This window comes from Limnochordia bacterium (assembly GCA_023230925.1).
In the GTDB taxonomy this organism is placed as follows: Bacteria; Bacillota; Limnochordia; order DUMW01; family DUMW01; genus JALNWK01.
The window spans coordinates 1-57,671 of the sequence record JALNWK010000014.1 but is presented as its reverse complement, the minus strand read 5'-3'; the positions used below and the strand labels follow the sequence as shown (position 1 = coordinate 57,671).

At 50.3% G+C, this 57,671-nt stretch carries 48 protein-coding genes, 2 pseudogenes and 1 other annotated feature (1 of these 51 running past the window's edge); of the genes and pseudogenes, 6 read left to right on the top strand and 44 right to left on the bottom strand.

Going from position 1 to position 57,671, the window contains the following annotated elements; genetic code table 11:
* From M0Q40_04920 to M0Q40_04890, 7 genes are all read right to left on the bottom strand, one after another.
* Positions 1 to 477, bottom strand: the 5' portion of a protein-coding gene (locus tag M0Q40_04920; GenBank protein MCK9221954.1) for a VanW family protein. 375 nt of this gene lie to the left of the window's left edge; 477 of the gene's 852 nt are visible here — the first part of the coding sequence; the start codon lies at positions 475 to 477; the stop codon falls past the left edge of the window.
* Positions 478 to 496: 19 nt separating this feature from the next.
* Positions 497 to 961 (bottom strand): protease complex subunit PrcB family protein, encoded by a 465-nt coding sequence (locus tag M0Q40_04915; GenBank protein MCK9221953.1) that lies wholly within the window; start codon positions 959 to 961, stop codon positions 497 to 499.
* Between the two features lies 1 nt (position 962).
* Positions 963 to 2,246: a YvcK family protein gene (locus M0Q40_04910; protein MCK9221952.1), complete on the bottom strand. Its 1,284-nt coding sequence runs from the start codon at positions 2,244 to 2,246 to the stop codon at positions 963 to 965.
* A gap of 20 nt (positions 2,247 to 2,266) precedes the next feature.
* A complete protein-coding gene (gene rapZ, locus M0Q40_04905) occupies positions 2,267 to 3,133 on the bottom strand; it encodes an RNase adapter RapZ (protein ID MCK9221951.1) in 867 nt (288 codons plus the stop codon).
* Positions 3,134 to 3,240: 107 nt separating this feature from the next.
* Positions 3,241 to 3,972 carry a PHP domain-containing protein gene (locus M0Q40_04900; GenBank protein MCK9221950.1) on the bottom strand — a complete coding sequence of 244 codons (732 nt, stop codon included), beginning with the start codon at positions 3,970 to 3,972 and terminating at the stop codon, positions 3,241 to 3,243.
* Positions 3,973 to 4,004: 32 nt separating this feature from the next.
* Positions 4,005 to 4,967 (bottom strand): VCBS repeat-containing protein, encoded by a 963-nt coding sequence (locus M0Q40_04895; protein MCK9221949.1) that lies wholly within the window; start codon positions 4,965 to 4,967, stop codon positions 4,005 to 4,007.
* A 64-nt stretch (positions 4,968 to 5,031) separates the two neighbouring features.
* Positions 5,032 to 6,138 (bottom strand): glycosyltransferase, encoded by a 1,107-nt coding sequence (locus M0Q40_04890; protein ID MCK9221948.1) that lies wholly within the window; start codon positions 6,136 to 6,138, stop codon positions 5,032 to 5,034.
* 184 nt (positions 6,139 to 6,322) lie between these two features.
* Here M0Q40_04890 and M0Q40_04885 point away from each other — a divergent pair, with 184 nt between their 5' ends.
* A complete protein-coding gene (locus tag M0Q40_04885; GenBank protein ID MCK9221947.1) occupies positions 6,323 to 6,733 on the top strand; it encodes a hypothetical protein in 411 nt (136 codons plus the stop codon).
* A 152-nt stretch (positions 6,734 to 6,885) separates the two neighbouring features.
* On the opposite strand, the gene M0Q40_04880 is transcribed toward M0Q40_04885, so the two are convergent.
* From M0Q40_04880 to M0Q40_04860, 5 genes are all read right to left on the bottom strand, one after another.
* Positions 6,886 to 8,457, bottom strand: a complete 1,572-nt coding sequence (locus M0Q40_04880; protein ID MCK9221946.1) for a DUF3794 domain-containing protein — start codon at positions 8,455 to 8,457, stop codon at positions 6,886 to 6,888.
* Between the two features lie 250 nt (positions 8,458 to 8,707).
* Entirely contained in the window at positions 8,708 to 11,125 is a 2,418-nt protein-coding gene (locus M0Q40_04875; protein MCK9221945.1) for a DUF3794 domain-containing protein, read from the bottom strand.
* Between the two features lie 280 nt (positions 11,126 to 11,405).
* A complete protein-coding gene (locus tag M0Q40_04870) occupies positions 11,406 to 11,756 on the bottom strand; it encodes a SpoVA/SpoVAEb family sporulation membrane protein (protein MCK9221944.1) in 351 nt (116 codons plus the stop codon).
* A complete protein-coding gene (gene spoVAD / locus M0Q40_04865) occupies positions 11,753 to 12,763 on the bottom strand; it encodes a stage V sporulation protein AD (protein MCK9221943.1) in 1,011 nt (336 codons plus the stop codon). The genes M0Q40_04870 and spoVAD overlap by 4 nt, the downstream gene beginning before the upstream one ends.
* Before the next feature lie 15 nt (positions 12,764 to 12,778).
* A complete protein-coding gene (locus M0Q40_04860; GenBank protein MCK9221942.1) occupies positions 12,779 to 13,240 on the bottom strand; it encodes a SpoVA/SpoVAEb family sporulation membrane protein in 462 nt (153 codons plus the stop codon).
* A gap of 204 nt (positions 13,241 to 13,444) precedes the next feature.
* On the opposite strand from M0Q40_04860, the pseudogene M0Q40_04855 reads away from it, so the two are divergent.
* The 4 genes and pseudogenes from M0Q40_04855 to M0Q40_04840 all read left to right on the top strand — a co-directional run bounded on the left by M0Q40_04855 (position 13,445) and on the right by M0Q40_04840 (position 17,110).
* Positions 13,445 to 13,636: pseudogene (locus M0Q40_04855) on the top strand (response regulator transcription factor).
* Between the two features lie 199 nt (positions 13,637 to 13,835).
* Entirely contained in the window at positions 13,836 to 14,507 is a 672-nt protein-coding gene (locus M0Q40_04850) for a CAP domain-containing protein (protein MCK9221941.1), read from the top strand.
* A gap of 155 nt (positions 14,508 to 14,662) precedes the next feature.
* Positions 14,663 to 15,478, top strand: a complete 816-nt coding sequence (locus M0Q40_04845) for a DUF4912 domain-containing protein (protein MCK9221940.1) — start codon at positions 14,663 to 14,665, stop codon at positions 15,476 to 15,478.
* 18 nt (positions 15,479 to 15,496) lie between these two features.
* Positions 15,497 to 17,110: a DUF1957 domain-containing protein gene (locus M0Q40_04840; protein ID MCK9221939.1), complete on the top strand. Its 1,614-nt coding sequence runs from the start codon at positions 15,497 to 15,499 to the stop codon at positions 17,108 to 17,110.
* On the opposite strand, the gene M0Q40_04835 is transcribed toward M0Q40_04840, so the two are convergent.
* The 20 genes from M0Q40_04835 to M0Q40_04740 form a co-directional block, all read right to left on the bottom strand.
* Positions 17,107 to 17,979 (bottom strand): ATP-binding protein, encoded by an 873-nt coding sequence (locus tag M0Q40_04835; protein ID MCK9221938.1) that lies wholly within the window; start codon positions 17,977 to 17,979, stop codon positions 17,107 to 17,109. The genes M0Q40_04840 and M0Q40_04835 overlap by 4 nt on opposite strands.
* Before the next feature lie 21 nt (positions 17,980 to 18,000).
* Positions 18,001 to 18,486 carry a hypothetical protein gene (locus tag M0Q40_04830; protein MCK9221937.1) on the bottom strand — a complete coding sequence of 162 codons (486 nt, stop codon included), beginning with the start codon at positions 18,484 to 18,486 and terminating at the stop codon, positions 18,001 to 18,003.
* A gap of 28 nt (positions 18,487 to 18,514) precedes the next feature.
* A complete protein-coding gene (locus tag M0Q40_04825) occupies positions 18,515 to 18,637 on the bottom strand; it encodes a cyclic lactone autoinducer peptide (protein MCK9221936.1) in 123 nt (40 codons plus the stop codon).
* 16 nt (positions 18,638 to 18,653) lie between these two features.
* Positions 18,654 to 19,262: an accessory gene regulator B family protein gene (locus M0Q40_04820; protein ID MCK9221935.1), complete on the bottom strand. Its 609-nt coding sequence runs from the start codon at positions 19,260 to 19,262 to the stop codon at positions 18,654 to 18,656.
* A gap of 111 nt (positions 19,263 to 19,373) precedes the next feature.
* The gene (locus M0Q40_04815) at positions 19,374 to 20,672 is read right to left on the bottom strand and encodes a glycosyltransferase family 4 protein (protein MCK9221934.1); all 1,299 of its coding nucleotides are present in this window, start codon (positions 20,670 to 20,672) and stop codon (positions 19,374 to 19,376) included.
* Positions 20,673 to 20,801: 129 nt separating this feature from the next.
* A complete protein-coding gene (gene alr / locus M0Q40_04810; GenBank protein MCK9221933.1) occupies positions 20,802 to 21,938 on the bottom strand; it encodes an alanine racemase in 1,137 nt (378 codons plus the stop codon).
* The gene (locus M0Q40_04805; protein MCK9221932.1) at positions 21,919 to 23,511 is read right to left on the bottom strand and encodes an NAD(P)H-hydrate dehydratase; all 1,593 of its coding nucleotides are present in this window, start codon (positions 23,509 to 23,511) and stop codon (positions 21,919 to 21,921) included. Before M0Q40_04805 ends, alr begins: the two co-directional genes overlap by 20 nt.
* Positions 23,512 to 23,524: 13 nt before the next feature.
* Positions 23,525 to 23,902, bottom strand: coding sequence for a holo-ACP synthase (gene acpS / locus M0Q40_04800; GenBank protein MCK9221931.1), 378 nt, complete (start codon positions 23,900 to 23,902; stop codon positions 23,525 to 23,527).
* 22 nt (positions 23,903 to 23,924) lie between these two features.
* Positions 23,925 to 25,280, bottom strand: a complete 1,356-nt coding sequence (glmM, locus tag M0Q40_04795) for a phosphoglucosamine mutase (GenBank protein ID MCK9221930.1) — start codon at positions 25,278 to 25,280, stop codon at positions 23,925 to 23,927.
* Positions 25,281 to 25,444: 164 nt separating this feature from the next.
* The gene (gene cimA, locus M0Q40_04790) at positions 25,445 to 27,019 is read right to left on the bottom strand and encodes a citramalate synthase (GenBank protein ID MCK9221929.1); all 1,575 of its coding nucleotides are present in this window, start codon (positions 27,017 to 27,019) and stop codon (positions 25,445 to 25,447) included.
* Positions 27,020 to 27,043: 24 nt separating this feature from the next.
* A complete protein-coding gene (locus M0Q40_04785) occupies positions 27,044 to 27,556 on the bottom strand; it encodes a 3-isopropylmalate dehydratase small subunit (protein MCK9221928.1) in 513 nt (170 codons plus the stop codon).
* The gene (gene leuC / locus M0Q40_04780) at positions 27,553 to 28,818 is read right to left on the bottom strand and encodes a 3-isopropylmalate dehydratase large subunit (GenBank protein ID MCK9221927.1); all 1,266 of its coding nucleotides are present in this window, start codon (positions 28,816 to 28,818) and stop codon (positions 27,553 to 27,555) included. The genes M0Q40_04785 and leuC overlap by 4 nt, the downstream gene beginning before the upstream one ends.
* 2 nt (positions 28,819 to 28,820) lie before the next feature.
* Entirely contained in the window at positions 28,821 to 30,368 is a 1,548-nt protein-coding gene (locus M0Q40_04775) for a 2-isopropylmalate synthase (GenBank protein MCK9221926.1), read from the bottom strand.
* Between the two features lie 36 nt (positions 30,369 to 30,404).
* The gene (serA, locus tag M0Q40_04770) at positions 30,405 to 31,994 is read right to left on the bottom strand and encodes a phosphoglycerate dehydrogenase (GenBank protein ID MCK9221925.1); all 1,590 of its coding nucleotides are present in this window, start codon (positions 31,992 to 31,994) and stop codon (positions 30,405 to 30,407) included.
* Positions 31,991 to 33,139, bottom strand: a complete 1,149-nt coding sequence (locus M0Q40_04765; protein MCK9221924.1) for an alanine--glyoxylate aminotransferase family protein — start codon at positions 33,137 to 33,139, stop codon at positions 31,991 to 31,993. Before M0Q40_04765 ends, serA begins: the two co-directional genes overlap by 4 nt.
* Positions 33,140 to 33,238: 99 nt before the next feature.
* A complete protein-coding gene (ilvC, locus tag M0Q40_04760; protein MCK9221923.1) occupies positions 33,239 to 34,237 on the bottom strand; it encodes a ketol-acid reductoisomerase in 999 nt (332 codons plus the stop codon).
* Positions 34,238 to 34,279: 42 nt separating this feature from the next.
* Positions 34,280 to 34,756: an acetolactate synthase small subunit gene (gene ilvN, locus M0Q40_04755; protein ID MCK9221922.1), complete on the bottom strand. Its 477-nt coding sequence runs from the start codon at positions 34,754 to 34,756 to the stop codon at positions 34,280 to 34,282.
* The gene (gene ilvB / locus M0Q40_04750) at positions 34,756 to 36,435 is read right to left on the bottom strand and encodes a biosynthetic-type acetolactate synthase large subunit (GenBank protein MCK9221921.1); all 1,680 of its coding nucleotides are present in this window, start codon (positions 36,433 to 36,435) and stop codon (positions 34,756 to 34,758) included. Before ilvB ends, ilvN begins: the two co-directional genes overlap by 1 nt.
* Positions 36,436 to 36,525: 90 nt before the next feature.
* Positions 36,526 to 36,779, bottom strand: a binding site (T-box leader).
* A gap of 120 nt (positions 36,780 to 36,899) precedes the next feature.
* Positions 36,900 to 38,171 (bottom strand): hypothetical protein, encoded by a 1,272-nt coding sequence (locus M0Q40_04745; GenBank protein MCK9221920.1) that lies wholly within the window; start codon positions 38,169 to 38,171, stop codon positions 36,900 to 36,902.
* A 35-nt stretch (positions 38,172 to 38,206) separates the two neighbouring features.
* Positions 38,207 to 38,971 carry a GntR family transcriptional regulator gene (locus tag M0Q40_04740; protein MCK9221919.1) on the bottom strand — a complete coding sequence of 255 codons (765 nt, stop codon included), beginning with the start codon at positions 38,969 to 38,971 and terminating at the stop codon, positions 38,207 to 38,209.
* A gap of 1,168 nt (positions 38,972 to 40,139) precedes the next feature.
* On the opposite strand from M0Q40_04740, the gene M0Q40_04735 reads away from it, so the two are divergent.
* Positions 40,140 to 41,378: an MFS transporter gene (locus M0Q40_04735; GenBank protein ID MCK9221918.1), complete on the top strand. Its 1,239-nt coding sequence runs from the start codon at positions 40,140 to 40,142 to the stop codon at positions 41,376 to 41,378.
* Here the strand turns inward: M0Q40_04735 and M0Q40_04730 are convergent.
* The 12 genes and pseudogenes from M0Q40_04730 to M0Q40_04675 all read right to left on the bottom strand — a co-directional run bounded on the left by M0Q40_04730 (position 41,375) and on the right by M0Q40_04675 (position 57,505).
* Entirely contained in the window at positions 41,375 to 42,427 is a 1,053-nt protein-coding gene (locus M0Q40_04730; protein MCK9221917.1) for a LacI family transcriptional regulator, read from the bottom strand. The genes M0Q40_04735 and M0Q40_04730 overlap by 4 nt on opposite strands.
* Before the next feature lie 189 nt (positions 42,428 to 42,616).
* Entirely contained in the window at positions 42,617 to 43,741 is a 1,125-nt protein-coding gene (locus M0Q40_04725; protein MCK9221916.1) for a GNAT family N-acetyltransferase, read from the bottom strand.
* 401 nt (positions 43,742 to 44,142) lie between these two features.
* Entirely contained in the window at positions 44,143 to 47,481 is a 3,339-nt protein-coding gene (locus tag M0Q40_04720) for a DEAD/DEAH box helicase family protein (GenBank protein MCK9221915.1), read from the bottom strand.
* Positions 47,482 to 47,491: 10 nt separating this feature from the next.
* Complete coding sequence (locus tag M0Q40_04715; protein ID MCK9221914.1) at positions 47,492 to 48,679, bottom strand: restriction endonuclease subunit S; 1,188 nt, start codon at positions 48,677 to 48,679, stop codon at positions 47,492 to 47,494.
* Positions 48,667 to 49,332 (bottom strand): annotated as a pseudogene (locus tag M0Q40_04710) (N-6 DNA methylase). The gene M0Q40_04715 and the pseudogene M0Q40_04710 overlap by 13 nt, the downstream one beginning before the upstream one ends.
* Positions 49,333 to 49,420: 88 nt before the next feature.
* On the bottom strand, positions 49,421 to 51,028 hold the full coding sequence (locus tag M0Q40_04705; protein ID MCK9221913.1) for a recombinase family protein: 1,608 nt from the start codon (positions 51,026 to 51,028) through the stop codon (positions 49,421 to 49,423).
* Positions 51,025 to 52,746 carry a recombinase family protein gene (locus tag M0Q40_04700; GenBank protein ID MCK9221912.1) on the bottom strand — a complete coding sequence of 574 codons (1,722 nt, stop codon included), beginning with the start codon at positions 52,744 to 52,746 and terminating at the stop codon, positions 51,025 to 51,027. Before M0Q40_04700 ends, M0Q40_04705 begins: the two co-directional genes overlap by 4 nt.
* On the bottom strand, positions 52,746 to 54,407 hold the full coding sequence (locus M0Q40_04695; protein MCK9221911.1) for a recombinase family protein: 1,662 nt from the start codon (positions 54,405 to 54,407) through the stop codon (positions 52,746 to 52,748). Before M0Q40_04695 ends, M0Q40_04700 begins: the two co-directional genes overlap by 1 nt.
* A 65-nt stretch (positions 54,408 to 54,472) precedes the next feature.
* The gene (locus M0Q40_04690; protein MCK9221910.1) at positions 54,473 to 54,724 is read right to left on the bottom strand and encodes a hypothetical protein; all 252 of its coding nucleotides are present in this window, start codon (positions 54,722 to 54,724) and stop codon (positions 54,473 to 54,475) included.
* A gap of 39 nt (positions 54,725 to 54,763) precedes the next feature.
* Entirely contained in the window at positions 54,764 to 55,129 is a 366-nt protein-coding gene (locus M0Q40_04685) for a type II toxin-antitoxin system PemK/MazF family toxin (GenBank protein MCK9221909.1), read from the bottom strand.
* 443 nt (positions 55,130 to 55,572) lie between these two features.
* A complete protein-coding gene (locus M0Q40_04680; GenBank protein MCK9221908.1) occupies positions 55,573 to 56,151 on the bottom strand; it encodes an ECF-type sigma factor in 579 nt (192 codons plus the stop codon).
* A 175-nt stretch (positions 56,152 to 56,326) separates the two neighbouring features.
* On the bottom strand, positions 56,327 to 57,505 hold the full coding sequence (locus M0Q40_04675) for a bacterial transcriptional activator domain-containing protein (protein ID MCK9221907.1): 1,179 nt from the start codon (positions 57,503 to 57,505) through the stop codon (positions 56,327 to 56,329).
* Positions 57,506 to 57,671 lie beyond the last annotated feature (166 nt).

Below are 57,671 nucleotides of genomic sequence, written 5' to 3'. Positions count from 1 at the left end.
CATACACAATCGGATGTTCTGCATTCTACCAGGACTGCCCATGAGGGTGGTATGAAAGACCCCCAATGATTCATCGAGCGTGACCAACATCTCAAAGGTAATCTCAGGTCGAATCTCTGAAACGACGGAGGAAAGGGACTCCCTAGGAGATGCTTCTAACACCATGCGGACCGTACCATCAATATCGATCATCTTGCCCATTTCGCCGGGGATAATCTCCCGGGTTTTTTTGTCAATCTGCGCGTTTACCGGTGGCGTATTATACACTTGGGCCTTTCGCTCCACAATCCGTCGTACCTCATGGGCAAACAATCCACCGACTGGCTGTCCATCTAGCATCACCCCCGGTCTTACTCCGTAAACCAACCGTTCAACCCGCTGGATGAAGCTACCTAGGATAACTACGATCAACAAAGGTAGTACAAACATGCGAATTTCTCGGGGAGTAATGACCGTAAACACCGTTCTAGATGACATCCATGCCACCCCGCACAAATCATTTAGTCAGAGGGACTTCACCTAGGATCCGCTGGTTCTGGTCTAGGAAGATGACTGCATTAGCACCGTCTAAAGCCTTTTTAGGAATAGAGACAACATGCCCAGGATAGGTAATCACCATGATCACGATATCCTCTGGGCCCGGTCGTTGGATCTTGGTATGGACAATAAGCTGTCCCTTTCGTTTGGTAACCTTCTCGATCTTGATGCTATACCCTCCCGTGGAACACTTGCCAAGGAAAGCACCGATTAAAACCTCCCTGTCGAAATCTACTTGGGGAGGTGTTCCCGGGTTCCAGAAGGCAGGCCAGAGGGACTGCAATTGATCCTGGGAGGTAATCACCGTATAGGTGCTAGTCAGCGCACCAATAGAACCAACCTCACACAGTTCGATCTTTCGGTCCGCCATAAACCCGATCACCATCGCAATTACCACTCCAACAATTATTAGTCCCTTGTTCATTTTATGCCCCCCAGGTCGCAAATAGAATATTCATAATGATACTGGCCAGTCTATCCGGTGCATGGTGGGCTAGGCACTGCCCATCGAGGAGGGGATGCACCACAGGGATACATCCTAAACTGCGAATCTGTGCGGCATCAACTTCCACCGCATAGGAGCCTTCTTTGGCGTAGCGTTTGGCCAACTCCACAGTCACCGGTTCACTATTCATGATCACATAGTCTACAATGGGAAGACCAACATGGTCGAAGACCGCCCGTACATGATCCGATGCCGTATACCCATCGGTTTCCCCCGGCTGGGTCATGATGTTACAGACATAGATCTTCAAGGCTGAAGCCTGGGCAATGGCCGAGGCGATCTCCTTAACTAGGAGATTCGGTAGAATGCTAGTGTACAGACTTCCCGGACCCAGAATGATAATATCGGCCTCATCAATAGCAGAGACAGCCAAATCCGTTGGTTTGGGATTCTTCGGTGAAAGCGAAACCCGGCTGATCTTCTTCCGTTGCTCTACAATACTGCACTCACCGCTGGCCTTAGACCCGTCAGCAAACTCCGCCTCCAGGACCACCCGGTTTAAGGTAGAAGGTAATACGAGGCCTCGCACCGCGAGAACCCGACTGGAAAGCTTAATCGCTTCCTGAAAGTCTCCGGTAATATCTGTCATGGCCGCCAAGAACAAGTTGCCAAAACTATGACCCGCAAGTCCATTTCCCTGGGAAAACCGATACTGGAACAGCTTCTCCATCAATGGTTCTGTATCCGCTAGGGCAACTAAGTTGTTTCTGATATCTCCCGGCGGAAGAACCCCAAGCTCCTGGGAAAGCCTACCAGAACTACCGCCATCATCGGTTGTGGTGACGATGGCGGTAATGTTCGTAGTATACTCCTTTAGTCCCCGGAGCATGGTACTAAGGCCCGTTCCCCCACCAATTACAACGATCTTGGGCCCCCGGTTTAGCTGCCTCGTCTTATACACCACATCAACAATATCCTCAGCTTGGTAGGGGCAAAGAACACCTGTAATCGAAAGAACTACCTGCCGGATCCCAAAGGTAACTGCACCTATTCCTAAGACCAAAAACCCAATGGCTAGTCCTTCGTAGGAACCGGGGGCCACCAACTGCCTCAACGGTTCTGCAAGCCCCGCAAAAAAGGGTCCCCAATCCGGGCTGTTCACTGCCAAGCCCAGTCCTAGGGCCAGGAGAAAGATACCAAAAATAATCAGAGCAACCCATCTTTTTACCCGCATGCCGGGGTACAACCATTTCCAGAAATGCATAAAAGAAGCCCCCCGCAAGACTAAATATCGCGATGCTCAAGCACAGTCTTGTACCCTTGACGTTTTACATAGGCCGCTAGATGATTGGTTACAGCCACGGAACGATGCCTACCTCCGGTACAACCAACGGCGATAGTCAAATGGGTCTTCCCTTCGGATACATATTGGGGCACTAGGAAAGACACAAAGTCAAGAAACTTGTCCATAAACCGCTGGGTGATGGGCCATTTAAAGATGTATTCATCCACCGGCCCATCGTTTCCGGTCAGGTGTTTTAATGAGTCCACGTAAAAGGGATTCGGTAGGAAACGAACATCAATAACCAAATCGGCATCTAGGGGAATCCCCTTCGCAAAACCAAAGGAAATGCATGTAACCGTTAGTCTGTCACTTTCCGCCTTGTCCAGATAGGCGGTAAGCTCTGCCTTAAGCTGTGGAACGGATAGAGCAGAGGTATCGATGATCCGATCCGCACATCCCCGTAACTCACCAAGACGGCGACGCTCCTCGGAGATTCCCTCGGAGATACCTCGCTCTTTGGAGAGGGGATGCCGGCGTCTTGTCTCTTTATAGCGCCGGATCAAGATCTCATCTGAAGCCTCGAGAAAGAGGATGCTGTGCTGGTACCCCATTAGCTCTAGTTCCTCGAGGGCAGCAAACAGATCATCAAAGAACTCGCCCCCGCGAATATCGCATACGATGGCCACTCCTTGAAACTTGCCATCGGAATGTGAGAACAATTCAGCAAATTTAACCAGTAAGACTGGTGGCAAGTTGTCCACACAAAAGTAACCATAGTCCTCAAAACAGCGAATTGTCTCAGTCTTACCAGCTCCGGACAATCCGGTAATAATCACTAGTTTAGTGTCTTCAGCCAAGCTAACCATATCATGAACCGCAAACCCCACTTTGGGGGTAAAAGCGGCGCCGCCCCCCCTCTTACTCAATCCACCTGGAGCTTAGCCACTGATTCATCACAAGATGATCAACCCAACTACCTGGCATTTATGATCTGGGATACTGAAAGGCCCGCTGTCTGGGCGTGTTTGATACCCCGGGCAAAATCCCCGACGCGACTTGGGCTGTGGGCATCGGAGCAAATCGCAAAAGCCGCCCCGGCCTCTTTCCCGGTCATAATGAACTCTGGGTTGCTTTGCAGGTGACTTGTGTTGATCTCTAGGGCAACACCTTCTCTTGCACAAACCATTGCCAAGGCTCCCGTATCTATACTTAATGATAAACCAGGATGGGTTACTATGTCCACATCATTGTTTTCCACGGCGGCAATTAGGGCCTTGGTATTGTGTTCCCTAGACCAGGCGCGACCAAATCCGGTAAACCGCGCCAGGTAATGAGGAAATAGTAGTTGTAAAGCTCCCAGTGTTCGTCTAGGAATAATGTGCAGGTGAAGACCAACTAATAGAAGGTCTAGTTCCGCAGCAATAAATGGCGGAACATCAATATGACCATGTGGATCAATCACATTGGCCTCAAGGCCAACTAACACTTCGATCCGGTATTTCCGAGCGCAACGCTTGGCTTGGTTTCGAATTTCCCGTAGGATCCCAAAGTCTCTAATCCCGACTGTAAACCAACTGGCTGGTCCATGGTCGGTAATGGCAACCTGTTCTAGTCCTAGCTCAGCTGCGGCCTTGACGTTCTCTTCCACAGTTCCCTTTCCATGGCTGAAGCGAGTATGGGTATGTAGGTCAGCGAAAACATGCACAAGCAAGCCCCTCCGACCCTAGTATGTGCCACTTACTCACTAATTAGCATTAGTTCCGCGGGGTAGCGTACCATGGCAATCTCATTGGACTGGTTACCGGTGAAGGTACCAACTGCCGCAGAGACAAGACCGTAGCCAACCCGTAGTTGCTTGCCTTCACTCTGGAGCCCATTGCCCGTTAGCCCATAAAGGTTGATCCGACCAGCATTATCCCCAATCACAAGCAAAGACTTAGCAAGGAAGTCTCCTCCAGCCATGGCAAAGACCGGTGAGCTACTCAAGGTCCCCGCAAAAAGCCTTTTGAATTTGTTTTGTGGGGTGATCTGCCACACCTGGACTTCTCCCCGAGCCATGGCCTCACCAGTCTCAGTGAACACCTCGGTTTGGCCGCTACCACCAATATCTGCAGCGTTCAACGCCCGAATGTGACTAATCTCACCGGTACGACTGAGTTCTACAAAACCCTCCGGTTCCTGCCACATCAGGAGCACCAGCTCATCAAACACAGTCAACTCAGTTGTTCTGGCCAGGCGCGTGCGGATGAGATAGTCCACTCCTTCGGTTCGAGCTAAACCTGTGGCCAGCCGCACGGGAAAAGTGTTGGCTCCACTCCATACTTCTTCAAAACCTTTACTCGACCAATGGTAGATACGGTACTTGGTGTTGGTCATGACCAGAAGCTCAGGGCCACTGCCCCGAAAGTCACCAACAGCCATGTAAATGGGGCTAGCCGTCTCAAACAGATTAGGGCTCTGCCAGAGAACCAACCACTCCCTACCACTCCAAGTTAGGGCATAAATGAAGGTCTCTCTAGCCTCGTAGTTGCGACCTAAAATGATGAGTTCATCCTTCCCGTCCTCATCAAGGTCCATCCTCTCCACTTGTAGGATCGCTTCCATTAGGTAATCCTGGGCTTGCCAGAAAACACCCATTCCCCTGGCGGTACCGGAAAACACTAGCAAGACTATACTGAAGAAAACGATTATCCTTGACATCTTGGAGCCTGCCTTTTCTCTAACATCTATCTACTAATTCGTCGATAACACCAAAGTACCTGCTTTAGAGAAACCACCCTCTTACCTGATCCTGTTGTGCGAAGGTTTTCTGGATGGCCGTTAAAACCTGTTCTGCCCTCGCCTGCCATGAATTAGCCAATGCCAATTGCTTTCTTTGTTGAAAGAGTTTCTTCGGAGGATGTCCTAGAGTGGGGGTTTGTGGTCGGGGATCGTGCGGTTCCTGTTCCAGGTCGCTTAAGGATAGGCTACGACTACCCCATTTCAGTCCCAAGCCAGTCTCATCCAAAGGCAGGCCAAGCTCTGCGAGGAACTGGTGTATATGCGTTTGCAGCTGCTCCGGTGTGCAACTACCAAACACCAAGGGAGCCAATCCACCTAGATCCTGTTGGGTGAACACAATTAGTGGTTTACCTAAGGCAAGGAATTCATAGACTTTAGGCAGCACACTCTCCTCCGGGGGCTTAAGGATGATCATATCTAAATGATGCAAATAGGGAGGCATATCCTCTGTGCTCCGGGGACCAAGGACATAGACATTTGGGGACAGATCGGAGGGGCCTACTCCCATGCACTCGCCAATCAGAACAAAGGAACAGTACCGGTAATAGGCAGCAGCTTGTCGAATCAACTCCACGGCGGCTTCATCGTCTAATGAACCCACATAACCAATGATGGGCCGACGCACGTAGAGGAACTCATCGGGGATTTGCTTTGGCTCTTTGAATAGATCTCCTACGCATCCGTCGAGGATGAGGTGTACATTAGGATGTTTGCCGTTTAGGCTAGCAAACAACTGCGCAGAACTGCAGAAGAGCAACTGGGCATTAGGGTTGATTGGCTCATCGGCAGCTTGGTATTCCTGGATCAAGATCGATCTGGTTCGTCTAGGTAAGGGATACTCTTTCTCCGTCCACACCACACCATACTTAGTCCGCTGTAGTAAAGAGCGGCGGCTGTTAATGTACAGATTCTGAGCCGCCTTTTTCACCTCATGTTCATTGGTTTCATAGAGATAATCCACATGCCACCCTTGGGCAGCAATACGCCAGAGCAACTGGCCTGAGCGTGACTCATGGTCCCAAGGACCCTTTGCCACATACAATAGGGAACGAAGTAGTACCTTTGGTCTTTCCTTGGTGAACCACAGCAACGGCTGCACCCCCCCTTCTACCCAACACCTATCTCTTGGGGAAACAAGCTCAGCACATATATTAATATGCAAGTCGAAGGGAAAACGTGACTCTTTTTCACATAGATTGCTTTTGGGGAGTGTAAACCATAGGACTGCTAAAGCATATAATTAGCTAGTAGAAAGCGGAAAAGGAGGATGGTGTATGTCCACCCCCGAACTATGGGAAGCCAAAAGAAAGGTGCTCAAGCATCCTGCTGTTGAATATATTCCCTTGTATCCATATCCCATCGCCAAAGGCCGTCTCCAAGAGCACCCAGACACGGTTCGACTAACGGTGCTAACAAACCCCGGGGAATATGAGCAGCTCCAGAACGAGTTGCAGCTGAAAAAACACTTTGTGGATTTTAGTGAGTCACTGGTTATTGCGGTCAAGAATGCAGAGGTACTGGAGATCAAATACCGAGGCTTCATTGTCTGGACCTTTGCCAGACTTGAACCTGCTAACTACCACATTTTCTCTGTAACCCGTCGGTATTTTTATAAAAACCAGCTGCACTGGCAGCTATACGACTTGGCAGGGGAATTACAGTCCTGGTATAATCTAACTTTATAGCAGTCAGGGTAATGCTAAAACTAGCATTACCCTGACCGTGTATTCCCTTGACAATGCTTCTATAGCCGTTGTCCAAGCTATCCGAAACACCCTTGGTCCTGCTGCGTAAAATGTGGAAGAACAGGCGTAACACCCGTTCTTCCCATTTACCTTTAGCAGAGGTTTTCGGGCTGAGGGCAGGGCCCTTCCACTGTTAGCAGCAGCTGTTGGGTCTCGGTTACCTTCACAAACAAAGCCACGATAACTTTCTGATGCAGGGTCTGATCATTGAGCAAGTCGAAGGAGATGTGCTCTATACACGGCATAACCCGTACGTTGCAGTCCTGATTGGCACCTGCTACATCCACCGCGACACTAAAGGGCACATCCTCCGCCAAATGGTGCTCAAGATCGTCCTCCCCGATAAAGAAGACCTGCTTATGCACAATGCCCTGTACCAATACCTTGCAGTCAATCACCGTTGTTTCCAACTCTTCAATCCGCGCAATAATGTCCCTGATCTTAATTGCAGGCATTGGCAGCTGAATCGTTGTCTCCTGCAAGAACTGGGCAGTATTTTCACCACAGACCTTCTCCAGCTTTACACAGGTTCCCACATCCGATAGGAGTACGGTGACCTGCCGCGGATTAGTCACCTCGATGAATAGGTCGACAACAACCTTTTCCTGTAAAGTGGTCGTCACTTCAGCACCCGGTGGGAAGATGAGCTTAAAGCCCACATGCACCACTTCTGCATGCACTTGGACATCGTGAAACTCCATCGTCCCTATGGCATCTACGAAATGGCTGAAGGGAATGTCGACTGCTTGATGTCTTTCTAGATTACTCTCATCAATGAAGAAGATTTGCTTATGCACAACACCTTGCACGATGACCTTATCGCAAATAGGTTCGAAGGTAATATCCCGTACTTCTGCCCGAATCTCACTAATCTTCCGTGCCGCAACCTCCAACTGAATGGTCTCTTCCTCTAGCAGCTGGCCACACACCTTCGCCACCACTTCGTCAATGATCACCAAGGGGCCTTGCCCAATGCCCACAGCAATGTTTTGGGTCTCTGTCACTTTGGCAAAGATCTCCATCACTATTTTTTGCTGCAGTAGTGTGGGGGAGAGAAGATGATGAGCAATATGCTCGATACACGCTTCTACCTGGCAATGCATGCCGGGCTCTGCTTGGGGAATATCCAAAAAGGTGGAAAAGGGTACATCTTCGCCTTTGTGATACACCATGTTATCTTCGCCAACGAAGAAGATTTGTTTATGCACAACACCTTGCACAATGACCTTATCACAAATGACATCACAGACTAGATCCCGCACCTCACCACGGATCTCCCGGATCTTGATCGCGTTTCTTTCTAGATTCAGAATGTTTTCCAGGAGAACCTGTCTTGTGTTTTCGCCAACAACAACTTGTGCCTTTATACAAGAAGCCAAACTGTACCCCCCTTTTTCAGGCGCATTTTCAGCACCATTTAACACCGCCAACTGTCTTTGGTCCTTTGGGTCTACGCCTTCGCCGGTCTCCGACTTAGTCTTTTTGCAGATAAGGCACTGGTACTTATACACTGGATCACTTGAATGTAGGGCGATAGCTTCTTTTGTCTCGGGGATGGATACCAAGTCGGTCTTTTCTTTCCTTTGGCCCTTCTTCCATAGTCGATACAGGCCAAACAACACAATGAGTACTACAATGGCAACGAGTAACGGAAGTCCCAGCATGCCCCCCTCCCTGGAAAAGACCCTGATCCTCCACTCACCATAACACCCGGTGGGGATTTTCCCTCAGTCACTATCAATATATGTACTAGGACTCTAGTGTGACAAAGGAATCCTCTTTTCTAATTACTAGACTATGGTTCTGAACCCATTTTGGATACTTGTCCCGTTCCAGAAAACAGGAAACACAGGGTAGCCGCACTGATCGGAAACTTGAAGGATTGGATAAGGGCTGCAACTGCAGCCCTTATCTTTACGGAGTCACTTCTACCGCGACCACAACCTCCACAGGTCTTGGTGCCGGTTCTCCGACCACTTGCAGGACCAAGGTTTCTGTGATGACTTCCTCGATCCCAGGACCACTTACAGCAGTGACCACGAAAAGCTCAACTAGGATGTCTACCTTGACAAATATCTCCAGGGTAATGGTTTGGGTTAGCACTGTGCCATCCGGCGATAGCTCCGCTGCCAAGTCAATAACTTCAATATTGATTTGAGCGCCCATCTCGGGTGTTGCTCCAGGAACCGGTACTGTCACGGCAAAGGGTACTAGCTCCTCAACCGTATGGGACTGCCCATCGGTACCTTGATAAACCACTGCCTTTTCGATGGTGCCCACAATCTCCACGGCATCCTCTTCCACAGTGGGGGTGGCCTCGGCAACATTTAGGGTGATCTCGGTAATGCTTGCTGCCGGGGGATCGAGCTCAACGGTACTTGGCACATCTAGAGTGACTGTGTTCTCGTTTACCACTAGCAAGGTCTCCACAAGGATCCGTTCAAGGGTAATACCCTCACCGATGACGTTGGTGATCACTTCTACCTGCTGATGGGAAACAATGCTTACCATGGCCTCAAGGACGATGGTCTGGTCTACAGTAATACAGTCGGTCAGTGTGGCTAGGATCTTCTCAATGACCACATCCGCCAATACTTCTCTTCCAGCCACTGGTTCAGGGAGGGTAACCTCGATGCTAAAGGGTACTTCCTCGGTGAACTGCTGTACCACGTCATCTGTATCGACATAGGTTATTTCTTTAATCACATTTCCTTCGACTAGGACCATATCGTCTAGAACGGTCACATCGGTGATCTCCACAGTACCAGTCACTTCGCGTAGCTTCAGGGCAGGCGTGGGCAAGGTAATTTCGGTGCGAATGATCTCTTGCTCGGTGGCCTCCACTTCCTCTTCAAGCTTGATTAGGGCAGGCACCACCTCGGGTAGGACTGGTCCGGGGGGCACAAGAGGCACCCGTCGCTCTATGAGAATCTGACGGGTATTCTCACCAATCACCTGATCAATCTTCAGCAGTGGGCCTTGCCCGATGACAAGACTTACTTGCTGAGCTTCGGTTACGGTAGCAGTAAGGGATACAACCACCTTCTTGCGCAATAACGTTGGGCTAATCAGTTGAAAGATGATATCCTCCACCACAGGAGTAAGCAGAACCTGCATGCCGGGGGCAGCACCGGGAACATCAATGAACCGACTAAAAGGTAAATCCACTGCTAAGTGGTGAGCAACTCCTTCGGAGATGAAGAAGATCTGTTGGTGCACAACCCCTTGGACAATCACCTTATCCGTAATGACCTCTGTAACCAAGTCGGTGAAAGTCGCTACGATCTCATCAATTTTCTCTGCGGGCAAGGGTAATGTGATGTCTTCCTCCAGGATGAACTGAATATCCTCTTCGGCCACAAAGCGATTCACTTGAAACAACGGCTCTTCCGTACCAACCGTAACACCAACTACCGTCAGATCTGTTACCTTGACAAAAAACTCAACAATGACTTTTTGCTGCAATGTGGTGGCATTGATTAGGTTAAACTCAACAGCCTCAATGGTAGGACTGATCTGAACATGCATGCCCTCGGTAGCTCCGGGGATATCTACAAAGGTACTAAAATCCACATCTTCAGCTACATGTCTTTCTAGGTTGTTGGTATCCACGAAGAAGATCTGTTTGTGTAGTGTCCCTTGGATGAGAACCTTATCGGCAATGACCTCCGTCTGTAGTTCTTGCACCGTTACCCTGATTTCTGAGATCTTAATGGCAGCCACAGGCAGGGTAAAGGTGGACTCAATTAGCTCCTGGGTCGTACCCTCGCCAATCACTGGACGACCTAAAATGTCCAGATCCCCGGGGGTGAACAGTATCTGCTGTTCTTCGAGAACCTTAACAAAGATCTCTAGGACTACTTTTTGTAGAACCGAGGTGCCATCTTCACTGAGAATAAACATGATGTGCTCGACTAAGACATTTACCTGCACGATCATGCCGGGTAGCGCACCGGGAATATCAACAAAGGTGCTGAAGGGAATATCCTCCGGTTGATGGTGCACGAGGTTGTCAGTACCTACGAAGAAGATCTGTTTGTGCAAGGTTCCTTGCACAATTACCTTGTTGGGGATTACCTCGGTGGTTACGTCCCGAATCTCCGCCCTGATCTCCCGAATCTTAATCGCCACAACTTGCTCTTGCATCGGCGTTACTTGCTCTATCTGTAATCTCTTTTTGATGAGTTTCGGTTGGAACTTGATCGGAGGCTTTGTTTGCGCAACGTTCACGCTGACCGGCATCCCCATTGCCACCGTGGCATTCATCTTCCGCTTCTTGATTTTCAAGGGCTCCTTCTTTCTGGCCATATAGGCTATACGCGGTTTTGCCATGGGCAGGTACCTCCTTTTGACAGAATCGGCAACACTCATCTTGCCTAGTTTCAATATATTCGGCAGCAAAACACCAGTGTATCCTATTTTCCTAGATAGGAAGGCAGTACTAGAAGGTAACACACTTCGCGAAAGAAAGCATAGAATATAGCAGGAAAGGCACCGCTTCTCCTTACCAGGCAAAGGTACCCCCCTGAACTTGGCATTATCTATTGTTAATAAATTGGCGAGATTAGCACATCGGGCACTTAGGCTAAAGGGTGGCAGTTGCCACCCTTTCTTAGTCCTTGGGACGGGAGAAAATCGCGGCTAGGGTACCAAAGATCACCGCCGCGGTGACACCAAGGCCGGTTAGTTCAAAGGCACCAGTAAACAGGCCCTCCCAGCCAAGTCGTTTGCTTTCACTAATGATCCCCCGAGCAATGGAACTGCCAAAACCACTAACAGGCACTAAGAACCCGGCTCCTCCGAAGGAAACCAAGCCTTTATAAATCCCAAGTCCTTCCAAAATGGCACCGGATATGACCAACGTGACCAGAATATGTGCTGTTGTGAGGTTGAATTTATCAAAAGCCAATTGGGATAATCCGCAGATTAATCCCCCGAACAAAAAAGCCCAAAGATAGGTCATTGTGCTTCCACCACCACTGCATGGGCAACGCCCGGAATAGATTCCCCCTGTTGATAGCTCAGGGGACTGAAAAGGGCACCTGTGGCCATAAACAGGACCCTTCTATAACGTCCCTGTTCCAGTAACTTCATAATGTAACCAAGGAATACAACTGCAGAGCATCCACACCCACTACCTCCAGCCTTGAACCTCGGGTTGGCACCATAGATCATCGTTCCGGCATCAATATGCTTATTTCCCAGGGTATGGCCTGCTTCCTTGACCAAATCAGCAAACATGGTTGCCCCCACAGCGGCCAGATCACCGGTGATAATGAGATCATAGTATCCCACGTTACGCCCGGTATCATTAAAATGCTGCAGTAAGGTGTCCGCGGCCGCGGGGGCCATCGCGGATCCCAAATCCTCCGGATTCCTTAGTCCCAGATCGATCACTTTCCCCAAGGTTACTTCGGTAATCCGTGGACCCTTACCCTGTTTAGATAGAATAGCCGCGCCGGAACCGGTGACCGTAAACTGAGCTCGACCGCTCCGTTGGATGTTGAGTTCCACCGGAAAGCGAAACTGCCTTTCCGCCGTCTGATAATGGCTAGAGGTAGCCACCAGTACATGATCCGCATAGTCGCCATCAATAAGCATCGATCCTAGGGCCATGCCTTCGGTCATGGATGAACAGGCCCCGTAAATACCTAAAAAGGCCTGGCCCACCTGTCTAGCTACAAAACTGGAGGTTACGATCTGGTTGAGAAGGTCGCCGGCGATGAAAAGGTCAATTTGCTCTGGTGTTAAGTCGCTTGCTTCCATCGTGCGGGTAATGGCCTCCTCCATCATCTTACGCTCGGCCTTTTCACAAGTGTCCTCACCCCACAGATCATCGGGGATGATGTGGTCAAAATACTCACCAAGGGGGCCTTCCCCTTCCCTATGTCCTACTACTGTAGCCCTTGCGGTAATCACAGGAGGGCTCTTTAGGCGCATGGTCTGTTTTCCCAAGAGTTTGTCCGCCATAAAACAACCCCCTTCTTAGAAAAGATAGCCACCGGCTAGGGCCTTCACCAGGCCAACGACAAAGCCGGCTAGGATCCCAAACACAAGTACTGGTCCTGCCACCGAAAAGATCTTTCCCCCAAGACCTAAAATGAACCCCTCCCGGCGATACTCCATGGCCGCAGAGACCACGGAGTTGGAAAAACCAGTGATAGGAACGGCTGCCCCCATACCTCCAAACTCCCCTAGATCGTCATAGAACCCAAGGGCGGTAGCCACAGCACCTAGAAGGATCATCCCCGCAAGGGTAGTCGCCACTGTCTCCCCTTGGGTGCCTTCGATTTTAGCGAAGAAGTCAAAGACACCCTGCCCCACCAAGCAGATGAGACCCCCGATAAGATAGGCCTTGAGGAAGTTTATTAGCATGGGGGGTTTTGGGCCCTTATCTTGTACCTTTTTCTGATATTGCCTCATTTGATCCAGTTGGGCTTTATCCATCATGATCACTCCCCAATTTAGTATTCAATCCCACAGGATGCATTATACTTTGGAACTTGCACTTTCGGTGATAGCACACAAGCATCCCCCCAGAATACATTGATCATGAACGGGAAAGCCCACGGAATTCACCTCATTTTTGCTTGGCACAGACTCCAGAAGGGAGGTTTAAATATGTTGCAGAAAGAAGATCCCTTCGGTAATCTATCCCCTAGGGAACATGAAGTGGTATGCTTAATCGCCAAGGGAATGAGTAATAAAGAGATTGCTGCGACACTGTTTATCAGCGAGCATACGGTGAAGAACCATGTCTATAACATTTACCGGAAGATCGGGATCTCGGATCGGACCCAGGTCGCACTACTAGCTCACCAACTTGGCATTATCGATTCCTAATATCGGGAGGCCCACAGGCCTCCTTTACATATATTGGTACCGGGGAACTTGTAGGAAAATCCCCTCTATTTGTAGAATCTACTACATACAGAATCATTTTCTTGTGGAAGGACCCAAATCCCCAAACATGGAAGTTGCCTAAAAGGAGGCTGGCTAATACGTTTTTTGCTTAGATACCATGCTTTGGGAGGCAGTAAACTTGCGTAATACAAAACTACTAGTTATCACTCTTTTGCTCATTACCCTACTCGGGACATCAGTCGGTGTAGGGGCTTATACAGTCAAGGGAAACGGTACCTACTTTTCCTTCAAGCCAAATACATCCTATTCCTCTAACGGAGGAAACACAGGTAGCACCAATTGGTCTTCATCTAAAAGTGGGACAACCTGGGTGTTTCGACCAAAGACCACACCAACACCTGCGCCAACACCTGAACCTAAGCCCCAACCGGAACCAAAACCAGAGCCACCCACTAATCCTTCGCTCCTTACCGCAAAGGAACAACAGCTATTGGATCTAGTTAATCGGGAACGGAAGCTGCAGGGGTTACCTGTGCTCCAGGTTGATTACAAGTTGGTGGAAATCGCCAGACTAAAGAGCAAAGACCTCATTGCAAATAACTACTTTGCCCATACCTCACCGACCTATGGCACCGTCGCCAATATGTTGCGCAGCTTCGGCGTTTTTTACAAGTACGCCGGAGAAAACCTAGCTGGTGCTTACTCGGTAACTTCAGCACATAACAATCTAATGGCCAGTGCCGGCCACCGTCAGAACATTTTAATGCCCCTATATACCCATGTAGGGATTGGGATCGTCGAAGGCGGACCCTATGGCATGATGGTAACCCAGCTTTTTGTCGGTAGATAATGGGACAAGCATCCTGAAGGCGGGCATTTTCGCCCGCCTTTCTTACTTCTGTCACTAGACTCCCCAACTTCCTGGAATAATGGCCCTAGGTATGAGACATATTATAAGGGAATTGAGACGTAGGGCAGATCACGGAAGAAAGGAGGGATGCGGTTGTGGACACTAGTCAAGCCAAGGACGGCTGCGGTGGGGAAAACAGTGCAGTAGGCATAGCCAAAGGCGTCACCGAATACGAAATCCCCCATGGGTACGGTAAGGACCGCATTGTTGCCCTCGTGAGGGATCCTCTTTGGTTGTTCACCTATTGGGAAGTTACCGATACCCTGCTGGCCCAACGGGAAAGCACTGCAAAGGAAAGATGGCCCCAGGGGAAAACGGTGCTACGGATCTACCAAGAACCAAACAAACAATACCTGTTTGACCTTCCGGTGGATCTTAGGGCCCGAAATTGGTATGTATATGTAGGTCGTAAAGACACGTCCTTTCGATTAGCCTTAGGAAGACTCCTTGATGATGGCACCTTTATTGCCTTCGTGGAATCAAACCTTGTGACCACGCCCCCCGGTGAAGTCTCTGAGCTTGAAGATGAAAAATGGATGACCCTCGAAGAACTTTACCGCATCTACGCTGGCCTCCCCCAAGGGGAAAGTTCACCTTTAGTATTTCGGGCGGTAAATAAACTGGAAATGGAAATCAGCTCTCCTTCCTATGCGGCAAGCCCCATGGCAGAAAGGGGTTTACGAAAGCCTTTTTGGCTGGTTGCCCATACAGAGCTAGTTATTTATGGTCAAACCGAGCCCGATGCTTCAGTACGAATCCAAGGACAGCCAGTTACTCTGCAAGCAGACGGTAGCTTTACAGCCCGTTACGTCTTACCCGATGGCCGACTTCATCTACCGATCGAGGCCGTATCCGCTGACCTACAGGAGATGATCTCTATTACCCCGATTATCACTAAAACGACGCAATAGCCCAGGGAGTGACCAATCATGGAACAAGGATTTCTATCCATTATCTTGCATACCCATTTGCCCTTTGTACGTCATCCGGAACATAGCAGCTTCCTGGAGGAAGACTGGCTTTTTGAGGCGATTACCGAATCATACATCCCCCTGCTAAACATGCTTGCCTCACTGAAACTAGATCAAGTGCACTGCCGGATTACCATGTCCTTGACGCCACCCTTGATGTCTATGCTAAAGGACCAGCTCCTCATGGAACGATACCTAAAGCACCTAGATAGTCTCATCTGGCTTTCGGAAAAGGAAGTATCCCGGACCCGGTTTGAGCCACACCTAAACCGCCTCGCATTGATGTATAACCAAAACTTCAGTGCGACCAGGGAGGATTTCCTAAATAAGTACCACGGCGATCTCATCGGTGCCTTTCGCCACTTTCAAGAGGCCGGCCTCATCGAGATCATGGCCTCGGCTGCAACCCATGGTTACCTGCCCTTAATGATCCACCCGGAGGCCCTTCGGGCCCAGATCCAAATTGGCATAGACTACTACACCCACGTCTTTGGTATCTCCCCCGGGGGTTTTTGGCTCCCGGAATGTGCGTACACACCGGGTGTAGATGAATACCTAGCCGACGGGGGGATTAGGTACTTTATCATGGATTCTCACGGGATTTTGCATAGCAAACCCCGGCCCCGTTATGCTGTTTATGCTCCGGTGTACTGTCCTTCGGGAGTAGCCGCTTTTGGCCGGGACTGGGAATCCTCTAAACAGGTTTGGAGTGCCCAGGAAGGTTACCCCGGGGACTGGGAGTACAGGGAGTTCTATCGTGACATCGGCCATGAGCTAGACTATGAGTACCTAGCTCCTCACCTGAAGGGCAACATTCGTCACCATACCGGGATCAAGTACTATCGTATCACCGGAAAGACATCGGCCAAGCAGTTGTATGATCCGGCCAGGGCCTGGGAAAAAGCAGCGATCCATGCGGGCAACTTCATGTTCAATCGCCAACGACAGATTGAGTATATTGCCGGTGCAATGCCAGACCGCAAACCTATTGTAGTAGCCCCCTACGATACCGAACTGTTCGGACACTGGTGGTATGAAGGTCCACAGTGGCTAGATTGCCTAATTCGGAAACTACATTACGACCAAGACCAAGTCAGACTAATCACCCCTGGTGATTACCTTAAGATGTACCCGAAAAACCAGGTCTGCACCCCGTCCATGTCTTCTTGGGGATATAAAGGATATAACGAGGTCTGGTTAGAGGGAAGTAATGATTGGATCTATCCCCATCTCCATATGATGGCTGAACGGATGACCCAGTTAGTTGATAACCATTGGTCTGGGGACAATCTGGTAACAGAGGCAATTAAGCAGGCAGCCAGGGAACTGGTGTTGGCGCAAAGTAGCGATTGGGCCTTTATCATGAAAACAGGGACCATGGTCTCCTATGCGGTAAAAAGAACAGAAGACCACATCGTTCAGTTTAATCGACTCTATGAGCAGATTCAAAGGGGTGATATTGACCGGGAGTTCCTAAGGGACCTACAAGAACGAGATAATATTTTTCCGGATCTTGACCCGTGGGTATACAGTTCAAATTACCGGCCAAAGGAGGTGACCCTCTCAGGCTAGCTGCACAGCACCACCGATGAAGCCGGTATCAGCAGTCGAAATACGGTGCCTGCTTCCTGGGAGCTTGCCACGGTAATCCTGCCCCCCAGCTCCTCTACCGTGGAATAAACCAACCAGAGCCCGTAACCATGACCGGCTAATTCCTTATCTGTAAAACCGGGCTTAAATACATCCTTTAGGTGGTCTTCATCGATGTATGCCCCGTTATTCCATACTTCGGTCACAACACAACCCGCTTGGGGATCGGCATAGAGACTTAGCTTAACCCGGCCTCCTTCGGCGGGTTCCTTGGCTGCAGCCTCAATGGCATTATCGCATAAGTTGCCCAGTAAACATACAACGGCATTATCTGGGTGATACAAGCTAACTGGGTTAACTTCTAACCAAACCTCAAACTGCACATGATGATAATAAGCCCGGGTCATCTTGGCACTAAGAGTGCTAAAGAAGGCACTGCCCCCTGTACCCATAGACACGTGTTTCTTGCCGCTAATGGATTCAATATACTCCAAAGACTGCTCTACCTTGCCCATCTGGAGCATGGTGTGAATCACTGTAATCTGGTTTTTGAATTCATGACTTTGGCCCGCTAATTGCTGGTTTAGCTCCTCCTGGGCCTTAAGCCGCTGCAACTCCAGACGTAGCTCTGAGTCATACCGTACTCGGGCAGCATAGTTCATAAAAAACCAGAACAAAGCCCCCACTAATACCAGACAGACTAAGACCATCACATAGGGTACCACCCCAGTGGTTGTCCACGTTTGGCTAACCCAGCGTAACTCGGCAATTAATGCCAAGGAGGTGCCTGTAAGAATCAGGGCAAAGACAAACCAATCCACTTGCCCAAGACTCTGCGGTTTCTTGCTCATTCTTAAACACCAACCACAAACTCACATTTTCCCCTGACGCGGTTTATAGCCTAAAACCGATGCATTGACAAGTACAAGGTTAAAACGCCAAATAGCAAACACTAATACAAGGAGTATGGAAATAGACATCCAGCCAACCACTATCGACAAAGTTTGGCTTTCCACAACCTGTTGGGACGACCAACCTAACAAGGTAGCCACTGGCATAGCCAAGGCAAACTCCCCCAAGGCCAGACATAAGAAGGCAAGGGAAGCGGCACAAAAGGAAACTTGAATCGGGACTTGAACCAAGATCACACCTAAAAGAGCATAAAGTGCAATAAGAAGCAGTACGTGCCAACCAAAAAGACATTCTAGACTACGAAACAGAACGCCCCCTAGCCAGTAAATGATTGCATGCAAAAGTAACTGTTTCTTTTCTAGCTTAATGCCAAGTAACCCATAGCCAACGTAACTCATTAACAATGATTCCGGCAACGCGTGTAGAAGATAGAAGTAGATTGGCAAGCTGGCAGCCCCTTTCTGTATTAATTCATTAGTCTCTTAGGCTCTTTGGTACTTCTGGTTGATGGAAGACCCAAAGGGAAGCCGAAGAAACATTGACCAAGGCAAATACCATCGCTGCTGCTGCCGCCAACGTCAATAATAGCCGTTTCATTGATTGTCACCTCCTTCTACAGCCGTCTAAGCCCCCGATCAAGAAGCTTAGCAAATCGTTCCCCACAGGGTGTCAAAGAAAAAAGCTGCCAGCCCAAACCTAATAACATCGCATAACCATGTTCTCCTTTTACGAATAAGAGTAGCACGATGACGATCAACAGGGACACAATGGATAACAACCGCAATCTAGAGCGTCGCTTAGGGCTGTTTATTGGTTTCTCGGGCACGTCCATGGGCGCATACAGTAGTAGAAGAACAACACCTAAGACGGCTGTGAGGGCGGCGGCAATAAATAGCCACGTTTCTGTTAGGTTTCTTGCTAAGATTCTTGATAAAAAGGCTAAAGAGTTTGTGTAAAAGACGGCGATCACTGCACAATGCAAGCTTGTACTAGCATGGGCTCCGCCGGAGAAACTTCGTAGAATGCCAACGGCAATAGCAACCAGCAGGGCGCCAGGAAATAGTCTTAGCACAATGCTGCTTACAATGATCAGCGAGTAAGACGTAACAACCGTGAACAAACATTTAAGACCAAACTCTACCTGTTCTCGCTTTTCCGAATCTAAACCCAATTCTGTATCAATACTATTTAAGATTAGGCCGATCAGCTTGTCTACAATCATGGCTCCCCATCGGATTACGAATCATTCTCATACTTAAATGCTTCGACTCAGGTTACCGAAATCCTTCCTGATTTTGCCTATCATAAACAAATTGATACCAGTAGTTTAGTCCTAGTGTTTCTGGGCCGGGATGCTCTCGGAGTCTATTGTTTTTTGGTAACGACTAGGTACTCTTGGGGTAAACAGACGACCGAACATACTAGCCAACCCCTTTTGGTCATGGTCTTGGGCCCATGATGTCTCATCAAAGCGATCCAATATCCGGTGGTAGACTTGGACGGTTTGCTCGGCTATGACCAACCAGTTATACTTCTCTAAAACATCCCGGCGAGCCTGTTGGGCTAGTTGTGCCCCTAGGTTCGGTGTAGAAAACAGCGTAAGAAGATTGTCCGCCAAGGACTCCTCATTTCCGCAATAGAACTTGAGCCCATTTGTACCATGCTTGATAATCTCATCAAACCCACCAATGTTACTGACAATTACCGGTACCTGTGCAGCCATGGCCTCAAGGGCCACAATCCCAAAGGGTTCATAGGTGCTGGGAAAAACAGCCACATCAGCGATACCGAGGAATCGGTTGCGCTGTTCGTCATTGATAAACCCTGTAAAGCAGACGTGGTCGCTCACCCCAAGTTGCCTTGCTTTCTCCTGGAGAAAGGCAAGCTCAGGACCTTGACCGGCGATGATGAGCTTGGTTTGCGGGTAGGCGGTAAGGACGTGGGCAAAGGCATCCAGTAGGATATGTACACCCTTTTCTCTCACTAAGCGGCCCATAAAGAAGATCAGGTGCGCACCTTCGGGCGCGTACTGATTCCGGATAGATGCCAACTCTCCTTGGGGAATCGAAGGGAGGACTCCGTTAACCCCGTTGGGGATAACGTGGAGCTTATCCGCGGGGATCTGAAAGATCCGCTGCAACTCTCCATGCATGAACTTACTACAACAAATCACTGTCCAGGCCTCAAAACACAACCACCATTCCACATCACTGATTTGTCTTTGTAGATCGTTATGTAACCCGCCATTTCTGCCCCATTCCGTGGCATGAATCGTTACCGCCAAGGGACGTTGGTACGCATGTTTCAGGGCCACCCCACTGTGGGCAGTAAGCCAATCATGGGCATGGAAAAGATCAACGGATCCCACCCTATTCACTACCTTGAGGGCGGCCTCCAAAAGATCAATATTCATCTTGAGAACATTTTTCACGAAATCCCCATGGATCGGTCCCCTCGCCGTTGCTCTCCAGACCTTAACACCATAGAAGTTCTCCTGGGGCGGACAATCTTGATCCTGGACCGTTACCACATGCACCTCATGGCCTAGTCTGGTAAGGGCAATGGACAACTCAGCCACATGACGGGCAAGCCCCCCCACCACCCGGGGAGGAAACTCCCAGGTTAGCATCATAATTCGCACATTGCTGCCTCCTTTGAAAGAAGTATCAGAAAGCGGTTTGCAGGATAAAGGTTCTGTCTATAGAATGTCCACCTCTGCCTGCTTTATGCGAAATGATGGTCTCTTTGGTTGGTAAGTAGCCTAGGCCGGCCGCATGGGAATGGTATCTTTACTAGTATATAATCTCGGAATACGGGGGCCAATGGCACAGACAATCTCATAGGAAATCGTATCAGACCAATTGGCCAGATCCTGGGCGGAGATTCTGTTATTACCCTGGGTACCGATGAGCACCACCTCATCATCGACGCCAACAGGATCACTACCTAGGTCAACCATCAGCTGATCCATACAAATATTACCAACAACCGGATAAGGACGACCACCAATTAAGACCTTGGCCTTCCCTTTGAGTCTACGGGTGTAACCATCGGCATACCCGACAGGGAGCACCCCGATTCTTGTCTTCGCCTTGGTTGTATAGGTCTGGCCGTATCCGATACCCCACCCGGGGGGTACTTCTTTGATCTCAGATAACTTGGCCTTCCAACTGAGGGCTGGAACAAGTTGGGGTTCTGGGTACAATCCATAAAGGGCCAATCCTACCCGTACCATATTTAATCGACTATCGGGATAGTCAATGGCCCCGGCGGAACTGGCCATATGGTAACAAGGGATCTCAATACCCCGGGCGCTGATTGCCCCGATCACATCCACGAATCTACTAATCTGTCTTGTGGCATGCACCGTATCCGAGTCCGCAGTGGATAGATGGGTATATACCCCTTCCACAATTAGGCCCGGCAGATTTGCCACCTTCTCCACAAAATCCGGTCCATTGGTATATAACACCCCTAATCGTCCCATACCAGTGTCCAACTTGAGGTGGACATTTAGCCGATGTCCAAGGCTCTGTGCTGAATGCGATAAGCGTTGGGCACTTTGCCAATCGGGGACCGTCACCGTCAAATTCCAGCGGAAGAAAGATTCAAAATCCTTCGGGTCGGGAACACCAAAAACTAGGATCGGTGTGCACACTCCCGCCCGACGCAATCTAACACCTTCTTCAACAGTTGCCACGGCGAAACGACGTACTCCACAATCTAGGCATGCCTTGGTCACAGCGATGGCGCCATGTCCATAGGCATCAGCCTTAACCACCGCCATGAGCATTGTCTTCGGACCAATGACTCCTTCCAAGTAGGCCACATTGTTCCTAATCGCCCCCAGATCCACCTCTGCCCAAGCCCGTTTTTTCTCATAATTCCTGCTGCACAACCCGGTCATCCCCTTTTTGCGGTGCCTCCACCACTTGCCTATGGGCTAAGGGTAGCAAATCTGCCAATTCCTGGGCGCGCAAACCCGCCCTGCCCCTGTCTTGGGCCCATAGATCACCTGCTAAGCCATGTAAGTATGTGGCTGCTATCGCCGCCCTTTGCGCATCTAGCCCCCAGGCAAGGCACGCCGCCACACACCCGGTAAGTACATCTCCGGTGCCTCCGGTAGCCATAGCCACATTGCCCCGGTTCATGATCTGCCCTTGGCCCTGAGGCGTAGTAATAATCGTGGGAGCACCTTTCAGCACAACAACACAACCAAAGGCCCCAGCCGCCCTTTGGGCACTACCGATGGGGTCTTTTGTAATCTCCTCCACTGTAGAGTCTAGAAGACGGGCCATCTCCCCAGGATGAGGGGTAATTACCACCGAAGCGTTCTTTGACCACAGGGCCAATAGTTTTGGATCCTCGGCCAAGACGTTGAGGGCATCGGCATCGATCACCGTGGGGATTTGCACCACACCTGCTAAAGCTTCTATCAGTTCCTTAACACCTGCCGCTGTAGATAGTCCCGGACCAATGGCAAGGGCCCCTGCCCGTTGGCAGAAGGCCACAATCTCCGCGGCGGCTTCTTTGGTGAGGATGCCGTCCTCATCGGGTAATGGAAGGGTCATTGCTTCGGTTAGCTTGGTAGCAAAAATCCCATTTAGGCTGGCCGGTCCCCCGAGGGTAACTAGCCCCGCTCCAGTGCGGACCGCTCCGTAGGCCGCAAGGGTGGGAGCCCCACTAAGGCCCCGACTTCCTCCAACTACCAGCACCCGGCCAAAGTCCCCCTTATGCTGATTGGGTTCCCGCCTAGGCAGGACTCCCTTAACCAAGGTCTCATCAACTAAGTACAAGGATTCATCGTCCCCAGCTGTTAGCTCTTGGGGTATACCAATATCCGCAACGTGCCATCGACCTGTGTAGCTAGCCCCTGGATAAAGCAAAAGCCCTCGCTTCGGTAACGCAAAGGTCACCGTCACCGTAGCCCGGATTGCCTCGGAATGAACAGCCCCCGTATCGGATTCCACGCCGGTGGGGATATCTACTGCTACCACAGGAATACCACTCTCATTGATCACCTTCACCAAGTCCTGGTAGATCCCACTTAAGGGTCCCCGGGCTCCAGTACCAAGCATGGCATCAACCACTAGATCGGACATGCGCAACATAATGGACAGTTTTGAGAGAGACTGTTCCTCAACCTGATACACACTAATCCCCAGTTTGTGGACAATCCCAAGGTTCACCGCGGCATCTTGGGTGATCTTCTCTGGCTCACAGGTCAGGTAAACCCTTACCCGAGCCCCCAACAGATGGAGATGTCGTGCCACAACAAAACCATCACCACCGTTGTTTCCCGGACCCGCGAAGACAAGAACCCGCTTATCCGTTAGATCTTGGGAGAGCTTTTCCACCTGACTAACAATCGCCAAGCCTGCATTCTCCATGAGAATAATACCCGGAATTCCGTACTGCCCCACGGCAGCACGATCAATTGCCTGCATTTCCCTGGCAGTGACCACTCGCACGATGATACCTCCCTTATTCGCCTACGGCAACGGCTGCTGCGGCCGCATATTTCCGTTCGTGGGTAAGACTAATGTGCACGAAGGAGATCCCCCGTTCGCAAGCACACAAAGCCAACGAACCCGACAAACGGACCACCGGCTTTCCTGAACTGTCCCTTAGGATTTCTATCTCCTGCCAACGAATTCCTGTTTTCGTGCTCCCAAGGGCCTTATATACTGCTTCCTTACCGGCAAAGCGGGCTGCTGCCCGCTGCAGATCAACAGAAGCGCCCCCAATGATCTCCAGTTCATCGGGGGAGAAAATGCGTTTGAGCAAGCGATCACCAAAGCGGGCATAGGCTTGCTCGATCCGCTCATTTTCTACAATGTCGATGCCAATACCCTTAACCAATTGACTGCCTCAACTCCAAAGTTTAACTGGCACATCCTAACTGGGCCACCACAGCCCCCTCCACCAACAGAATTGCTTCCTTCAGGCAATCCTCATCCTTAGCCTCAGCCATAATCCGGATCAATGGTTCAGTTCCCGATGCCCGCACGAAAATGCGCCCTTGATCACCGAGAATGGTCTTGGCCTTGGCAATGGCCTCATTTACCACTACGTTTTCCGCAAAATGCTTATCCCGCACAGGCACGTTGATTAGCCTTTGGGGAAAAGACTCCATCACCCCGGCAAGCTCCGACAGGGATTTTTTCTCCCGATTAATCACACCCAACAGCTGAATTCCCGTTAAGATTCCATCGCCCGTGGTATTGTAATCCGAGAAAATAATATGTCCTGATTTCTCCCCGCCTAGGTTCAGCTGATGCTGGATCATCGCCTCCCAGACATAGCGATCTCCGTTTTCCACAAGGAGAACATCGGCCCCCTGGGCCCGTAAGGCACTGGCCAGCCCCATATTACTGTACATCGTAGCTACCAATGTCCGCTTGGCCAGTTTGTCTCGTTTGAGAAGATCAAGGCCACAAATAGCCATAATCCCATCGCCATCGACAATTTCGCCCCGTTCATCAACGGCAATCACCCGATCCGCATCTCCATCGTGGGCAAGTCCCAATACAGCTTTGTGGGCAATCACCGCTTGGCTTAAGGCCTCAGGGGATGTGGAGCCACAATGGGCATTAATATTGATCCCATCGGGGCTTGCATTAAGAACGATCACCTCCGCCCCAAGTCTTTCGTAAACCCGGGGCGCAACAAAACTAGCTGCCCCATTAGCGCAATCTACAACAATGCGCATGCCACCAAGATCCAGTGGGGTGGTATTTACCAGAAACTCCACCAGCCGGTCGGTGGCATCGGACAGCTTATGTACCCGCCCAATACCCGGCCCCGTCGGGGAAGGTAACAAGTCCTTCTCACCTTCGAGGAATCCTAGGACCAGTTGCTCAATCGCATCTTCCGTTTCATCGGGCAGCTTCAATCCTCCCTGGGAGAAAAACTTGATACCATTATCCGCGAAGGGGTTGTGGGATGCAGAAATCATGATCCCAAAGGTCGCCCCGAGGGCACTAGTCAGATGAGCAATCCCCGGGGTGGGGATTACGCCAGCATGGAGGATATCACAACCAGTGGAGGTTACACCGGCAACTAATGCCGCCTCCAGCATGGGACCCGAAATTCTCGTATCCCGACCGATTACCGCCGTCCCCTGCTTTCCCTTGGTAAGATAAAAGGCCGCGGCCCGACCTAGAAAGAAAGCCAGCTGGGGAGTCAAATCCTTGTTAGCTGCACCCCGGACTCCATCGGTACCAAATAGTCTTCCCAAATACTAACACTTCCCTTCGAAGTCTTCTCACTTGAGTATATGAATTAACTCTGACCCTGGAGATTTCATCTCTTAGAAATTCGTGATCGACTTTGTATATCCCTTCAAACAAAGTAAAAGTCCCCGGGTTCCTAACAAAAGGACCCGGGGACTTTGGCATGTGCCTATTGATAAGCCTTAGCTTTCAATAATCCGTACTCTATACTATCAACCAAGGCAAGCCAACTTGCCTCGATAATATTCGTGGATACACCAACGGTTCCCCAACTAGTACCATCGTCCGTTGACTGGATTAGAACACGCACCTTCGCAGCAGTGCCCTCTTGCTCATCCAAGACCCGCACCTTATAGTCATTGAGCTTAATCCTCTGGACCTGGGGATAAACCTCGACTAAGGCCTTGCGCAGTGCCCCATCAAGGGCATTAACCGGACCATTTCCTTCCGCTGCCGTGTGAAAGGTGCGACCGTGCACCTTGATCTTAATGGTCGCCTCGGAGTGGGCGTCTTTCCCCCCATTGGATCGGTCGGTAATCAGGCGAAAGCCAACCAAATCAAAGAAGGGTTCGTACAGACCAAGGGCCCTATTTAGAATCATTTCAAAGGATGCCTCCGCACCTTCAAAATAGTATCCATCATGCTCTAGTTGCTTGATGGTACTTAAGATCTCCTGCATCTTCTCCGAGTCCTTCTCCAGTTCAATGCCGCATTCCCTGGCCTTGTAGATGATATTACTCGTACCAGCTAGTTCCGAAACCAATACCCTTCTTCTATTACCCACAAGCTCCGGCAGTATGTGCTCATAGGTCTGGAGATGGCGCAACAGGGCACTTACATGGATCCCCCCCTTATGGGCAAAGGCACTACGCCCTACAAAGGGTTGGTGATCATCGGGAATCACGTTGGCCTGTTCACTTACATAATGGGACATCTGGGTCAACTGGGCCAAGTCCTTCGGATCTAGAATAGAAAATCCCATCTTCAATTGAAGACTAGGGACAATCACACAAAGGTCTGCATTACCCGCCCGTTCTCCATAGCCATTGATCGTACCTTGAATCTGCATCGCCCCTGCTTCCACCGCAAGGATGCTGTTGGCAACCGCCACACCTGAATCGTTGTGGGCATGAATGCCCACCGGTAGATCAAACTCCTCGATAACATGCCTGGTAATCCGCTGTACCTCGTGGGGTAGGGTACCCCCATTGGTATCACAAAGCACTAAACACCGGGCGCCCCCTGCCGCAGCGGCCCGGAGGGTTTCTAGGGCATAGTCGGCATTATGCTTATATCCATCGAAGAAGTGTTCTGCATCAAAGTTAACCTGTAGACCCTGCGCCACCAAAAACTCAATGGTTTCCCGGATCATGTTCAGGTTTTCCCCTAGGGTGGTGCGGAGGGCCTCAGTCACATGAAAGTCCCAGCTTTTGCCGAAGATCGTAGCCATGTGCACCCCGGAGTTAAGGATGGCCTTCACATTGGTATCCTCTTCGGCTTTGATTCCCGCCCGCCGGGTACTACCGAAGGCTGTCAGCACCGTCTTTTTCAAGGGAATGCCCTGCATGCGCTGGAAAAACTCGATGTCCTTTGGATTAGATCCCGGCCAGCCGCCTTCAACGAACTGAAAGCCGATATCATCTAGTTTCCGGACAATACGAATCTTATCCTCCACCGAAAAGGAAATACCTTCTCGTTGGGTTCCATCCCGCAGAGTAGTATCATAGATCTCTATCTTCCGCACAGAATCACTCCTCCCCCCACACCACTATTTGCTTCCCTGCTCAATGCGCTGCTTGATAAACGAGGTAAGACCACCAAGCTCCATAATCTCTTGCATAAAGCCCGGGAACGCTGCGGCCTGATACTCCTTATTCGTCGTTTTGTTCACAATTACACCGGTGCCTAGATCCACACTCAACACATCCCCATCCTGGGCCATGATGTCTGGGCATTCCAAAATGGGCAAGCCAATGTTAATCGCGTTTCGGTAGAAGATCCGGGCAAAGGAACGGGCTACAACACAGCCAATACCAGCTGCCTTAATCGCAATGGGGGCATGTTCTCTAGAACTGCCACAGCCAAAGTTCTTTCCCGCGACGACAATGTCGCCTCGCTGTACTTTCCGGGGAAAATCCGGATCCGCATCTTCCATGCAATGCTTTGCCAACTCCTCCGGGTCCGATGTGCTCAAATACCGGGCCGGAATAATCGCATCGGTGTCAATATCCTGGCCAAAGGCCCAAACCTTACCTTCGATATTCATGGTTACCCCCCTCATAGATCAAGATCCTGTGGACCGGCAATCCGTCCTAGGACAGCTGACGCGGCTGCTACGGCTGGATTGGCAAGGTAGACCTCGCTTTTTGGGTGACCCATCCTCCCCACAAAGTTGCGGTTCGTAGTCGATACAGCCCGTTCGCCACTGGCTAAAATACCCATGTGTCCACCAAGACATGGCCCACAGGTGGGCGTGCTCACCGCAGCCTCCGCGGCGATAAAGGTCTCGATTAAGCCCTCTGCCATCGCCTGCCGGTAAATGGCCTGGGTACCCGGAATAACGATGGTCCGTACATGAGGGTGGACCTTTCTGCCCTCCAAGACTGAGGCAGCCAGGCGCAGATCCTCAATTCGACCATTGGTGCACGACCCAATCACCACTTGATCAATGGGTATATCACCCACCTCACTAATGGGTCGGGCATTTTCCGGCAGGTGAGGGAAGGCAACCTGGGGCTCTAGTGTGCTTACATCCCACTCATAAACCTGGGCGTAACTAGCCGTAGGATCGCTTTCCACAAATTCATAGTCCCGCTGGGCCCTTTCTTTCACATAGCTTTCAGTCTTTTCGTCCGGTGCAAAAATGCCATTCTTGCCCCCGGCTTCAATGGCCATGTTGGCCATGGTAAACCGGCCATCCATTGATAGATCTCTGATTACCTCACCGGTAAACTCCATAGCACAGTACCGGGCACCATCAACCCCGATCTGCCCGATGGTATATAGAATCAAATCCTTTCCCGTTACCCAAGGCTGCAGCTGACCATGAAAGACAAACTTAATGCTCTCCGGTACCCTAAACCAAGCCTCACCTAGAGCCATGCCCGCTGCTAGATCCGTACTACCCACTCCCGTAGCAAAGGCACCCAAGGCCCCATAGGTACAAGTATGGGAATCGGCACCAATCACCAGATCACCTGGTAGAACCAAACCAAGCTCGGGAAGAAGACAGTGCTCAATACCCATCCGCCCTACTTCAAAAAAATTGACCAATTCCTGCTCCCGGGCAAACTCTCGGATCATCTTGACCTGCTCCGCTGAGGCGATGTCCTTATTGGGCGTAAAGTGATCTGGAACAAGCACCACCCGCTGACGATCAAATACCTTTGCCGCGCCCATCTTGGCAAACTCCTTGATGGCCACCGGTGCGGTAATATCATTGGCCAAAGCTAGATCTATCTTGGCAAAAATTAGTTCACCTGGAGTGACCTTTGCCTTGCCAGCTTTCTTGGCCAGTATTTTCTCCGTAATGGTCATTGCCACACCTACTCACCCCTACCTACCGTGTTTTCCTTAAACCTGCTTTGTTCATATGCCCATTTATTCAAAGCATGGACATATGCTTTGGCACTAGCTTCAATTATATCTATGGACATCCCCCGACCAAGATGGGTCCGTCCGGAAGTATCTTCAACCCGCACCACAACCTCACCGATGGCATCCTTCCCCTCGGTGACTGCTTGCAGGGAGTACCCTGCCAATTGCACAGCCACATTACAAGCCCGGTCAATGGCTTTATACACCGCATCAATGGGCCCTCCCCCACAGGCGGCTTCCTCCGCCACTACACCGTTTCTACGAATCCTTACTGTGGCTGTGGGCACCGCACTATGCCCACCGGTCACATGAAGGTACTCCAACTGGAACACCTCTGGGATCTCTGTAATTTCATTTTCAATGATTGCTTCAATATCCCGATCGGAGACACCCTTTTTCTTGTCTGCAAGCTCAATAAATCGCTGGAAGACTGTCTCCATCTCTTCTTCATCCAGAGAGTACCCCATCTCCGCAAGACGGGCCCTAAAGGCATGTCTTCCAGAATGTTTCCCCAACACCAGCCGCCTTTGACTAAGACCAATGGACTCAGGGGTCATAATCTCATAGGTGGTCCGCTCCTTCAAGACACCATCCTGGTGAATCCCCGATTCATGGGCAAAGGCATTGTCTCCGACAATAGCCTTATTCGGTTGTACATTCATACCTGTAAGACTTGCCACCATACGGGATGAACGGTAAATGTGTTTCGTATCAATATTGGTTTGCACCCCGTAGCTATCAGAACGGGTAGCAAGGACCATGGCCAACTCTTCCAAGGCCGCATTCCCGGCCCGCTCACCCAAACCGTTAATGGTGCACTCCACTTGTCTTGCGCCCTGTTCTATGGCGGCGAGGGTATTGGCCACAGCAAGGCCAAGATCATTATGACAGTGCACGCTTAGGATCACCTGATCAATCCCCGGTGTATGGGCCATGAGGTAGGCGATCAACCGACCAAACTCCCCGGGCACTGCATAACCCACCGTATCCGGAACGTTGATGACCGTTGCCCCCGCCTCAATGGCTGCGGCTAGAACCTCCGAGAGAAACACCGGATCGCTACGGGTGGCATCCTCTGCGGAAAACTCCACATCATGGACGAGGCTTTTGGCATGTTGTACCGCCGTACTTGTCATCTGCAACACCTGTTCCGGTGTTTTACGCAGCTTATACTCCATATGGATCTTGGAGGTGGCCACAAAGGTATGGATACGTATCTTCTTACCGTCCTTTAAGGCCTCATAGGCCCGGTCAATATCCTGGGGTAGGGCCCGGGCTAAGCCGGTAATGATCGGACCTTCCACCTGCTGGGCAATGCTTTGCACTGCGGTAAAGTCCCCCGGAGAAGCTATGGGGAATCCCGCTTCAATTACATCAACACCTAGACGGGCTAACTGTTTGGCGATCTCCACTTTTTCTTGCACATTTAAGCTTATTCCCGGTGATTGCTCCCCATCCCGAAGGGTCGTGTCAAAGAAATAGATCTGTCTTTTCATCGCGTTTTCCCCCTACAGCTTTTCCTTAAATCTATCCTACCACTGCGCCATATACACCTCGGTAATGTTCTCTAGTTTGGACATCTCTTGGAGTACATCCTCAGGCACCGGAGTATCTACACTAAGCACCATCACTGCATTGCCAGATATGGCCTTACGGCCCACCTGCATCGCCGCAATATTGATTTTGGCCCTGCCGAGGATGGTCCCCACTTGCCCGATAATCCCTGGTTTATCAATATGATATGCCACTAATAGATGCTCTGCGGGCAATACATTCACCGGATAGCCATCAATCCGAGTCAGCTGAGGCACCCCGTTCATGGTAAGGTTACCAGCCACCATACGACCTTGTTTATCCCCTTCGGTGGTGTTCCGGAGGATAATCACCGCATTGGTGCCATCCTTCTCCTCTTCCCGGATCTCCGCAACCCGAATGCCCCTTTCCTTGGCCAGTAACGACGCATTCACATAATTGACCTCACCGTGGAGGATCGGTTCGAGCATACCTTTAAGCACAGCAGTAGTCAGTGGGGTCACATCGTAGGATGCGATCTGCCCTCGGTAGACAACTTCGATGCTTTGATGGTTGCCGCCAACTAAATCCGTATAAACCTGGCCTAGTCTGGAGGCTAGTTCCATATATGGCTCGAGCTTTTCCATCAGTTCCGGTCTAAAGGCTGGTAGATTGACTGCGTTCTGGAAGGGTTTGCCTTTGAGTACACAGACTGCTTGTTCTGCCACATCCACCGCCACATTAACCTGGGCCTCACTGGTGGAAGCACCAAGATGGGGGGTTACCACCACCTGGCTACAACTAAAGAGTGGATGGTCTAGTTGGGGAGGTTCTGTGCAGAAGACGTCAAGGGCTGCACCGGCTACCTTCCCACTTTGGATGGCGGCATAAAGGGCATCCTCATCAATAATTCCGCCCCGGGCGCAGTTAATAATCCGTACACCCTTCTTCATCAAACCAAATTCCCGCGGGCCCACCATATTCTCAGTGGATTTCGTCTTTGGAATATGGAAGGTAAGAAAATCCGCTCTTTCTAGGACCTGTTCAAACTCCAAAAGCTCCACACCAAGTCTCTTGGCCACCTCTGCGGAAAGATATGGATCATAACCAATAACGTTCATGTTCATGGCTAAGGCCCTTTGGGCGACGGTTTTACCGATTCTGCCAAGACCAATCACACCCAAGGTCTTGCCCTCCAGCTGTACCCCCATAAAGCTTTTTCGGTCCCACTTTTTACCCACAGTTAAACAAGCGTGAGCTTGGGGAATATTGCGAGCAAGGGTAAACATCATCGCCACGGCATGTTCTGCTGCAGCTAGGGTGTTTCCCTCGGGGGCGTTAATAACCACAATTCCCCGTTGGCTTGCTGCCAAAAGGTCGATATTATCTACGCCAACCCCGGCCCGACCGATCACCTTTAAATTTCGTCCAGCTTCGATGATCCTCTTGGTCACTTGGGTGCCACTGCGGACCAGTATGCCATCGTATTCACCGATGATCCCAGCTAGTTCGTCTTCATTTAGACCCAGCTTCACATCGACCTGAATCCCGGCTTCTTTCAGCTGATCAATACCCTCTTGGCTCAGTTTGTCGCTGACTAGAACCTTCATTCCGCCAACACCTCCTGAGCTGCCTTGATCCCAGCACCCAGTGGTAGATCACAGCCCACCTTCTTCAAGGCTACCTCCATGGTGGCAATGACACCGAGCATATCGATTGGGGTACTATAGCCCATGTGTCCCACCCGAAGGATCTGACCCTTAAGATGATCCTGTCCTCCGGCCACAACAATGCCAAACTCTTTGTTGAGGACCTTGCGGTACCCTTCTACATCAAATTTCCCCGCCCCCACAACTGCGGTGACCGTGGGCGAGGCGTACTTTTCATCTTTCACAAACAGCTCCAGTCCCATGGCTGAGAAGGCGGTTCTGGTCATCCTTCGCATCACTTTGTGCCGCCTGAGAATATTTGGCAGACCTTCGGCCTGAAGCATATCCAAAACCTCAGCCAAGCCATAGACCAATTGTACATTAGGCGTAAAGGGTGTTTGACCCTTTTTCACTTCTTTAAGATAGGCACGCAAATCTAGATAATAACGAGGTGATGTATTTCCTTCGATGACTTTCCATGCCCGCTTGCTGCAAGCGATAAATGCAAATCCCGGAGGCAACATGAGACACTTTTGCGAACCCGTAACAGTAATGTCTACACCCCATTGATCCATGTTAAACTCGGCGCCACCAAGGGAGCTCACCGCATCTACCACTAGCAGCGCATCGGAACCACCCCGGGCTTTGCTGATCCCTTCGATATCATTGAGCACCGTTGATGAGGTCTCGTTTTGGGTGGCGAAGATCACCTTAATATCCGGGTTTTCCTGTAGGTGTTTTGCGATCATCGCCGGATCAGCCGGTGTGGACCAATCATACTCATAAGTGATTACTTCAGCCCCATAGCTTTCGGCAATCAGCGCCCATCTTTCCCCGAACTTACCACCAACACAGACTAGTACCTTATCCTTAGGGGAGACGGTATTAGCCACTGCAGCTTCCATGGCCGCGGTTCCGGAGCCTGTGATTACCATCACGTCCTCTTCGGTACCGAAAAGAGGCTTTAATCTACCGACCACATCGGCGTAAAGAACCTTAAATTCAGAACTTCTATGCCCCATCATGGGCTTGGATGTTGCCCGCAGTACCCGTGGTGGTACGGGGCTTGGGCCTGGAATACGTAAGTCTTTTTTCTCTTCGAACATGATCATCACCTCAAGACAAATTCTCACCTGCACTGGCCTTGGGGGACCAGTGCTTTCTAGGCTTGGGCTAACAAGCCTAGAAAGCCAAACATTAATCTCTTACTTATTCTTGATCCAGGACATCATGCTACGCAGTTGTTTACCTACCTGCTCAATCAAGTGATCTTGCTCTCTGCGGCGCATGGCGTTAAAGACTGGCCGATTGGCCTGGTTCTCCAACATCCATTCCTTAGCAAACTCACCGTTTTGGATTCTGGAAAGCACCCGTTTCATCTCCTGGCGGGTCTCATCGGTAATAATCTTCTTACCCACAGTGATATCGCCGTATTCCGCCGTGTCACTGATGGAGTATCTCATATAGGAGATGCCGCCTTCGTAGATCAAGTCGACAATGAGTTTTAACTCATGCAGGCACTCAAAGTAAGCGATCTCAGGTGCATACCCAGCCTCAACTAAGGTATCAAAGCCGGCACGAATGAGCTCGCTAACGCCACCGCAAAGGACCACTTGCTCGCCGAACAAGTCGGTTTCGGTCTCTTCGGCAAAGGTGGTCTCAATGACACCCGCCCGGGTGGAGCCAATTCCCTTGGCATAGGCGAGGCCCAGCTCATGGGCATTACCCGTGGCATCTTGGTGCACCGCGACTAGGGCAGGCACACCCTTGCCCTCCTCGTACATCCGACGGACCAAGTGACCTGGGCTCTTTGGTGCTACCATGAACACGTCCACATCCTTCGGGGGGACAATCTGACCGAAATGGATGTTAAACCCGTGGGAGAATACCAACGCCTTACCTGCAGTTAAGTACTTTTCAATGGAGGATTTGTAGACTGCTGCCTGTACCTCATCGGGAACAAGCATTTGAATAATGTCTGCTTGCTTTGCTGCTTCCTCGGCGCTAACTGGCGTAAAACCATCGGCAACTGCTTTATTGTAGTTGTCGCTCCCTGGCCGATTGGAGACAATAACATTAACACCACTGTCCCGTAGGTTTTGGGCCTGGGCATGTCCTTGACTTCCATAGCCAATAACCGCAACGGTTTTTCCTTTTAAAAGATCTAAATTAGCATCGTGATCGTAATAGATCTTAGCTGCCATTTCCTTACCCCTTTCTCTTTGCTCCTCTGTCTAACTGTATATTCAGGTGCCCCGGGCCATGGCTACACGCCCGGTCCTCACCATCTCTTTAATGCCGTAAGGTCTCAGCATGTTGACCATGGCATCGATCTTATCAGCATCGCCGGTTACCTCAATAACTAGAGACTTTGGGTGCACATCAACAATCTGCGCCCTGAAGATATTGACAACCTCCAGGATCTCTGAGCGATTGGTAGAGGTAGCCGTCACTTTAATCAGCGCAAGCTCTCGGGCCACAACCTGATCACTGGTAATATCGCTAATCTTGATTACATCGATCAATTTGTGGAGCTGCTTGCTCATCTGTTCGATGATGTCAGCATCGCCCTCAACTACAATAGTCATTCTTGAAATGTCCGGATCCTCGGTAATACCTACACTCAGGCTGTGAATATTGTAGCCCCGTCGACTGAACAGGCCAGCCACCCGGGCCAGAACACCGGAACGGTTGTGAACTAGTACTGCCAAGGTATGTCTCACTAATCTTCCCTCCCTAGACCAAGCATGACATCGAGGGCCCCACCAGCCGGTACCATAGGGTACACATTTGCCTCTCTGCAAACTTGCACATCTAAAAGTACCGGTTCGGGTAAAGCCAACATTTCCTCAAAAACTGGACGGACATCCTCCCGTTTGGTGATTCTACGTCCTTTGATCCCATAGGCTGCGGCAATCTGGACGAAATCCGGGTTATCGTGGAGATCGGTATAGGAGTAGCGATGATCATAAAATAGCTCCTGCCACTGCCGCACCATACCCAGACAACCATTATTGAGAATCACGATCTTCACCGGGATGCGGTTGCTTGCGACCGTCCCCAGTTCTTGAATATTCATCTGAATACTGCCGTCTCCGGCAATATCTATTACCGTACGATCGGGGCAACCCACCTGCGCGCCAACGGCCGCGGGGAATCCATAACCCATGGTGCCAAGGCCACCGGAACTAACAAAGCTACGGGGCTTGTCGAATTTGTAATACTGGGCTGCCCACATCTGGTTTTGACCAACCTCTGTAGCGATGATGGCCTCTCCCTTGGTGACCTCATAGACTTGCTCTACAACGTACTGGGGTGCGATCCCATCGGCTCCTTCAGGATAACAGAGGGGATATTCCTTTTTCCAGCTGTTAATCTCGGCGAACCACTCACTACGTTCTCCAAAACGCACCCGTTCCACCAGTGAGGAAAGGATGTTTTTAGCATCCCCGACAATAGGGATATCCACGCCAATATTCTTCCCGATCTCCGCCGGATCGATATCAATATGGATCACCTGTGCCCCTGCTGCGAACCGATCCAACCTACCGGTAACCCGGTCATCGAAGCGTGCCCCCACTGAAATTAGAAGATCACAGTTGGTCACAGCAAAGTTGGCATAGGCAGTACCATGCATGCCCAGCATGCCAAGGGAAAGCTTATCTGTGCTTGGAAATGCCCCAAGGGCCATCAAAGTTGTGGTCACGGGAATGTTCGCCTTGGTGGCAAGCTTATACAGCTCTCCGTGGGCATTGGAGGAGACCACCCCACCGCCAACATAGAGGAGGGGTCGCTTGGCCTGATTAATAGCTAAGGCTGCTTCCTCGATCTGCTTAATATGCCCTTTGTACGTTGGTTTGTAACTGACTAGGTCCACCTCATCGGTATAGATGAAATCAAACTCAGCCGATGCCACATCCTTAGGCAAGTCAATCAATACCGGACCCGGTCGGCCTGAGGTGGCAATGTAAAAGGCTTCGTTAATTACCCTAGGCAAATCCCGTACGTCATTGACCAAATAGTTGTGCTTGGTGATAGGAGTGGTAATGCCGGTAATATCCGCTTCTTGGAACGAATCCCTTCCAATAAGGCTTGTGGCCACCTGTCCTGTGACGGCAATCAGGGGAATCGAATCCATATAGGCATTAGCAATACCCGTCACTAGATTCGTCGCGCCCGGACCTGAAGTCGCGATACATACACCGGGCTTGCCGGTAACCCTAGCGTAGCCGTCGGCCGCATGCACAGCGCCTTGTTCATGCCGGGTCAGGATGTGCCTGATGGGAGCATCATAGAGCACGTCATAAATGGGTAATACGGCTCCTCCGGGGTATCCAAATACCACTTCCACACCCTTCCTAATAAAGCATTCGATTAGTGCTTGTGCGCCGGTCATCTTCATCAATCGTGCGTCGATACCCAAAGTACGACGCTTTCACTCCCTTCCCTTCAGAAACTAGCACCTACCTGTAAAAAAACCTCCCATCCCATGATTTGGGACGAGAGGAATCTCCCGTGGTACCACCCAGTTTAAGCAGCTCAGCATGAGCATGCCCTTAGTGATCCTATGGACTAAGATCTGCATGATAACGGATGCACCCGATGAGGGCCTACCCGGCACTGCCTACTTGATTTCAGCAGTACGGCTCTAGGGCGAGTTCGAACTTCCGAGGCGTTACCTTCCACCAACCGGTAACTCTCTATAGCCTGCAAAGACGTTCTACTACTCCCTTTCATCACCTTTCTGATTATGGTTGCCTTTTAATATACCTGAGTTTACACCATGTGTCAAGGACCAACGGGACCAAATTTTCAAATCAGGCTAAAATACCCACATCACAGCGGCAAACTTCTGATCGGAGGTGCTTAGCCCCATAGGCGTTTATAAAGCAAAGCAGTTCCTCCCGCAGCCTGCTCTAAGGTCTCTTTAGCGGAAGGGTCCTGTTTTAGGTATTGGAACATGAGCCTGCCTTCATCTTTGCACAGCTCATCATGCAACGGCAGGACTTCCCGGATGAGGAACAGCGCGTATTTGACCAACCGGAAGGGGCCATAAACCTTAATTTCTTCACCGGGCAAGGCCTCCACGGCCACAGAGTAGAGACCCTTAACGCCTTCGATCAAGTCCACTAAATCCGATGAAGGTGCGAAGACTATAGTGTAGCGCCAGCCAAACAAATCCCGCTCGCAGCCATGGGCATCGGTTGAGCCTACAATGGGAATCTGTCGACCCTTTGCCCGCTCCTCATGGTACCGGGCAACCTGCAAGGTATTACTAGCTTGCTCCCAGCGGTGAAACCCACCAATGACCTCGTAGGCATCAAAGGGCTGTTGCTCGAACAAATAGGTGGTCAGTGCACCAGGGGGCGTAAGGTGGTTTTGCCAAAACCAATAGGGATGACAGAATATACCAAGGCCCCCAGCTTGGCGGATCTTGTTAAAACACCAGACAGAGGCAGCATACTGGTAAGGATCTACACCCTGGGGTAGGTCAGTTAGGGTTTTCTGTAGCTGGGCCACCTCTTCCTTGAATTCATCCGTAGCAAAAAGTTCATTTATGCTAAATGAGCCCCCGAAGTTGACGATGTGTACCGGGTTATGCGGAGCATGAACCTCTTCGCCCCTAAAAATCCGTAGATCAATATCTACATCAGCGAAACACTCCTGGGCCTCTATGCTTGGGGCATAGCGATGATGATCCGTCACCGCCATGAAATCAAGGCCGACCCTGCGACAGGCCGCAGCTACATATCCCGGGGATTCACTACCGTCAGAATAACAACTGTGCATATGTAGATCACCCTTAAAGGGTTTCCGGGAGTACAAATCCTCGGCCACCGAGTAGATCCGAACCCTTAGGACTTCTCGCTTCTCTTCTCCTTGCTGCTTTTCGATAACTAGGAGGTGTTCTTGCTCTCCATACCACTTGAATCCCTGAATCCGCAACACTCCGCCCATAGATTTTAGTTCCACCTGATGATTCCCTTGTTCCTCCGTGGGATACTGTGTAACTACATAAGTTGCTTCCTCGTTAAACTGGCAATGCGCATATAGAGGGCGAATCACAATCTCAGTTGCACTGTCGCTGCGTACCACCTTGGGTGCAATTTGGTAATACCGATCGTTAAGCTGCATCACTGAATTGACCTTCCTTCAAGGTTGTATTCCTAATCCTACCGTTCAAAATTCATCGTCACAAACGCTTCCCGGGGAGGGGCCTCTCCCTCGGGACAATCCCCCAGAATGACAAAACGACACCGATCACCCCGGTATAATTCCTTGGCATACTCTACAGGATGTCCATTGGAGTCAAATCCCACCCTGACTAGGAGCATCAACGGAGTGTGGGTCGAAATATGAAGTAGCTCGGCCTCATCCTTCGTCGGGGCTACTGCCTCCAAGGTCTGTCTGGCATATTGGATACTTAAGTCGTACTTCTCCCGGAAAATCTTATAGATAGATTGTCGCAAATCCTGTTTATCCATACCGGGACAGATGGTGGTAGGGTAGTAATTGTGCTCGATACAGACCGCTTCCGAGTTAGCGTAGCGTATCCTTTGAATATAGTACATCGGGGTGCCAACGTCAATCTTCAGTTGTCTGCTGATCTTTTTAGTTGCGGGTACTACAGAAACCTCAAGCACTTCGGCACCCGGCTGCAGTCCTTTGGAGATAAGCTGATCGCTAAACCCAAGGACTAAATCCATCCTCTGATCTATTTTGGGCCCCGCCACAAAGGTACCTTTACTGGGTACTCGGTATAGTACACCTTGGTTCACTAGCATTTCAATACCCTTGCGTACCGTAAGCCGGTTCACACCCAGTTTAGCACTCAGGCTTCTTTCCGAGTCAAGCTGAGCACCCGGTTGAAGCTCCTTTGACTCAATCTTGTCCAAGATATGTTCCGCCACCCGAACATAGAGATATTGGCTATTCACCCTGTTCACCCTTCCCATGACCGGTACGCACCGGATTTGTCTTAAAGAGTACCTTCCCTGAAGTGAATTTTGTTTTACGTAGAACTCTCCTTGCACGGACCTAGCATTCACCGTCTGCCCCCTGCAGCTAGTTGACCGTCTAACAGCATCAAGACTCCTCCAAAGCTATGACAAAAGTGTTCCGACACGAGGGCAAGAGAATTCGCTACTACGTTTTTCATGCTCCCTAGCATAGCAGGTTCCAATCGAACCTGTCTAACCTAGTCTATCACCGTTATAGGGCAGTCGCAAGCTCGGTTATTCTGACCATCTAGGAGCCATACATATATGTTACATCATTGTCCACTTGCTAGGCAAACCAGAAAACATTACCAGGAAATGTCTGAATAACAAGCTGGTCCAAAGCTCGTCTTAAAGGATCTCCGTCAGAAAAAGTGCATTGTTCCCAAATATTTCACCAAAGTAAAGATCATCGGCTAGCGAGTATACGCGGATGGTGATAACCTCTCGCTTTTCATCATCCTTTTGTTCTTTCCGTCACTGGAATGCCATTAATATGTAGCATCCCATTTCTGGGCCTCACCTGACTCTACTCGTTGCCTTGTTCCTCTGTCGGAGAACAACATGGGTTGCTTTTCCATCAAATGCACAGTGGGCTTATAGTGACGGAACTACAATTCTAAACTCCCACTCCGTACCAGCTTGGGGCTGATATTATAATATAAGTCATGCGTATTCATTTGTCCTTCCGCTCCCAGAGGAACAAGCGATTATTGTCTATACCCAAACGTTCTCGAAGACAAGAGGTTACTGCACTGTGTTCTTAGCAAAATCACAAGACGTATCCTTGGAATCAGGTGTAGCGCCGCTAACCACTACTATCTCAAGATCCTGCCGAAAACTCTAGTTCCTTCATATTCCAGTTATCTATCTGATCCACACGCTTTTGCATAATCCTGTTCCGCCCCGAATATGAATGACACTACCCCCCAATCCCGATCACTCTCCAATGTATACCGGTCTGTACCACGATTATACTAGGCGAGGTAGTTAGAATCAAGTGTAATTCCGCTTTGTTATCCCAATTACCGCTGGCTAACCCCCCTTTACAAAGATACCTTTATCGATTAGACTGGTATATACCGAATCAAGGTAGGGGGAATCATTGTTGAAAAAAGACCGCAATCGCAAAATCATGGTTATCTTTACTTTATGGCTCGCGTATGCGGCCATGTGCCTGGGACGACAGAATATGGCGATTGCCTTACCCGCAATGGAGCAAGAACTGGGGTGGAATCCCACCATGGCCGGTATTATCACTGGGGTCTTCTTCTGGTTCTATGCTGTAGGTCAGCTGATTAACGGTTACTTAGGGGATCAAGTTGACTGCAAGAGGATCGTCCTTTTTGGTCTCATCGCCAGTTGTGTGGCCAACGGATTGCTTCCCTTTGTCAATACTTTTTGGGCCATGGTGCTCCTTTGGGCCATGAATGGCTACGTTCAGTCCACTGGGTGGGGTCCAATCCTCAAGATTGCTTCCCATTGGACCGAGGAGCATGAACGGGCCCAGGTAGCAGGATTCCTGGCCACATCGGGAATTGCTGGGTTTTTTGCATCTTGGGCTATCTCGGGTGGTATTTTACTGGTAACCAGTTGGCACTGGGTGTTTGCCTTTCCTGCGATTGTTCTAGGGTGTATAAGCATCCTATGGTCTCTTCAAGTGGAGAGTTACCCAAATACGGCCCACCAGGCACCGCCTGCAAAGGATTCCGGGGGACTAAAAACCAACATGCTCGAATTCATCAAATACCCGGGAGTGTTGGGCCTAGGCTTAGTCAGTTTCTTGCAGGGCATGATCAGAAATGGCATTATTCTCTGGACCCCTACGTTACTGGCCCATACCCTCTTTGACGGGACGGCAGCAATTCCTTCACTTCTAATTCCTCTATTTGGTCTGGTGGGAATTGGAATTTCCACCCGCCTACTGAGCCGGCTTAAGGGTAATGATCAGGCCGCGATCACCATCTTGCTAGCTCTAGCCGGAATTCTGGCGCTGGTGTCTGCCAAGGCACTTAAGTGGGAACAAGCCCTCTTGCTAGCCTTTACCATTGCGAGTTGCGCAGCCTTTATGGAGGGGGCTAACACCGTATTGTTAACCTCAATTCCTCTGAAGTTCGCCCGGGTCGGCAAACAGTCCACCATGGCTGGCTTCCTCGATTTCGCCTCCTACATGGGTGCCGCTTTCATGAGCATATTCACAGGAATAATCTTGGAGCGTTGGAATTGGAATGCTATTGTGGTATCGTGGGCTATAGTCTGTATCATTGCTAGCATCTTGACCTGGCTACTTGCTAGGACTAAAGACACTGCGGTTCAGACTAATGATTGGACTCGGAGAGCTGTTTAGGACCCGCTACAAGCAGGGGCTTGGCAGGAGTCCCGTTTTATGAGGCGGGCAGGCACCTTGATCTGAATCGCTTGTTCGGGTTTGGAAGACGCCTTGCGGTTCAGCAGTCGATACATCACATGCATGGCTTCACAACCCATCCGATGTCCTGGAATCTCAACGGTGGTCAATGCCGGCAGATTATATGCTGCGGTGGTAATATCATCAAAGCCAATCACCGATACGTCTTGGGGAACCCCACCCCCCCGTTTTTCCAGTAACCGCATCAGACCAATCGCAGTTAGGTCCGAAGACACGACAAAGGCTGTGGGGAAAGGAGAGAAGTTGAATACCTCCTCTAGACGTTTTTCCAGCTCCTCAATCCGCTTGGGCCAATACACATCTAGTGTCTGGGGGTCTAGCCCAGGACTAGCCTCCTGAAAGGCGGTCTTAAATCCTAGAAACCGTTCCTTACCTATTTGTCCCCCCAAGGGACCAACAAAGGCAATCCGTCGATGACCTAATTCCTGGAGGTATCGGGTGGCGGTATAGGCGCCGTACCAATTATCCGTTGCCACATAATGTACCCTAGGATCGTCAAGCCAACAGTTGACCAAGACAATGGGGTAATTTGCCTCTAGGATCTGATTCAACTGTTCCAGGGCGCTTTCCGGATCCTCTAAGGTTAAGAACAATCCATCGTACATGCCATCTGCTGCTAGGGTCAGCAACTCCTCCTGGGCTTCTGCGACTAACGTAAACCGATAACCTAATTCCCCAGCCGTATCCCCCGCCCCCGCTAGAATGCTGGACGTAACCTCCCCTTGGATAAAACCGAAGGTAGGCATGATATAGCAAAGATGCCGGGTCCGCTGCAAAACCAGACTCTGGGCCAAGTAATTAGGCGTATACCCTAACGCCTTAGCCGCTTCTAGTACCTTGCGCCGAGTTGCAGTATCGACGCTTCTTGAACCGCTCAAAGCTCTGGAGACGGTCGATTGAGAGATATTCAGCATAGCGGCAATCTGTTTTTGGTTAATCTTTTGAGGGCCCTTCGCCTTTCCCAGCAACTCCGTCACATCCACCTAATAGACTATGGAATCCTCCAACTTGTATAAAACCTTTCATAAGTACCGTATCCTGCAGGTGCCAAATTGTCAAGGGGTAAGAATTTCGGTCATAACTAAGGAGATAACCCCAGCGAGATACCAATATAGGGGAAGGCACCGTCTGCCTTCCCCCATGCACTAAATACACATCTAGATTGCGTCCATCTGGGCAATGAAAACAGGAACTGGTAACAGTAAACCAAACGTACCTAGATCCTTGCTTGCCGGTGGACCACCAAAGACAAGACTGGTAAGCTCACGCACGTCTAGTTCCACATAGGAGCCTGAACCCTTCTTCGGGACCACCGTCATCTTCTTGCCGTTCCACTCAACAGAAACAACGTCCAGGGTCTCGCCATCCTTGCAGCCAATGGACATCCCAAAGGGCGGAAGGTCAACTGCTAACTGCTCCAGTACTGGTCTTAGCTTCAGCATAAAACTTGACCAATTCACAATCCTAAACATCGCTTGGGGACTAATACTCCAACTTTCACAAGCACCAAACAGCCGGCTATTCCTCGGACTGTGAGCAGCTTCAACACAGAGATGGGCCCTTGAACCGAAAGTACAGTTGAGGGCTCCATAGATCAGACCCGCTTCTTCTCCTTCGGGAGAGATAACTTCCTCTACATAAAGATCACCTGAAAACTCCCGATTAGAGATTAAGTAACCACTAGAACCAACGAAGATACGCAAACCTAATCGTTTGAGTTGTGAGGGCAAACAGGGACGTTCCACCCGACATGATAGCGTTTGATGTAAGCAACGGATTCTCTCGATGACTTCGGGATCAGCAGGTTCAACCTCCATCACCGCCTCAGGCTTCACATTGCCCCGTTCAAAGGACCTTTTGCTATACACTAGATGATACTGTCCACCACAGAGTTCATATCCGAAACTCCCATAGCGCTGGCGGTTACCCCACAGCACGGAAAAATCGGAGCCTTCCTCGCGCATCCCCCTGAGGGACTCCTCCAAGAGTCTAGTCATATATCCCTTGCCCCGGGCTTGGGGATGAGTTGCCACCCCACCAATTCCGGCACATTTGAAGTGTTCCCCTAGTATGACGACCTCCATTGGGAAGACCCCAACGTTGGAGACAATCTGACCGTCTTCCACAACAATGTGAAAACAGCTCAAGGCATCATCTTCATCCCGGTAGCGATCTGGGTAGTGACGGTAGAAGAAATCCCTACCGTGTCCATAGCTTTGCTCCAGAAACCGGTGCAACGCAGCTGCATCTTCCTTCTTGGCGATTCGTACTACTGCTTCCATAGAGATTGCATGACCCCCTTCGGACGATTGGATAGTCGTTGAGTCGTGTATTCTTCAAGTTGCATGACAGAACGCAACCACAATCTTGTAGGACCCCGAACGGCTGCTTAGTATATACTCAGCAGCCGTTCCCTGGCCTTTGATAGTCGTCATCATATCCGCCTACCAGACCATGTAATACTTGACTTATACCAGATCTGCTAATATACACCGTATCCTGTGGGTTGTTCCTTGTCAACGGCCACGAAGACAGTATGCTCTTAAAACCTAGGGGATAGAATACTCAAACACTAGAATATGACGTTTGGAAGCTCTGCTTCGTCATTTCGCACGGCATAAATGATGACCGGCGCTAGAGGTTTCCCGAATACGTGTCCTATGAACGAGTAGCAAGCGGTTTCCTATGCTCCTGCGGCACTGATAGCATTCTCATTCAACCGGTCAATAATCGACACGATTTTCCGTGCACTACCTTCGGGAAACACATCCACGATGCTACCAATGGACCGAAAGGGCTCCTCTTGGAGGGCTTTCTTCTCAATGACTCCGTTCTTAACTACGTAATCCACAATGGTTTTCACAAACCGTATTTGCCTGCTGTCAAGGTTGTGATCGTTTAGAAATTCTGAAAAAGCCTCATTGGCTGTCTCTTGATCTAATCCTACAACCTGTAGCACTAGCACTGTCAACGGCGTATTACCGAACTCCCGTTCATAATCCTCCTTGGTACCTACTTCGTGCCATAGTATCTGCTCCAAGGCCAGAAAGTCCTCCTCGGACAGTGGCTTGTTGGTCCGTAATTTGTGAATAGACAAGTGGTTCTTATTCTCTCGTAAGTACTGATTTACCTTTTTCCGATAGCTCTGCAGTTCGCTTGAACCGAATTCCCCTACATTCTCCTGGACGGAAAGGATCTCATCGGTAAGGTTGGTATAGTAGATACGTGAGGCATCGTGCTCAATGAACCGGATCAGCTCCCTTAGTGATTCCCGCACCTGTTCTAGTTGCAGAAGGTCGACACCAGTCCAGAATTGCTCGGTCTGAACTTCCGCAATGATCCTTCGCTGAGCCCTTATCTGGGGAATCGTTCCCTGCACCGACAGTACTTTGGCAGTGCGGATCACTTCGTTCTTACCTTTGGTGATGCTCTTTCCCAAAACTAGAGCAAGCTGTAGAGTATACATGAGGTTGTCAAAGCGTTTAGCCATCTCCTCATCTGCGGCCGGAGGAATCAACGGCCCAAGGTTCTCCTTAATTTCTTCTACTTCAACAACTGTTAAGCTCTGCCATTGCGATTCGGTGCGGTATTTCTCTACGTACCAAAGCTTCTGCTTCACCACAAAGCTTTCTGTATTCAATGACTTGATCTCTTCAACTAGGTCAGAGACTAACGTTTCCCGGTACTGATCATATTTCTCTTCCTGGTAATCAAGATGCTGCAACTCGTAAATAAGCTCAAGTTTGGTGTTGAATATTCGCTCAGTCAAGCCCATAGTACCCTTTACCTCTTTCCCGTGGGGAGTGGCACGGAAGAATTCAAAGTTCCCACAGAAATCAAAGATAAGGAAGCTCTCCTTGTCCAAACCCGGGCCAAACAGATCCGGGCAGAGGCGAGTTCCCCGCCCAATCATTTGCCAGAACTTAGCCTTTGATCTCACCTTCTTGAAAAAGACTAGGTTAACCACTTCGGGTACATCAATCCCCGTATCCAACATATCTACTGATACGGCGATTTGGGGCATACTACCTACAAGACTGAACCGATCGATCAAATCCTGGGCATAGTCGGTCTTGTTATCTATGACCTTGGCAAATCCCCCTTTATAATGGGGGTATAGTCTGTTAAAGCGCTCTACAATATGCACTGCATGGTTATGGTTCTTGGCAAAGATAATGGTCTTTCCGAGTTTGTCTCCGCCTTCTACCTTAATGCCCTTTTCCATCACCAAGGCTAGGACCTTATCTATGGTATTATCATTAAACAGCCAAGTGTTCAGACTGTCCCCGGAGATAAAGTCCGGGAGCTCCCCTTCTTCACCAAAGGTATCTTCATACAGCTCCTTCTCTTCATCGCTGAGTTCGTCGTAGTGAATGCCTTGTTCAAGAAACTTCACGGTGGTCTCAACGGTATTATACGGTACGAGATAACCGTCCCTAACCGCCTCCGCTAGTTCATAGGCATAGGTAGGGACGTTGTCTTCCATTTCAAAGACTTCATATGTATTTCGATCCACATCATCTTTGGGTGTGGCGGTTAGACCCACTACCAAAGCGTCGAAGTAATCAAAGATAGCCCTGTATTTCTTGAATACACTCCGATGGGCCTCATCAATGATGATTAGGTCAAAATGACCTACGGTAAAGAGTCTTTGGTCATCCTCTAGTTTTGTATCATCGATGGCATTCATCATGGTGGGGTAAGTAGAGAATACCATGCGACTATCGGGGTTATCTTTGCTATCTAGTAGGTTACACAGGGAAAGGCTTGGAAGCAAAGCATTGAAGCTACCCTTGGCCTGCCTAACCAAAGCCGTACGGTCCGCCAGGAATAATGCGTTCTTAACCCAACCATGACGCGATAGGACATCTACCAAAGAAATTGCTACCCTTGTTTTGCCACTGCCGGTAGCCATGACTAATAGGCTCTTTCTGTACCCTTGGGAGAAGGTTTCGCATACGGCTTTAATGGCTTCCTTTTGGTAGTAGCGGTCAGTGATCGCATCGTTAATCCTGACTTTATCAAGGGGTAATCGGTGCTGCCTTCGATCAACACATAACTGCAGGTCCTCCTTGGAGTAGAACCCAGAAACATGCCTTTCTGGATAAAACACGTCGTCCCAGATATATGTCTTGAAGCCATTGGTGTAGAAGATAATGGGCCGTCGACCAAACCTGCGCTCCAAACAATCGGCGTAAAGAGTTGCCTGATGTTTGCCCTTGTCCGGGTTTATGCTAGCCTTCTTTGCTTCCACCACGGCAAGAGGTTTGCCGTTGTCTCCAAATAGAACATAATCTGCATAGCCTGTGCCTGTACCATAGGGCATACCCTGTAGTTCGTATTCCTCAATACAGTCTACACCAAAGACCCATCCAGCATCTTTCAGCTCAACGTCAATGTATTGCTTTCTGGTTTGAAACTCGCTAATCTCAACAACATGAAAGTCATGGGCTTGAACGTTTTGCTGCCTGACTTCGGTAAGTCTCTTTCTTAGCTCTTCATTGGCCGCCACCATACTCTCAAGCTTGCGATCCTTAGCACCAAGCTCATCATAAAGTCGTGTAAGCGCCTCCGAGGATCTCTTCTCTTCTTCCCCGGTTGGTAGAAGGTCTTCTCTGAATTCCTGATCCACATAATCCGGGGAATAGCAGTAATCCAACCACGAAACAAACTGATGCAGGTTGTGTAATGAGACCACCACTTCATTCCTACTCACTGGACTATTCGAGTGAGTAGCCATATTCCCTAGTTTAACCACGTACTTGATTAGGGGGAAAAGGCCCGGTTCGATGACCTCCCGAAATGTCTGGTCATGAATCAAGCTAGAGAGGTTATCCTGGTAGGGTACCTTAAGATCACTATCTGAACTGTATAGCCACTTAACAGCTAGTTCCAAGGCGCGACGGGCCAGTATAGCAGCAGTAGCTGGGCTAACGGCCACACTCTTTTCCGCATCAAGACATGCATCGGAGAAGCTATTAAACTGTGCATTCTTCTGTAGAAAAGCAAAGTTAGAGCCCATGATGCCCTCCTTAGCTAAAAAGTTTTCCTTTGAAGGCCCGTTGCATTATGCTGTTTAAGTTGCTTTGCATCAAAGATAAGCTGTGTCTCATCAGTCTCTGTTGCGTCGTAGCCCTTTTGACAATTCCGCTAAACTCCTCCTGCAAATGTACCGGCGGGATAATTACTTCTAGAGATCTAACCATTCCCAAATTGAGATTGGCCTGGTTACCACCGCGACCTAATTCTCTAATCTCCTGATACCTGAAACAAAGCTGTTTGAAAAGAAAGTCAACGTTTATTGCTGGTGAGGGCAATATGGCTGCACATGCCTGGTTTGTTGCCCCTGAGATCTTCATGATACCAGCCCTGCCCCGTGTCTGACCTTGTCCATACATCGCAACTAATATCGTATCTTTCGGGAAAACCTTGCAGTTGGTCTCCAGAATTGCCCTTTCTGTTATGTATTCCTCAACTTGGCGAATAGGAAGCCCGCGTATTTCCCCTGTCTTCACCCAGGGAATCCTCCCGCCTAAGTAATAGTCGTTCCTATCCCGCCGAGGAGTACTTCCTGTCTCAACTCTCGTTAGCTCACCAATGGCTTGTTTTCTCCAACCCTTCGGATTAATCACTGGGTCCCCAAACATGTCCAAAAACACACTCTGCAGAAACTCATCAAGCATTTCTATTTGCCGCTTGCGTTTATCGATTAGCTCCTGAGCTTTATCTAAGACTCCAGCTACTCTTCTCTGGACTTCAATTCGAGGCATCGGAATAGTAGTAAGATCTAAAAGCCTCCTCGTGATACCTCCAACTGTCGCTCCGCGGAAATCCTTCAGAATCTCATTCTGACCCATAGGCGAATACAGGTAGTAGAAGACATATTGAGGCAGAGCATGCTCCCTATCTACTGTTATTTTGAATACATGCTCGTTAATCGCTGCTTCCTTGAAAGGAAAGTCACTCCTCACAAACGAGACCTTCCCAGTCGTAGCACCATCCTTGACAATGAGTATATCTTCCTGGGTAACCTTCCCCTTTTTCAGATCCCTATAATAATCGGTTGGAACATATCTCAGATTACCAAAATCAAATCCACCGCTGTTATTCAGGTGTTCCGCTCCTATGCTTGGCACCCCTTTGGAGACACTCCCGCCCTTTGGCCTCCCCCCCGTTTCTAGGTTCAGAACTACATCCCCCAGTCTCACTATTTTTGGCATATGTCATCGTCCTTCAACATCATTTGTAGAATTGCCAATCCATCGCATATCTGATCCTCTAACCCGCTAATCCGTTTCAATATCACCTTCGGTTCCTCATAGTCCACTTCCTCATACTTAACCTCTTTATACCGGTTAATGGAGAGATCATAGTCATTGGCCGCAATCTCATCCTTGGGCACAAAGAAAGATTTCTCAGTTCGTTTCCGTTTCTCTTCGTTAGCCAAGTTGCTGAACCTCGCAACAATATCTGGAATATCATTATCTTTGATAGGTATTCGTTTGTCATCTAGTGAATAGCCATCTGCTTCCATGTCGTAAAACCAGACCTTGTCCGTCCCACCTGCACCGGTCTTGGTAAAGATCATGATACCTGTAGAGACCCCTGCATAGGGCTTAAATACCCCACTTGGCATAGAGATGATCGCCTCAAACTTGTGGTTTTCTATGATCTCCTTACGAATAGCCTTGTGTGCTCTGGAGCTTCCAAAGAGCACACCATCAGGCACAATGGATGCACATCTTCCACCGGGCTTTAGTATACGGAGGAAGAGCGATAGGAACAGCAATTCTGTCTTCTTGGTTCTGGTTATGGCAAGCAGGTCATTGGAAACCGATTCATAATCTAAGGAACCCTTAAAGGGTGGATTTGCTGATGTTAAGCAAAGACTAAAAAAATATGGGCTGTTCAAGCCCACATACGAAGGAGCGGCACCCAGTAAACAGGGCCCGCTCCCGCTTTTATTCTGATGTATTCTCCGGCTCGATCAACCGGGCAATCTCATCGGAGAAACGATAGATGATCTCCACCCTCATGCCGCTGTACACATTCACGTGATCGATAAAGAACAGGAGCATGTCATTGGTCAGCTCGTCAGCGGTCAGCGTCCGGCGAGCCATATCACAGGTCTCTGTCAATTCACGGTCCCTGCTTTGAGAAAGGGATAAATGCTCCTTTTCCAGCCGCTCTTTCTCGGCGCTGAGTCTGTCGTTCTCCGCGTTCAGCTTATCGCGTTCCATGAGGTATATATCCCTCTGAAGTCGCCCTTCGGCGTACCGCTCGTAAGCGCTGACCCGGCTGACGGAGATCTGCTTCATGCATTTCTCAATCTGTTCCAGCCGAAATCTGATGTTTTCCTCTGTGCCTTCACTGGCAGCTGCCGCCGCATACAGGCGATCATCTACATCCACCAGCAGACGGAGCTTCTCAAGCAGGTCGTTCTTCACGATGCGCTCCAGATCAGCCTCAATGAATCGTTCGCCCACCGGGCAGGCGGTCTCTCTGTTGGATACAGACTTGAGGCAGGTGTAGTAAATCACCGGGGAGTGCTTCTGCCGCTGCATGGCGCGTCCGCAGGCTCCGCAGTGCACCAGGCTGCGCAGCAGATACTGATTGGGACTCCGATCATAGCCCTTGCGGATTTTACGGAACACCTTCTGCGCTTCTTCATATTCGCTTTCACTGATGATGGCTTCATGGCAGTCCGGGATGATCTGCCACTCGGACTCATCCGTCCATACCGTCCGTGGATTGTCCAGCCCCTTCCAGCGGCGCTGATTCATGACCATCACACCGGTATACTCCCGGCGCTTCAGAATCTCCCGCACATTGTTGGAAGTCCAGCAGGCTTCCTGAGAGGAAGTACGGAACTTTTTGCTCCCAGGATTCATTCGCATAAAATAGGCCGACGGCGTTTCCAGCTTATAATCGTTCAGAACAACGGCAATCTCTGCCGGCGTTTTTCCTTCCAGTGCAAGGTCAAAGATTTTACGCACCACAGGCGCGGTATCCGGATTGGGAATGATCTTCCGCTTCACATCCGGGTCTTTCATGTATCCGTATGGAGCTTGAGAAGCCACGAACTCGCCTTTGCTCTTTCTGGTGCTCATGACGGTTTTGATCTTCTGGGACAGGTCTCGGCTGTAATAGGAGTAGACAATGTACTTCATGACCACTTCCATGCCGGCCGTGGAGCCCTTGTAATCATCGCTGTCATATCCGTCGTTGACGGCAATGAAGCGAACGCCCAGGAACGGAAAGATGCGCTCCAGATAGTCGCCGATCTCCACATAGTCGCGGAAAAAGCGGCTGAAATCCTTGCAGATAACCACGTTTGCCTCGCCGTTTTTCAGGCTTTCAATCATCCGCTCAAAGGACGGACGGTTGCCGTTGGTGCCGGAGTAGCCGTCATCGATAAACTCGACCACTTCATAGCCGTCAAACTCCCGGCGGGCTTGAACGAACCGATACAGCAGTGTGCGCTGATTGGCGATGCTCTCGCTCTCGGTCTTGAATTTCAGGTCATCATCAGCATCCGACAGGCGGATGTACAGGTACAGTTTCTTCACCGGGCTTCACCTCCTTCCAATTCGTGATAAGCCGTTTCCAATGCGTCCCGTTCCTCCTGAAAGCGGAATATAATCTCCAGCCTGTACTGGGCATGACCGGTTTTATATACGTTGATGTGGTCAATCATGGCCTCGGCGATTTCCGGCGTCAGCTTCCGCGCCTTGCGGATATTGCGGATGTTCACAAGCCACTTGTTCTCATCAGAAAGCATCCGGTTCAGCCTGGCCAGCTCCACAGACAGCTGATTGAGGTGGGAACTCTGCTCCTGATACGCGGTGTCAAAGCGGGTTTTCAGCTCGATATAGTCTCCGGCAGAGAGAATACCGTCCACATAGTCATTGTAGAGCTGCTCCCTTTTCGTCTGATAACCGGACAGCTGGTTGCTGACTTCCAGCATTTCCTGCTGAAGCTCAGTCTGCCGTTTCGTCTGAACGCCGCTATCCTTCAGTCGCCCGGTCACTTCCTCAAAATCCGCGAACAAGGCAAACTGTATCTGAATCGCGTTCCATACTATCGGCGCGAGCTTTTTCTCCGAGATGCCTACGGCAACATCACAGCGGCCATACTGCTTGTTCCGGCAGTTGTATCGACCTTCTTTTTTCTCGCCGTGGCGGCTGTAACCGAGGTTGGAGCCGCAGTGCCCGCACCGGACGATTCCGCTTCTGAAGATCTGCGGATGCTTTTCGCGGTAATTCCGGCTGGCTTCCAATTTGGCCTCATTCTCACGGCGGCCTGCTTCCAGGATTTTTCTGACCTGATAGAAGTCGCCCCGGCTGACCAGCGCTTCGTGCATATCCGGCAGGATACGCCACTTGCTCTCATCCGGCTCATAGTGATAATCCGGCTGTCCCAGATACAGCGCCGTCGGCATCCGTCCAAAGACAAGATCGCCCATATAGGTCGGATTCATCAATATCTGCTTGATGACCTGCTGCGTCCAAAGGCAGTCGGAATAGCACGCCCGCCTGGTCTGTCCGCGCAGATAGCGGAGCTTTCCTGGCGAGGGAATACCTTCTTCATTCAGCTGGCGCATGATGGGGCGCGCTCCGGTGCCGCTGAGAAACTGTGCGTAGATTCTTTTGACAATCGGTGCGGTCTCCGGATCGGGCTCAAACCGGTACTCCTGTGTGGTCGATTTCCGGTATCCGTAGGGGATCATGCTGGGAATGTGTTCGCCGGCCAGCTGCTTGGCATGAACCGCAAGCGACACTTTCTTAGACTGGTCTCTGGAATAGAAGCTGTTAATCAGGTTTTTCAGCGGAATCAGCAGGCTGCTGGCGGAGCCGTCCGTTTCAAAGCTGTCATAGCGGTCAACCACCGAGATGAACCGCACGCCCATGGCCGGGAAGATATTTTCCAGCAGGTTGCCTGCCTCAATATAATCACGTGAGAAGCGGCTGAAGTCCTTGATGACCAGTGCCTTGATTTTTCCATCCCGAATGTCGGAGAGCAGCCTCTGAAACTCCGGACGGTCCGTGTTTGTTCCGGTCCAGCCGTTGTCCACATAGGTATCCGCCAGATGAAGATACGGATGCTCCGATACATAATCCCGGCAGATTTCAATCTGTCCCTCGATGGAATCGCCGTCGTCGTTCTTCTTGCTGTTTTCAACCGAGAGTCGGGCGTAGATGGCCGTCTCCCAGACGGACGGCAGCATGGCGCTGACCGGTTCCTGCGCCTGCTCCGGCTGTAAATACTGTCTTTTCTTTCTTGCCATTATGCGTTCCTCCTCTCCGGTATTATTACGCCTTCCTCAGTGGGAAGGACATCCTCAAACCGTTCTATATACTGCAATGCGTTTTCCAGCTCATCTCTGTATCGGAAGCACGCCTCGATGCGCTTGCCGTCATAAATCAGGATTTTCTCAATCAGGTGGACGATGCACTCCCTGTCCAGCTCCGTCAGATGCCGGTACTTCTTGAACTGTTCAATCCACTCGATGTTCCCGGAGCTGTTCTCCATGGCCTGACTGCGCTCATCTTTCAGCTTTCCAAGCTGGCGCTGCCTGTCCGCAATCCTGCGGTCATAGCCTGCATGGAACTCCTTGTATTCCTCGCGGCTGATCACACCGTCCGCCATGTCCGAATACAGGTTGATTTTCAGATCCTGATACCGCTTGATTTCATTTTCCAGCGCCGTCATCTGGGCGTCATAGTTGATGATGCGCCGCTCCTGCTCCGGCAGCGATGCAATGTAATCCAGCACCTGTTCCACCTGGGCAATCAGTTCAATATGGTCGTTCACCACCCGCAGCACAATGGATTTCAGCTTGTCCTCACTGAATGTATGCGGAGAACAGCCCTTACCGGCTTTATTGGTGGAACAGACCAGGTAATGATACTTTTTCCCGCCGCTGGGGACTGTCTTCCGCACCATGGTGTGTTTACAGTCGCCGCAGAACACAAAGCCGGAGAACAGATGAACCTTTTCCTGCTTCGGCGCTGTACGGACGTCCCGCAGCATCAGATTCTGAACGGTATCAAAATCCGAGCGGCAGATAATGGGCTCATGGTTGTTCTCGATGACGATCCACTCATCCCGGTCATACTCCACGCGCTTTTTGACTTTGTGGTTCGGGGTGCCGGATTTGTGCTGGATCAGCGTTCCGATATAGATTTCATTGGTCAGGATTCGCTTCACCAGCATGGGGCTCCACTCTGCCTGTTCGTTGCTGCGGAATCCGCAGGAGTAGTTGAAACCCTGCGCCTGCTTGTATTCCATGGGACTCAGGACGCCCATGCTGTTGAGCCGGTCGGCAATGGCGGAATTGCACAGTCCCTGTATGCGGAGCCGGAAGATCAGCTCCACCGTCCGGGCGGCTTCTTCATCCACCACCAGCCTGTTTCTGTTTGCCTCGTCCTTCCGGTAGCCATAGGGTGCAAAGGCTCCGATGAAGTCGCCCATCTTGCGCTTGATGTCCAGCTGAGAACGAATCTTGACGGATATGTCGCGGCAGTAGGCATCGTTGATCAGATTCTTGAACGGAACAATCAGGGCATCGGACTGCGCCTTTTCGCCGCAGGAATCGTAGTTGTCATTGATGGCAATGAACCGCACGCCCATGAACGGAAAAATCTTTTCCAGATACCGTCCTGCATCGATGTAGTTTCTGGCAAACCGGCTGAGGTCTTTGCAGATCACACAGTCGATTTTCTTGGCTTTGATGTCCTCCATCATCTGCTTGAAGCCCGGACGTTCAAAGTTGACGCCGGAATAGCCGTCATCCGCATACTCCTTAACGATCACAAATTCCGGATGCCTGCGCACATAATCCCGGATGATCTCCTTCTGGCTCGTTATGGAATTGCTCTCCGCCTTGTCGCCGTCATCGCGGGAAAGACGGGTATATTCTGCTGCATTCCAGATTCTGTCTGGCATTTTTATCACCTCCGCTATCATTGTATTGAAATCATCCGGGACAGTCGATGATGTCGATATTTGTTTCATCCCTTGCTGACCTGACTGCGGGCATAGCCTTCCAGTCGGTCATCAATCGTTTCGCGGGTGTTCATAAACCCGATCTTTACAACAACACCATCGTCAACGTAGCAGTAGGGATTGCCGATCTGCTTCAGGTAGGACGCAATGCGTTTTTCTCTCGGCTGACGGCTGTCGATGCGCACATCCCGGCGGTCATGAAGCGTTGCCGGGTCAACCGTCCGGATGTCCACTTTTCTCATTTCATCCAGTGTCATGGTCTGCTCCTTTCCGCACTCATCGTGAGTGCCTGCATATTACAAATAAAGTGCCAGGCTCACCGCAAGGCACTTACAGAATTCCGGGCTGTACAGGATATTGCTGTCCACCCGTCCCATGTATCTGATGATCCGGCGCTTATCCAGCGTTTTCAGCTGCTCCAGAATCACCATGGAAGGCCGGCTCAGCCCGCGTACCTGTTCCAGCAGGAAATGTGTCGGCTGATTCGGCTTTTTATCAATGTTGGAGGTGAGCGGTGCGGCAATCAGCGTGGGACTGAAGAAGTTGCCCGTGTTGTTCTGAAGAATCAATACCGGGCGGATACCGCCGATCTCTGCGCCCACGACCGGATCGAGATTCGCCAGATAGACGTCTCCGCGCCGGTACTCCCAGTTTTTCCGCAATGGCTTCACCTCCCAAACCTTAAATTTTATATACTGCCTCCCATTCGTCCACGACCCCCGGAGGCGGGGAACTCATCAGGCGGCAGTCTGCGAAGCTGCCTCATAGGATTCTAACCTCCCCGCCTTCATTGTGGCCGGGCCGCGAATTACGGAAGTATCATTATCCCTTGTGCGTTTCGTTGCCGTATCCGTTGCAGCCGGATATTTCTGATTGGTTCGGAATCGCTCACCGCCTTGCTTTCCGTAATCACCCGGATCGGGGCAGGCGTGTCGTGGCGCACTATCATGCAGCTGGAGAATCTCTCCCGCACAGGAACGTACCTGATGAATGTGTATGAAATTTTCAAGTTTCAGTAAGCAGCGCGTGAATCGTTTTTTTGTCAGACAGACTCATTTGCTCCTCTCACCCTTTAGCCGGTGGGAAGGCTTGTTTTCGGACAGGCTCAAAAAGATTTTTTGATTTTTTCTTTCAGGCGAGTCCAACGCCGGTGGGCGGTGTTTTCGGATAACCCCACTTCCAGAGAAATCTCGGAAAATGATTTTCCCTGAGATCTTCTCAGCGCAATCAGAACGGTGATCGGGTCGGTTTCCGAAAGCAGGCTGAACAGCGCGGGGCTGTCGATGCCGTCAAGAAAATCTGAAACAGTTTTCACATCCGGTTTCTCCTCATCTGCCGCAAGCTGTTCGATATAATCGCCGCCATCCGCATGATGTTCGTAATACCGCCGGTCGGAATTGAAAACTTCCCAATCGTAAGTACGAAGCTGCGCAATCCTGTCCTCGCTGACGCCGAGCTCACGCAGCTGTTTTTCTTCGGCCTCTTTCCAGAGCCGCCATTTTCTTTCTTCACTGGCCTTGTTGTATGCCATTGTCTTATCCTCCGAATTTCTGAATTTTGTTTGGAATTCAGAAACCGGAGGAGGAGAACGGCAGCGCGTTCTGCGCTTTTGGACATAAAAAATAGAGAGGTCTTTGTCTGCCGGAACAAAAGCCTCTCTATGATGAAATTGTGCCGGAGACATAAGAAAACCCCCGTAAGTTGTCATTTAGCTTTTGCGCTAAAAGGCTAACTTACGGGGGTTCCTCAGCTGTGCAGCTGGAGTGTCACGGCTGTTCGTTCTATTCTATTTTATCTCTGATTTGTGCGCTCTCTGTGTTTTGGGAAAAATCGGGTGTTTTCTCTGTGCGCCGGATGTGTTACACGCCGAACAGCTCCTCATATCGTATCAGGCTGTTCTTTTTCAGATGCGCTGTTACCACATCGATTTCCTCCTGTGTCATATCGTCTTTGAGGCGGAAGTATTCCTTCTTTGCCATATCTGCACCGGACAGACTGTATGTCGCCATGATGAGCCAGTAACAGATCAGGCCGTTTCCGGGGAAGAGCTCATGCGCCCTGGCGGCGTACTGCATGACACCCGCATAGTCTTTCTGCTTTGCCAGCTCGCGCATCAGGGCATCTGCGGCCTTGATGTAGCGAACCTCATACTGACTGACAATATCATTCAGCCACAGCTGGTCTCTGCCGCACATGAAAACCGGGCCTTTGTAAAGCTCTACCGCCTTGCGGAGCTCATCAATTCTTTCAGCGCTTCCGGATGCCGCCTCGGCTGCTTTCAGGTGAAGGTCAAACTGCTCGATGTCGGTCGTAATCTTCAGATTCGGATTTCTCCTGTACCCGCTGCCTTCGCGGACAATCAGTCTTGCGGATTGTCCGGTGCGCTTTGCGTACATATTGGAAAACCGGTATATGCTGCCTCGGATCGCATTCGTATTGCCGTCAAAATCCTCTCCGGGATTCAGATGCTCAAAGATTTCTCTCGGTGAGTGGGCGCGTTCCGGCTTCAACAGCAGATAGGCAACAAGCTGAATGGTTTTCGGCGCATTGATGATCTGCTCGGTCAGTGTACCGCCTGCCGTGCGGATTTCCAGGTCGCGGAAGAAACTGATATAGACATCATAGCTCGGTTCTATCGGGTTCATGGCCTCGATGATCTTCTCACGTTCCATGACATTCTGCTGGGCAAGCGCGCGGTGAAGAACATAGGCGAAGATGTACAGCGCTTCCGGCCGCTCCAGATATCTCGAAGGGTTGCGGATGACAAGAAAGCCGGTCGGTGCCGGAGAGAAAGGGGATGCCAGGATGGCTCTCGCCTCCAGACGCTCATACAGTGCAAATTCAACCGGATTGGATTCCCTGATTTCAGTTGTATCAGTGAGAACAATAGGCATGGCGCTGTGCATAGCTTCCAGCCAGCGCGGCATGACCTCGGCATCTTCCAGGCCGCTGATCAACTCGCGTGTTCTGTCGGTCGCACCTCCCGCCCGGAACCAGCAGACCGGTCTCCACAGGCAGGTATCCATATCGATATCCATGACGCCGGCCCAGTCTCCTCCATAGAACTCACATACCGTTTTCGGTTCATCTCCGTAAGTGTTGATCAAAATGATTAGAAAAAGGACATCGGGTAAATACTCCCAATAGAGTTAAAACACAAGGAGATGACCCGATGTCTACTATCAGTATACCCAGATTGTTTGG

Coding starts and splice junctions, on each gene's coding strand:
- M0Q40_04915 (MCK9221953.1), bottom strand. CDS start 961: ATGAACAAGGGACTAATAATTGTTGGAGTGGTAATTGCGATGGTGATC.
- M0Q40_04910 (MCK9221952.1), bottom strand. CDS start 2,246: ATGCATTTCTGGAAATGGTTGTACCCCGGCATGCGGGTAAAAAGATGG.
- rapZ (MCK9221951.1), bottom strand. CDS start 3,133: ATGGTTAGCTTGGCTGAAGACACTAAACTAGTGATTATTACCGGATTG.
- M0Q40_04895 (MCK9221949.1), bottom strand. CDS start 4,967: ATGTCAAGGATAATCGTTTTCTTCAGTATAGTCTTGCTAGTGTTTTCC.
- M0Q40_04885 (MCK9221947.1), top strand. CDS start 6,323: ATGTCCACCCCCGAACTATGGGAAGCCAAAAGAAAGGTGCTCAAGCAT.
- M0Q40_04880 (MCK9221946.1), bottom strand. CDS start 8,457: ATGCTGGGACTTCCGTTACTCGTTGCCATTGTAGTACTCATTGTGTTG.
- M0Q40_04875 (MCK9221945.1), bottom strand. CDS start 11,125: ATGGCAAAACCGCGTATAGCCTATATGGCCAGAAAGAAGGAGCCCTTG.
- M0Q40_04870 (MCK9221944.1), bottom strand. CDS start 11,756: ATGACCTATCTTTGGGCTTTTTTGTTCGGGGGATTAATCTGCGGATTA.
- spoVAD (MCK9221943.1), bottom strand. CDS start 12,763: ATGGCGGACAAACTCTTGGGAAAACAGACCATGCGCCTAAAGAGCCCT.
- M0Q40_04860 (MCK9221942.1), bottom strand. CDS start 13,240: ATGGATAAAGCCCAACTGGATCAAATGAGGCAATATCAGAAAAAGGTA.
- M0Q40_04840 (MCK9221939.1), top strand. CDS start 15,497: ATGGAACAAGGATTTCTATCCATTATCTTGCATACCCATTTGCCCTTT.
- M0Q40_04835 (MCK9221938.1), bottom strand. CDS start 17,979: ATGAGCAAGAAACCGCAGAGTCTTGGGCAAGTGGATTGGTTTGTCTTT.
- M0Q40_04825 (MCK9221936.1), bottom strand. CDS start 18,637: ATGAAACGGCTATTATTGACGTTGGCGGCAGCAGCAGCGATGGTATTT.
- M0Q40_04820 (MCK9221935.1), bottom strand. CDS start 19,262: ATGATTGTAGACAAGCTGATCGGCCTAATCTTAAATAGTATTGATACA.
- M0Q40_04815 (MCK9221934.1), bottom strand. CDS start 20,672: ATGATGCTAACCTGGGAGTTTCCTCCCCGGGTGGTGGGGGGGCTTGCC.
- M0Q40_04785 (MCK9221928.1), bottom strand. CDS start 27,556: ATGAGGGGGGTAACCATGAATATCGAAGGTAAGGTTTGGGCCTTTGGC.
- M0Q40_04775 (MCK9221926.1), bottom strand. CDS start 30,368: ATGAAAAGACAGATCTATTTCTTTGACACGACCCTTCGGGATGGGGAG.
- serA (MCK9221925.1), bottom strand. CDS start 31,994: ATGAAGGTTCTAGTCAGCGACAAACTGAGCCAAGAGGGTATTGATCAG.
- M0Q40_04765 (MCK9221924.1), bottom strand. CDS start 33,139: ATGTTCGAAGAGAAAAAAGACTTACGTATTCCAGGCCCAAGCCCCGTA.
- ilvC (MCK9221923.1), bottom strand. CDS start 34,237: ATGGCAGCTAAGATCTATTACGATCACGATGCTAATTTAGATCTTTTA.
- ilvB (MCK9221921.1), bottom strand. CDS start 36,435: ATGAAGATGACCGGCGCACAAGCACTAATCGAATGCTTTATTAGGAAG.
- M0Q40_04725 (MCK9221916.1), bottom strand. CDS start 43,741: ATGGAAGCAGTAGTACGAATCGCCAAGAAGGAAGATGCAGCTGCGTTG.
- M0Q40_04720 (MCK9221915.1), bottom strand. CDS start 47,481: ATGGGCTCTAACTTTGCTTTTCTACAGAAGAATGCACAGTTTAATAGC.
- M0Q40_04715 (MCK9221914.1), bottom strand. CDS start 48,679: ATGCCAAAAATAGTGAGACTGGGGGATGTAGTTCTGAACCTAGAAACG.
- M0Q40_04700 (MCK9221912.1), bottom strand. CDS start 52,746: ATGGCAAGAAAGAAAAGACAGTATTTACAGCCGGAGCAGGCGCAGGAA.
- M0Q40_04695 (MCK9221911.1), bottom strand. CDS start 54,407: ATGCCAGACAGAATCTGGAATGCAGCAGAATATACCCGTCTTTCCCGC.
- M0Q40_04690 (MCK9221910.1), bottom strand. CDS start 54,724: ATGACACTGGATGAAATGAGAAAAGTGGACATCCGGACGGTTGACCCG.
- M0Q40_04680 (MCK9221908.1), bottom strand. CDS start 56,151: ATGTCTCCGGCACAATTTCATCATAGAGAGGCTTTTGTTCCGGCAGAC.
- M0Q40_04675 (MCK9221907.1), bottom strand. CDS start 57,505: ATGGATATCGATATGGATACCTGCCTGTGGAGACCGGTCTGCTGGTTC.